50 protein-coding genes, 1 other RNA gene, 1 pseudogene and 1 riboswitch are annotated in these 56,645 nt (G+C 66.7%); of the genes and pseudogenes, 38 read left to right on the top strand and 14 right to left on the bottom strand.

Translation table 11 applies throughout. From position 1 onward, the window contains the following. Positions 1-53 precede the first annotated feature (53 nt). From ACYVBS_RS12315 to thiL, 6 genes are all read left to right on the top strand, one after another. Positions 54-902, top strand: coding sequence for a class I SAM-dependent methyltransferase (locus tag ACYVBS_RS12315; RefSeq protein WP_460823960.1), 849 nt, complete (start codon positions 54-56; stop codon positions 900-902). A gap of 215 nt (positions 903-1,117) precedes the next feature. Continuing rightward, positions 1,118-1,283, top strand: a riboswitch (FMN riboswitch). A gap of 192 nt (positions 1,284-1,475) precedes the next feature. Next, positions 1,476-2,123: a riboflavin synthase gene (locus tag ACYVBS_RS12310; RefSeq protein ID WP_460823959.1), complete on the top strand. Its 648-nt coding sequence runs from the start codon at positions 1,476-1,478 to the stop codon at positions 2,121-2,123. After that, positions 2,120-3,235: a 3,4-dihydroxy-2-butanone-4-phosphate synthase gene (gene ribB, locus ACYVBS_RS12305; RefSeq protein WP_460823958.1), complete on the top strand. Its 1,116-nt coding sequence runs from the start codon at positions 2,120-2,122 to the stop codon at positions 3,233-3,235. Before ACYVBS_RS12310 ends, ribB begins: the two co-directional genes overlap by 4 nt. Before the next feature lie 149 nt (positions 3,236-3,384). Then, positions 3,385-3,882 carry a 6,7-dimethyl-8-ribityllumazine synthase gene (gene ribH / locus ACYVBS_RS12300; RefSeq protein ID WP_460823957.1) on the top strand — a complete coding sequence of 166 codons (498 nt, stop codon included), beginning with the start codon at positions 3,385-3,387 and terminating at the stop codon, positions 3,880-3,882. Then, on the top strand, positions 3,879-4,343 hold the full coding sequence (gene nusB / locus ACYVBS_RS12295) for a transcription antitermination factor NusB (RefSeq protein ID WP_460823956.1): 465 nt from the start codon (positions 3,879-3,881) through the stop codon (positions 4,341-4,343). The genes ribH and nusB overlap by 4 nt, the downstream gene beginning before the upstream one ends. A gap of 5 nt (positions 4,344-4,348) precedes the next feature. Then, complete coding sequence (thiL, locus tag ACYVBS_RS12290) at positions 4,349-5,311, top strand: thiamine-phosphate kinase (protein WP_460823955.1); 963 nt, start codon at positions 4,349-4,351, stop codon at positions 5,309-5,311. Positions 5,312-5,333: 22 nt separating this feature from the next. Here the strand turns inward: thiL and ACYVBS_RS12285 are convergent, their stop codons facing one another. The 4 genes from ACYVBS_RS12285 to ACYVBS_RS12270 form a co-directional block, all read right to left on the bottom strand. Further along, complete coding sequence (locus ACYVBS_RS12285) at positions 5,334-5,918, bottom strand: uracil-DNA glycosylase family protein (RefSeq protein ID WP_460823954.1); 585 nt, start codon at positions 5,916-5,918, stop codon at positions 5,334-5,336. 81 nt (positions 5,919-5,999) lie between these two features. Then, positions 6,000-7,382 carry an FAD-binding oxidoreductase gene (locus ACYVBS_RS12280; RefSeq protein WP_460823953.1) on the bottom strand — a complete coding sequence of 461 codons (1,383 nt, stop codon included), beginning with the start codon at positions 7,380-7,382 and terminating at the stop codon, positions 6,000-6,002. Between the two features lie 84 nt (positions 7,383-7,466). Beyond that, on the bottom strand, positions 7,467-7,877 hold the full coding sequence (locus ACYVBS_RS12275; protein ID WP_460823952.1) for a YraN family protein: 411 nt from the start codon (positions 7,875-7,877) through the stop codon (positions 7,467-7,469). Then, the gene (locus ACYVBS_RS12270) at positions 7,852-9,192 is read right to left on the bottom strand and encodes a penicillin-binding protein activator (RefSeq protein ID WP_460823950.1); all 1,341 of its coding nucleotides are present in this window, start codon (positions 9,190-9,192) and stop codon (positions 7,852-7,854) included. Before ACYVBS_RS12270 ends, ACYVBS_RS12275 begins: the two co-directional genes overlap by 26 nt. A 79-nt stretch (positions 9,193-9,271) precedes the next feature. On the opposite strand from ACYVBS_RS12270, the gene rsmI reads away from it, so the two are divergent. The 17 genes from rsmI (at position 9,272) to lpxC (ending at position 28,040) form a co-directional block, all read left to right on the top strand. After that, positions 9,272-10,093 (top strand): 16S rRNA (cytidine(1402)-2'-O)-methyltransferase, encoded by an 822-nt coding sequence (gene rsmI / locus ACYVBS_RS12265; protein WP_460823949.1) that lies wholly within the window; start codon positions 9,272-9,274, stop codon positions 10,091-10,093. Positions 10,094-10,190: 97 nt separating this feature from the next. Next, positions 10,191-10,555: RNase P RNA component class A (rnpB, locus tag ACYVBS_RS12260), an RNA gene on the top strand. A 354-nt stretch (positions 10,556-10,909) separates the two neighbouring features. Then, the gene (mraZ, locus tag ACYVBS_RS12255) at positions 10,910-11,356 is read left to right on the top strand and encodes a division/cell wall cluster transcriptional repressor MraZ (RefSeq protein ID WP_460823948.1); all 447 of its coding nucleotides are present in this window, start codon (positions 10,910-10,912) and stop codon (positions 11,354-11,356) included. An 11-nt stretch (positions 11,357-11,367) separates the two neighbouring features. Beyond that, positions 11,368-12,309: a 16S rRNA (cytosine(1402)-N(4))-methyltransferase RsmH gene (gene rsmH, locus ACYVBS_RS12250; protein ID WP_460823947.1), complete on the top strand. Its 942-nt coding sequence runs from the start codon at positions 11,368-11,370 to the stop codon at positions 12,307-12,309. Beyond that, entirely contained in the window at positions 12,306-12,572 is a 267-nt protein-coding gene (gene ftsL, locus ACYVBS_RS12245; RefSeq protein ID WP_460823946.1) for a cell division protein FtsL, read from the top strand. Before rsmH ends, ftsL begins: the two co-directional genes overlap by 4 nt. A gap of 143 nt (positions 12,573-12,715) precedes the next feature. Beyond that, the gene (locus ACYVBS_RS12240) at positions 12,716-14,494 is read left to right on the top strand and encodes a peptidoglycan D,D-transpeptidase FtsI family protein (RefSeq protein WP_460824063.1); all 1,779 of its coding nucleotides are present in this window, start codon (positions 12,716-12,718) and stop codon (positions 14,492-14,494) included. Next, positions 14,491-15,975: a UDP-N-acetylmuramoyl-L-alanyl-D-glutamate--2,6-diaminopimelate ligase gene (locus ACYVBS_RS12235; protein ID WP_460823945.1), complete on the top strand. Its 1,485-nt coding sequence runs from the start codon at positions 14,491-14,493 to the stop codon at positions 15,973-15,975. Before ACYVBS_RS12240 ends, ACYVBS_RS12235 begins: the two co-directional genes overlap by 4 nt. Then, positions 15,972-17,363 (top strand): UDP-N-acetylmuramoyl-tripeptide--D-alanyl-D-alanine ligase, encoded by a 1,392-nt coding sequence (locus ACYVBS_RS12230; RefSeq protein WP_460823944.1) that lies wholly within the window; start codon positions 15,972-15,974, stop codon positions 17,361-17,363. Before ACYVBS_RS12235 ends, ACYVBS_RS12230 begins: the two co-directional genes overlap by 4 nt. Then, positions 17,353-18,438 carry a phospho-N-acetylmuramoyl-pentapeptide-transferase gene (gene mraY / locus ACYVBS_RS12225; protein ID WP_460823943.1) on the top strand — a complete coding sequence of 362 codons (1,086 nt, stop codon included), beginning with the start codon at positions 17,353-17,355 and terminating at the stop codon, positions 18,436-18,438. The genes ACYVBS_RS12230 and mraY overlap by 11 nt, the downstream gene beginning before the upstream one ends. Position 18,439: 1 nt before the next feature. After that, entirely contained in the window at positions 18,440-19,777 is a 1,338-nt protein-coding gene (gene ftsW, locus ACYVBS_RS12220) for a putative lipid II flippase FtsW (protein WP_460823942.1), read from the top strand. Beyond that, the gene (murG, locus tag ACYVBS_RS12215; RefSeq protein WP_460823941.1) at positions 19,774-20,868 is read left to right on the top strand and encodes an undecaprenyldiphospho-muramoylpentapeptide beta-N-acetylglucosaminyltransferase; all 1,095 of its coding nucleotides are present in this window, start codon (positions 19,774-19,776) and stop codon (positions 20,866-20,868) included. The genes ftsW and murG overlap by 4 nt, the downstream gene beginning before the upstream one ends. Further along, positions 20,865-22,325, top strand: a complete 1,461-nt coding sequence (murC, locus tag ACYVBS_RS12210) for a UDP-N-acetylmuramate--L-alanine ligase (RefSeq protein WP_460823940.1) — start codon at positions 20,865-20,867, stop codon at positions 22,323-22,325. The genes murG and murC overlap by 4 nt, the downstream gene beginning before the upstream one ends. A 17-nt stretch (positions 22,326-22,342) precedes the next feature. Then, positions 22,343-23,314: a D-alanine--D-alanine ligase gene (locus tag ACYVBS_RS12205; protein WP_460824062.1), complete on the top strand. Its 972-nt coding sequence runs from the start codon at positions 22,343-22,345 to the stop codon at positions 23,312-23,314. Then, positions 23,311-24,123 (top strand): cell division protein FtsQ/DivIB, encoded by an 813-nt coding sequence (locus ACYVBS_RS12200; RefSeq protein WP_460823939.1) that lies wholly within the window; start codon positions 23,311-23,313, stop codon positions 24,121-24,123. Before ACYVBS_RS12205 ends, ACYVBS_RS12200 begins: the two co-directional genes overlap by 4 nt. After that, positions 24,120-25,355, top strand: a complete 1,236-nt coding sequence (gene ftsA, locus ACYVBS_RS12195) for a cell division protein FtsA (protein ID WP_036138431.1) — start codon at positions 24,120-24,122, stop codon at positions 25,353-25,355. The genes ACYVBS_RS12200 and ftsA overlap by 4 nt, the downstream gene beginning before the upstream one ends. A 180-nt stretch (positions 25,356-25,535) precedes the next feature. Continuing rightward, the gene (gene ftsZ, locus ACYVBS_RS12190; protein ID WP_460823938.1) at positions 25,536-26,807 is read left to right on the top strand and encodes a cell division protein FtsZ; all 1,272 of its coding nucleotides are present in this window, start codon (positions 25,536-25,538) and stop codon (positions 26,805-26,807) included. A gap of 324 nt (positions 26,808-27,131) precedes the next feature. Then, positions 27,132-28,040, top strand: a complete 909-nt coding sequence (gene lpxC, locus ACYVBS_RS12185) for a UDP-3-O-acyl-N-acetylglucosamine deacetylase (protein ID WP_460823937.1) — start codon at positions 27,132-27,134, stop codon at positions 28,038-28,040. 303 nt (positions 28,041-28,343) lie between these two features. Here the strand turns inward: lpxC and ACYVBS_RS12180 are convergent, their stop codons facing one another. Further along, complete coding sequence (locus ACYVBS_RS12180) at positions 28,344-28,715, bottom strand: DciA family protein (RefSeq protein ID WP_460823936.1); 372 nt, start codon at positions 28,713-28,715, stop codon at positions 28,344-28,346. Positions 28,716-28,782: 67 nt separating this feature from the next. Between ACYVBS_RS12180 and ACYVBS_RS12175 the strand changes: the two genes are divergently transcribed. The 5 genes and pseudogenes from ACYVBS_RS12175 (at position 28,783) to coaE (ending at position 34,427) form a co-directional block, all read left to right on the top strand. Then, positions 28,783-29,706, top strand: coding sequence for a peptidoglycan DD-metalloendopeptidase family protein (locus tag ACYVBS_RS12175; protein WP_460823935.1), 924 nt, complete (start codon positions 28,783-28,785; stop codon positions 29,704-29,706). A 111-nt stretch (positions 29,707-29,817) separates the two neighbouring features. Then, complete coding sequence (gene secA, locus ACYVBS_RS12170; protein ID WP_460823934.1) at positions 29,818-32,526, top strand: preprotein translocase subunit SecA; 2,709 nt, start codon at positions 29,818-29,820, stop codon at positions 32,524-32,526. Between the two features lie 129 nt (positions 32,527-32,655). Then, positions 32,656-33,072: pseudogene (mutT, locus tag ACYVBS_RS12165) on the top strand (8-oxo-dGTP diphosphatase MutT); the annotation flags it as partial. Between the two features lie 63 nt (positions 33,073-33,135). Beyond that, the gene (locus tag ACYVBS_RS12160; RefSeq protein WP_460824061.1) at positions 33,136-33,786 is read left to right on the top strand and encodes a thiamine phosphate synthase; all 651 of its coding nucleotides are present in this window, start codon (positions 33,136-33,138) and stop codon (positions 33,784-33,786) included. 14 nt (positions 33,787-33,800) lie between these two features. Further along, positions 33,801-34,427, top strand: coding sequence for a dephospho-CoA kinase (gene coaE / locus ACYVBS_RS12155; RefSeq protein ID WP_460823933.1), 627 nt, complete (start codon positions 33,801-33,803; stop codon positions 34,425-34,427). Between the two features lie 24 nt (positions 34,428-34,451). Here the strand turns inward: coaE and ACYVBS_RS12150 are convergent, their stop codons facing one another. From ACYVBS_RS12150 to pilB, 3 genes are read right to left on the bottom strand one after another with little or no spacing between them, the layout of a single operon-like run. Continuing rightward, a complete protein-coding gene (locus ACYVBS_RS12150; RefSeq protein ID WP_460823932.1) occupies positions 34,452-35,315 on the bottom strand; it encodes a prepilin peptidase in 864 nt (287 codons plus the stop codon). A 21-nt stretch (positions 35,316-35,336) separates the two neighbouring features. Further along, the gene (locus ACYVBS_RS12145; RefSeq protein ID WP_460823931.1) at positions 35,337-36,593 is read right to left on the bottom strand and encodes a type II secretion system F family protein; all 1,257 of its coding nucleotides are present in this window, start codon (positions 36,591-36,593) and stop codon (positions 35,337-35,339) included. A 3-nt stretch (positions 36,594-36,596) separates the two neighbouring features. After that, the gene (pilB, locus tag ACYVBS_RS12140; RefSeq protein ID WP_460823930.1) at positions 36,597-38,321 is read right to left on the bottom strand and encodes a type IV-A pilus assembly ATPase PilB; all 1,725 of its coding nucleotides are present in this window, start codon (positions 38,319-38,321) and stop codon (positions 36,597-36,599) included. Positions 38,322-38,426: 105 nt separating this feature from the next. Between pilB and ACYVBS_RS12135 the strand changes: the two genes are divergently transcribed. The 8 genes from ACYVBS_RS12135 to ACYVBS_RS12100 all read left to right on the top strand — a co-directional run bounded on the left by ACYVBS_RS12135 (position 38,427) and on the right by ACYVBS_RS12100 (position 45,895). After that, positions 38,427-39,281 carry a glycosyltransferase family 2 protein gene (locus tag ACYVBS_RS12135; protein WP_460824060.1) on the top strand — a complete coding sequence of 285 codons (855 nt, stop codon included), beginning with the start codon at positions 38,427-38,429 and terminating at the stop codon, positions 39,279-39,281. A gap of 99 nt (positions 39,282-39,380) precedes the next feature. After that, positions 39,381-40,460, top strand: a complete 1,080-nt coding sequence (locus ACYVBS_RS12130; protein WP_460823928.1) for a DegT/DnrJ/EryC1/StrS family aminotransferase — start codon at positions 39,381-39,383, stop codon at positions 40,458-40,460. Between the two features lie 4 nt (positions 40,461-40,464). Beyond that, positions 40,465-41,166 (top strand): WbqC family protein, encoded by a 702-nt coding sequence (locus tag ACYVBS_RS12125; protein ID WP_460823927.1) that lies wholly within the window; start codon positions 40,465-40,467, stop codon positions 41,164-41,166. Beyond that, positions 41,163-41,597: a GNAT family N-acetyltransferase gene (locus ACYVBS_RS12120; RefSeq protein ID WP_460823926.1), complete on the top strand. Its 435-nt coding sequence runs from the start codon at positions 41,163-41,165 to the stop codon at positions 41,595-41,597. The genes ACYVBS_RS12125 and ACYVBS_RS12120 overlap by 4 nt, the downstream gene beginning before the upstream one ends. Next, positions 41,530-43,059 carry a lipopolysaccharide biosynthesis protein gene (locus ACYVBS_RS12115; RefSeq protein WP_460823925.1) on the top strand — a complete coding sequence of 510 codons (1,530 nt, stop codon included), beginning with the start codon at positions 41,530-41,532 and terminating at the stop codon, positions 43,057-43,059. Before ACYVBS_RS12120 ends, ACYVBS_RS12115 begins: the two co-directional genes overlap by 68 nt. Further along, positions 43,059-44,168, top strand: coding sequence for a glycosyltransferase (locus ACYVBS_RS12110; RefSeq protein ID WP_460823924.1), 1,110 nt, complete (start codon positions 43,059-43,061; stop codon positions 44,166-44,168). Before ACYVBS_RS12115 ends, ACYVBS_RS12110 begins: the two co-directional genes overlap by 1 nt. A gap of 113 nt (positions 44,169-44,281) precedes the next feature. Then, positions 44,282-44,929 (top strand): class I SAM-dependent methyltransferase, encoded by a 648-nt coding sequence (locus ACYVBS_RS12105; RefSeq protein WP_460823923.1) that lies wholly within the window; start codon positions 44,282-44,284, stop codon positions 44,927-44,929. 42 nt (positions 44,930-44,971) lie between these two features. After that, positions 44,972-45,895 (top strand): glycosyltransferase family 2 protein, encoded by a 924-nt coding sequence (locus tag ACYVBS_RS12100; protein ID WP_460823922.1) that lies wholly within the window; start codon positions 44,972-44,974, stop codon positions 45,893-45,895. An 11-nt stretch (positions 45,896-45,906) separates the two neighbouring features. Here ACYVBS_RS12100 and ACYVBS_RS12095 read toward each other — a convergent pair whose 3' ends face one another. From ACYVBS_RS12095 to ACYVBS_RS12070, 6 genes are all read right to left on the bottom strand, one after another. Further along, positions 45,907-46,932 carry a glycosyltransferase family 2 protein gene (locus ACYVBS_RS12095; protein WP_460823921.1) on the bottom strand — a complete coding sequence of 342 codons (1,026 nt, stop codon included), beginning with the start codon at positions 46,930-46,932 and terminating at the stop codon, positions 45,907-45,909. Continuing rightward, positions 46,916-48,067 carry a glycosyltransferase gene (locus ACYVBS_RS12090; protein WP_460823919.1) on the bottom strand — a complete coding sequence of 384 codons (1,152 nt, stop codon included), beginning with the start codon at positions 48,065-48,067 and terminating at the stop codon, positions 46,916-46,918. Before ACYVBS_RS12090 ends, ACYVBS_RS12095 begins: the two co-directional genes overlap by 17 nt. A gap of 69 nt (positions 48,068-48,136) precedes the next feature. Beyond that, complete coding sequence (locus ACYVBS_RS12085; protein ID WP_460823918.1) at positions 48,137-50,080, bottom strand: tetratricopeptide repeat protein; 1,944 nt, start codon at positions 50,078-50,080, stop codon at positions 48,137-48,139. Between the two features lie 89 nt (positions 50,081-50,169). Next, a complete protein-coding gene (locus ACYVBS_RS12080) occupies positions 50,170-50,592 on the bottom strand; it encodes a pilin (RefSeq protein WP_460823916.1) in 423 nt (140 codons plus the stop codon). Positions 50,593-50,730: 138 nt separating this feature from the next. Continuing rightward, entirely contained in the window at positions 50,731-51,159 is a 429-nt protein-coding gene (locus ACYVBS_RS12075) for a pilin (protein WP_460823915.1), read from the bottom strand. A 244-nt stretch (positions 51,160-51,403) separates the two neighbouring features. Next, a complete protein-coding gene (locus ACYVBS_RS12070; protein WP_460823914.1) occupies positions 51,404-52,138 on the bottom strand; it encodes a hypothetical protein in 735 nt (244 codons plus the stop codon). A 178-nt stretch (positions 52,139-52,316) separates the two neighbouring features. On the opposite strand from ACYVBS_RS12070, the gene ACYVBS_RS12065 reads away from it, so the two are divergent. Next, positions 52,317-55,142, top strand: coding sequence for a type VI secretion system Vgr family protein (locus tag ACYVBS_RS12065; RefSeq protein WP_460823913.1), 2,826 nt, complete (start codon positions 52,317-52,319; stop codon positions 55,140-55,142). Positions 55,143-55,179: 37 nt separating this feature from the next. After that, positions 55,180-56,082, top strand: a complete 903-nt coding sequence (locus ACYVBS_RS12060; protein WP_460823912.1) for a DUF4123 domain-containing protein — start codon at positions 55,180-55,182, stop codon at positions 56,080-56,082. The last annotated feature ends 563 nt before the right edge of the window (positions 56,083-56,645 follow it).

Here is a 56,645-nt window from a genome sequence, read left to right as displayed (position 1 = left end):
GCTGGAAGGGCCGGTCCCCAGCGGACCGGGATCAACGAAGGGCGAGGCACCGCATGGGCACGAGCGGCTTCAAGGACCACTTCTCCGGCATCGCCGATGCCTATGCCGCCGCGCGGCCCGAGTATCCCGATGCACTGTTCGACGCGATCGCCGCGCACGTGCCGGCAGGTGCGCGGGTGTGGGAGCCCGGCTGCGGCAGCGGCCAGGCCACCCGCGGGCTGGCCGCGCGCTTCGCTCATGTGCACGCCACCGATCCCAGCGCGCAGCAACTGGCCCAGCATTGGGCCCATGCCGGCGCGGCCAGCCTAGGCGACTCCAGCCCGACCGTCGCGCCCGCGCGCATCGGCCCCGCGGATGAATCGGGCACGACGCTGCCGTCGGCAGCCCCCCGTGTGTCCCTGGCGGTCGAGCCCGGCGAGCGCACTGCGCTGCCCGGAGGCTCCGTGCAATTGATCGCCGTCGCGCAGGCGCTGCACTGGTTCGACCGGCCGAAGTTCTTCGCCGAATGCCAGCGCGTGCTGGCGCCGGGTGGCGTGCTGGCGGCGTGGGGCTATCCCGACTTCCTCGCCCCCGAGGGCATGGTGGAAGCGGTGGAAGCATTCCGCGCCCGCATCGAGCCGTACTGGCCGCCGGAGCGCGCGCAGATCGATGCGCGCTACGCCGGCTACGACTGGCCGTTCCCGGCGTTGCCGACACCCACGTTGTGGCTGGAGGCCGAATGGCCGCTGGGCCACTTCCTGCGTTACCTGGGCAGCATGTCGGCGAGCGCACGCTGCCAAGCGGCGACCGGCATCGACCCGGTCGCGCACCACGGGCCGGCCCTCGCCGCCGCCTGGGGTGACGCGGCCGACCTGCGCACCATCACCTGGCCGCTGTTCCTTCATCTGCGGCGCAAGCCCTGAGGCCCTCCGCCTCGGGGGGCGCACGATGTCTCCGGACCCTGGGCGTCTGGCCGCAGCATCGAACCCGCTGCAGGGGCGCTCCGCAGGGCTGTGGGCGAAGGCGCGGCGGCCGGACGCCACGCTGCCAACACAGCGTTCCACCATCGGGCCGTGCCGCCACGAGGCGGGCGCGGCACCGGGTGGTAGAATGCCCACGCCGCCTCGGCGGCAACACGCGACGTCTTCAGGGCGGGGTGCAACTCCCCACCGGCGGTAGGTCGCCCGGCCCCGTGCCGGGCAACGAGCCCGCGAGCGCTTTCCATCGGCCCCGCCGCGGAAAGGTCAGCAGATCCGGTCCAATGCCGGAGCCGACGGTCATAGTCCGGATGAAAGAAGACGGCGTGCGCATCCGCTGCGGCGCCCGTGCGCGCGGCGGGACGTGCTTCGGCCCGTGGCCGGGGCAGGACGCGCATGCCATTGCCTTGCGACGTTTTTCGCTCGCCCTCCACGCGGGAAACGTGCCATGCCTCCATCGCTGTCCGCCCTCTTCCATTGCAGCGCCGCGGCCCCGCGCCAACCCGTGGGTGCCGCCTGATGTTCACCGGCATCATCGAAGGCGTCGGCCGGCTGGCCACGCGTGAACTGCGCGGCGGCGACGCCCGCCTGCGCATCGAGGTCGGCAGCCTGCCGTTCGACGATGTGCGACTGGGCGAGAGCATCGCGGTCAACGGCACCTGCCTGACCGTCATCGCCTTCGACGCCACCGCGTTCGAGGCCGACGCCTCCACCGAGACCCTGGCGCTGACCACCCTCGGCGCACTGGCCGAAGGCGCCATGGTCAACCTCGAGCGCGCCATGCGCCCCACCGACCGCCTCGGCGGCCACATCGTCAGCGGCCATGTCGATGGCGTGGGCCGCGTCGAGCGCATCACCGAGGACGCGCGCGCGCTGCGCTGGCGTTTCAGTGCGCCCACCGCGCTGCTGCGCTACATCGCCAAGAAGGGCTCGATTTGCGTCGATGGCGTCAGCCTCACCGTCAACGAGGTCGATGACACGGGCTTCGAAGTCGCGCTGATCCCGCACACCGTGTCGCACACCGCCTTCCAGCAGACCAATGTCGGCGATGCGGTCAACCTCGAGGTGGATCTGGTCGCGCGCTACGCCGAGCGCCTGTTCGCCCACCGCGCCACCGCCACCGACGACCATTTCGCAAGCGGCACCGCCGCTGGAGAACCCGCATGAGCTTCGCCCCCATCCCCGAAATCCTCGAGGAAATTCGCGCCGGCCGCATGGTCGTGATCGTCGATGACGAGGACCGCGAGAACGAAGGCGATCTGATCATGGCCGCCGAACTGGTGCGGCCGCAGGACATCAACTTCATGGTCACGCATGCGCGCGGCCTGGTGTGCCTGTCGCTCACCCGCGAACGCTGCCGCCAGCTGGGCCTGCCGCCGATGGTGCGCGACAACACCTCGCCGCACCACACCAACTTCACCGTCAGCATCGAGGCGGCCGAGGGCGTGACCACCGGCATCAGCGCCTACGACCGCGCCCACACCGTGCGCACCGCCGTGCGCCCCGACGCCGGCCCCGAAGACCTCAGCCAGCCGGGCCACATCTTTCCGCTGCAGGCGCAGCCGGGCGGCGTGCTCAACCGCGCCGGCCACACCGAGGCCGCCAGCGACCTGGCGCTGCTCGCCGGCCTGGAGCCCTCGGGCGTGCTGGTGGAGATCCTCAACGCCGACGGCAGCATGGCGCGCCGCCCGCAGCTGGAAGCCTTCGCCAAGGAACACGGGCTGAAGATCGGCTCGATTGAGGAGCTGATCCGCTACCGCTTGGCCACCGAGCACACCGTCGAGCGCGTGGACAGCCGCGAGATCGACACCGAGCACGGCCCGTTCCAGCTGACCACCTACCGCGACCGCCTCAGCCACGCGCTGCACTTCGCCCTGCTGCGTGGCACCCCGGACAAGGCGCAGCCCACGCTGGTGCGCGTGCACGTGCAGAACCTGCTGGCCGATGCGCTCCACTGGCGCCGGCCGGACTTCGGCCCGGCAGTGGGGGACGTGCTGGGCGCCATCGCCCGCGAAGGCCGCGGCGCGCTGGTGGTGCTGGCTGACACGGCTACCCCGGAGGCGCTGCTCGCCCGCGTGCGTGCACCTGCCCAGCAGGAGGAGCTGACCCCGGGTGCCGGACACGCCCTGACCGAGTGGCGCCGCACCGGTGCCGGCGCGCAGATCCTGGCCGACCTGGGCCTGGGCCAGTTGCGCGTGCTGGGCACCCCGCGCAAGCAGATCGGCCTGGCCGGCTTCGGCCTGGAGGTCGTGGAATACGTGGACCCGCACGGGCTCTGAGCCCCGACGGCGGCCGCGACCTGCCGGTCCGGATGTCGCCCGCGGCGTGCCCTTGCGGCAGCGACGTGACCCCAGAACCCGTGGCAACACCACGGGTTTCGCGCCCAGCCGCTAAACTAACCCTCTTGACCTGACGACCGGCCCCCCACATGCCCCATATCGAAGGCGACCTGCGCAGCCCCACCGGCGCGCGCTACGCCATCATCGCCAGCCGCTGGAACCCGCGCATCACCGACACCCTGGTGGCGGGCGCGCGCAAGACCTTCTCCGAGAACGGCGTAGCCGAGGACGCGGTGGACGTGATCCGCGTGCCGGGCGCATGGGAGATCCCCGTGACAGCCGCGCGCATCGCCGCCGCGGGCCAGCACGCCGCCGTGGTGGCGCTTGGCTGCGTGGTGCGTGGCGACACCCGCCACTACGAGCAGGTGGCCGATGGCTGCTCCGAGGGGCTGATGCGCGTCGCGCTGGACTACGGCCTGCCGGTGGCCAACGGCGTGCTTGCCGTGGACCGTTTCGAGGATGCCGAGGCCCGCGCCGGCGGCAGCCATGGCAACAAGGGCGAGGAGGCCGCGCTGGTGGTGATCGAGATGTGCCACCTGCTGGACCAGTTGCCCGCCGCGCAGGACCTGCTGGAGGTGCTGGAATGAACAATCGCCGCCGCCCCGATGGCGTGGATCCCGTCGCCCGCTCGCGTGCGCGCCGTCGCGCGCTGCAGGCGGTGTACGCCTGGCAGCTCTCGGGCGCCAAGGTCAACGACGTGATTGCCCAGTTCGCCCACGAGCAGGCCAAGGAGCCTGCCGATCTCGCGTATTTCGAGGATCTGGTGCGTGGCGTGGACGAACACGTGAAGGCGCTGGACGAGGCCCTGGCCCCGTTCCTCGACCGCGAAGTGGAGCAGGTGGACCCGGTGGAGCGCGCCGCGCTGCGCATCGCCGCCTACGAGCTGCGCCTGCGTCCGGACGTGCCCTACCGCGTGGTCATCAACGAGGCCATCGAGTCCGTCAAGCGCTTCGGCGCCGAGCACGGCCACACCTACGTCAACGGCGTGCTGGACCATGCCGCCGCGGCGTGGCGCGCGGTGGAAGTGGGCGCCGGCCGCTCACGCTGAGCCCCATGGGCGGCTCCGCCGAATTCGACCTGATCGCCCGCATCCAGCAGCGCGTGGCCACGCGCGATGACGTGGTGCTGGGCATCGGCGACGACGCTGCCCTCCTGCAGCCGCCACCCGGCCAACAGCTGGTGGTGGCGATGGACACGCTCAACGCGGGCGTGCATTTCCCCGCTGAAACCGCGCCTGCCGACATCGGCTGGAAGGCGCTGGCCGTCAACCTTTCCGACCTCGCTGCAATGGGCGCCACCCCCGCGTGGTGCACGCTGTCGCTGTCGCTGCCGGAAAGTGACGCCGCGTGGGTTGATGCATTCCTCGACGGATTCCTTGCGCTGGCGCGCCAGCATGCCGTCGCCCTCGTCGGAGGCGACACCACCCGCGGGCCCTTGTCGGTGTGCGTCACCGTGCATGGCTTTGTCGCGCCTGGACGCGCACTGCGCCGCGATGCCGCACGGGTGGGCGATGACGTTTGGGTCAGCGGCACGCTGGGCGATGCCGCCGGCGCGCTTGCGCAATGGCACGCTGGCGTGCCGATGACGCCGGCATTGCGAGATCGCCTGGACCGGCCAACGCCAAGGGTCGCGCTGGGCCAGGCGCTTGAGGGCCAGGCGCAGGCCTGCATCGATGTCTCCGACGGCCTGGTGGCTGACCTGACGCACGTTGCACAGGCCAGTGGTGTCGGGATCGAGCTGCAGGTGGCCGCGCTGCCTGCCTCGGACGCCTTGCGCGTCAGCTTTGCAGGCGCGGAGTTGCCGCAGTTGCAGTCCAGCGGCGGTGATGACTACGAACTTTGCTTCACCGCACCTGCCGCCGCGCGCGAGGCCTTGGAGCAGATGGCTGCCGGCCACGGCGTGCGGATGACCCGCATCGGTGTCGTCACCGCAGCGTCGGGTCGAGTGACGCTGCACGATCGCACCGGCGCGCTCTGGGTGCCCGATCGATTGGGCTACGAGCATTTCCAGGGTTGAGCCGCCACGCGCTGCCGCGCCTTCAACCCAGCAGTTCGTGTACGCGCTCGCGCAGCGCGGGCACCGTTCCCGCCTCGAACCACGGATTGGCCTTGAACCAGCCCACATTGCGCGGACTCGGGTGAGGCAGGGGCAGGAAGTCCGGCAGGTAGTCGCGCCACGCGCGTACCGTGTCGGTTAGCGTGGCCTTGCGCCGTGTCCCCAGGAAATAGGCGTGCGCGTACTGGCCGATCAGCAGCGTCAGGCGAATCTCGGGCAGGAGCGGCAGCAGCTTCGGATGCCACGTGGCGCGGCACTCGGGCCGTGGCGGCAGGTCACCGGACGGGCCCCGGCCGGGGTAGCAGAATCCCATCGGCACGATCGCGACGCGGCGCTCGTCGTAAAACGCCTCCGCGTCCATACCCAGCCATTCGCGCAGCCGCTTGCCGCTGGCGTCATTCCAGGGGATGCCGGTGGCATGCACCTTGGTCCCCGGCGCTTGGCCGACCACCAGTAGCCGCGCCGTGGCGCTGGCGCGCAGCACCGGATTGGGACCGAGCGGCAGGTGCGCCTCGCAGATGCGGCAGGCGCGGATGTCGCGCAGCAGGCGGTCCAATGGGCGACTCACGGGTGCTGGCCCTCGCGGAAGGGAATCGACGGCGGCAGCGTAGCAACCGGGGATATGGAGGCCACGTGGCAGCGTGCGCCGTCAGGGTGGAAGCAGCTTTCCCGGATTGAGAATGCCGTCCGGGTCGAACACCGCCTTCAGCTGCCGCATCAGCGCCAGCGTGGGTGGCGTAATCGCCTGCGGCATGAAGTCGCGTTTGGCCAGGCCGATGCCGTGTTCGCCCGAGAGCGTGCCGCCCAGCGATACCGCCAGCGCGAACACGCGGGCCATCGCCGCGCGCGCGCGTTCCGATTGCGCCGCATTGGCCGGGTCGTACATCAGGTTGACGTGCAGGTTGCCGTTGCCGGCATGGCCGAAGCAGACGATGGGCAGGTCGAATTCGCGCGCCAAGGCCTGCACGCCATCCACCAGCGCCGGAATGCGCGAAACGGGCACTACCACGTCCTCGTTGATCTTGCCCGGCGCCAGCGTCCGCAGCGCGGGCGACAGGGCCTTGCGCGCCGCCCACAACTTCGCGCGGGCCGCTTCGTCGGCGGCATCGTCGAGCGAAACCAGTCCGTTGCCTTCGGCCGCGCGGGCCAGCGCCTCCATGTCGTGCGGCAGCGTTTCCGGGTCGCCGTCGGCTTCGATCATCAGCAGCGCACCGGCGTCGGCCGGCAGGTCCGCCCCGCCAACGTCGCGCGCCAGCCCCACGGCGTGCGCATCCATGAACTCCAGCATCGACGGCGTGACCGGCTGCGCCATCAGCCGCGCGACCGCTTGTGCGGCGCTGGAGACGTCGCGGTAGATCGCGCGCAGCGCGCGGCGTGCGGAAGGCGCGGGCGTCAGTCGCAGGCTGGCCTCCACGATCAGCGCCAGCGTGCCCTCGCTGCCCACCAGCAGCCGGTGCAGGTCATAGCCGGTGGCGCCCTTGGTGGTGGCGGTGCCGCATTCGATCAGCTCGCCCGCGCCGGTCACCGCGGTGAGCGCGAGCACGTTGTCGCGGCTCGCGCCGTATTTCACCGCGCGCGGTCCCCCCGCGTTGCAGGACAGGTTGCCCCCGACTGTGCTGAAGGCCGCGCTGGTCGGGTCCGGTGGCCAGAACAGCCCATGCGGTTGCAGTGCCGCCTGCAGGTCGCCATTGAGCACGCCCGGTTCCACCACGACGCAGCGGTCACCGGGGCGAATGGCGAGGATGCGGTTCATGCGCTCGAACGAAACGACCACGCCGCCAGCCACCGGCACGGTGGCCCCGGTGGTGTTCGTGCCGCGCCCGCGTGCGACCAGCGGCACCCGGTGCGCGCGGCACGCCAACACCAATTCGACCACCTGCTCGCGCGTGGTGGGCAGCGCCACGGCATCAGGCAAGGCCTCGCGGCGCGAATTGTCGAAAGCGTAGGCCAGGCGCTCACTGGGATCGTCACGCCAACCGTCGCCCAGCAGCGCGGCCAAGGCAGTACACAACGATGGCGGCAGCGTGCTCATGTCATTCCAGGGGTGGCACCGATGGCGTTGCGGTGGCGCCATGGGTGGCGACAGGCATCGCTGCCGGGACGACCGCTGTCCCGGTCATCGCACATCATCCACCCGGAACGCATCACGCAGCCAGGTCAGCCGCGGCGCGGCCGCGTCGCCCTCGGCGTCGATCACGTCGAAGCGGCACGGGGCATTCGCCCAGCGCGGATGGTGCATGAGGAACAGCTCCGCGGCGCGGATGAGCTTGCGGCATTTGCGCCAGTCCACCGAAGCCGCGCCCCCGCCAAAGCGGTCGTCGCGCCGGTAGCGCACCTCGACGAACACCAGGCTCTCGCCGTCGTGCATCACCAGGTCCAACTCGCCCAGGCGGTAGCCGACATTGGCCGCGACCGGCGTCATGCCCTCGGCGACCAGACGGTCGCGCGCCGCCGCCTCCACAGAGGCGCCCACGGCGCGCCGGTCACGCGGCGCGGCCGCGTCAGAGCGGAACGATGACGCCGCCACGGAAGGTCGACCACGCGGGCGTGCGCTGCACGTTGCCAAACCCATCGATGCGCAGCGTGCCCGTGGCACCTTGGATGCGGCCATCGGCTGCCAAGGCCAGACGTTCGAGGTACGCCGTCAGCTGCCATGCGTCATGGCCGAAGGCGAACAGGCGTGCCGCCGCACCGCGGGCAGTGGGCAGCATCGCCGCCGCGGCGCTCGCGCTCGGCAGCCCACGGGTGCCCTGCGTCGACCAAGCATCGGCGGGGAAGGCGATGCCATCCAGCGCTGCGTCTTCCGCGGCGTTGCCTGTGCCGGAGAGCAATTGAGACGTCGCGACCACCGGCTTACCGGTCAGTCCGGCCAGGCTGAGACGCGCCATGACGGCGCGTGCGGCAGGGCCGCGGATCGCCAGGAACACGCCGTCGACGCCTTTCTGCGCATGCGGCGCGTAATCCAGGGTGGCGCTGCCGACCACATCGGTGACGACGGCGCCGCGTTCGGCCAGCCGTTCGCGCATCGCCTGCGTGGCCCGACGCTGGCTGTCGTCCTCGCCACCAACCACTAGGACGTGGGCCGCCTTGCGGGCGAGCAGCCATTCGGCCGCGGCGACGCCTTCGTCTTCGGGCGTCAACGAAAAGCTGGCATTGCCGGCGGGCGGCGGCACGTCGCCGCGGTTGAGCGCCAGCACCGGCACCGGCAGCGACGGTCGGGAAAAGACGGTCGTCACCTCATCGCGCCCCAGGGGGCCAACGACGAAATCGTTGCCTTCGGCCACGGCCCGCTCGTACGCGGCCGTCACACCGGTGGCGGTGTCGTAGAACTGGATTTCAGGCTTGGCGCGCAATTCGGCGAAATAGCCCGCCAGCAGGCCATCGCGCACCGGCGCCGCGGCCGTTGCCAGGCTGCCGGACAGCGGAAGCAGGACGGCGAGCTTCACCGGCGGCCGATAGCCGTCGCGGTCGGCGGCGGGACGGATGCCGGCATCGAACTTCCACGCACTGCGGTCGAAGGGGCGGGGCAGTGGCAGGCCGCGCAACAGCAGCGCGCGCCCCGCGTGGTTGTACAGCGGGTCACCCGCCGGCAGGGCGGCGGCTTCGCGCGCAAGCGTGGCGTCGTCGAGTTGCGCCAGCAGGCGGTCGATCTGCTCATCCTGTGCCTTGCGCGCGGGGCCGGCCTGCGCGGCGGCACCGACTGCCAGCGCCTGCGCCTGCTGCATTTGTGGCGATCGCGCGGGCTGCGCGGTGCGCGGGCCGCCACTGGGCGCCGTGGCACAGCCACCGATGAGCGCCGCCAACAGCACCGGCGCGAACATCCACTTCCTCGACACAGTCATCATCGGCATGCAGGCGCCGCCACGCGGCGTTTTGGGGGGACCGGGTTACGATTCTACCCGTCCCCCCTGTGGAAGCACGATGCACACCCCCGGCACCCTCCATGTCGTCGCCACGCCCATCGGCAACCTCGGCGACCTGTCCCCGCGTGCGCTCGAGACGCTGCGCACGGTGGCCGCGGTCTGCGCCGAGGACACCCGCCACACCCGCCAGCTGCTCGCGCACTTCGGCCTCGAGCGGCCGCTGGTCGCGCTGCACCAGCACAACGAGGACGCACAGGCCGCGCAACTGGTGGCACGCCTGCAGGCCGGCGAGTCGCTGGCGCTGGTCTCCGACGCAGGCACGCCGCTGGTCAGCGACCCGGGCTTCCGCGTAGTCCGCGCCGCACGCGCGGCCGGCATCAAGGTCTCGCCGGTGCCCGGCGCCTGCGCGGCCATCGCCGCGTTGAGCGTGGCCGGACTGCCGTCGGACCGCTTCGCTTTCGAAGGCTTCCTGCCGGCCAAGGCCTCCGCGCGCCGCGAACGCCTGTCGCGTCTGGCCGCCGAGCCGCGCACCCTGCTGTTCTACGAGTCCGCGCACCGCATCGACGAGGCGCTGGAGGACATGGCCACCGCCTTCGGCCCCGCGCGCCCGGCGGTGATCGCGCGCGAGCTGACCAAACTGTTCGAGACCGTACTCGACGGGACCCTTGCCGACCTGCTGGCCAAGGTCCAGGCCGACCCCAACCAGCGCAAGGGCGAGTTCGTGGTGATGGTCGAAGGCGCGGGCGATGACGCCGATGCGCGCCTGGCCGAAGGCAAGCGCCTGTACGCCAAGCTGGCCGAGCATCTGCCACCGTCCACCGCCGCCAAACTGGCTGCCGAGCTCAGCGGCGCCCCGCGGAAGGCGCTGTACGGGCAATGATGCCGCGTTGCCACGCACAGTCGCCGCCGAAGCACCTGAACACAGTGCTGCCGCTTTGGACCAGCGCTCATTGAAAGCGTGAGAGAATGACTGCGGCGGAGCCGGCCAGACAGTCGCGTCATTCGAAAGAATGCCGAGGAAAGTCCGGGCTCCATAGGGCACGGTGCCAGGTAACGCCTGGGCGGCGCGAGCCGACGGAAAGTGCAACAGAGAGTAGACCGCCGAACGGTCCCTGTTCGAAAGAGCATCGGACGCGTGGCAAGGGTGAAACGGTGCGGTAAGAGCGCACCGCGAGTCTGGCAACAGACCGGCACGGCAAACCCCACCGGGAGCAAGACCAAATAGGGAGGCAATGCCGCGGCCCGCGGTGTCTCCGGGTAGGTTGCTTGAGCGCAGCGGTGACGCTGCGCCTAGAGGAATGACTGTCCACGACAGAACCCGGCTTATCGGCCGGCTCCGCCACTTTCCATTTCCCGGGCATCCCGCCCGCGCCGCGGCCCGTCTTATGGCGCAGTGCAGCATCCCGTGCGGCACCTCCGGGGTAGCCAGAACGACCTCACGCAAGTGATTGTTATCTGGTCGTGAAGACGTGCCGAATCTCAAAAAATGAGACGAAACAAGACTTAGTGGATAAGTCTTGAATAAGAGTGTGAAGTTCTCTTTAAGCCATTGATGCGCCAAGTGAAATTCCCATTGGAAAGTTGTTGACAACCCCTTGGGGCCTGCCTAAGGTGGGCATCAGAGGGAAATCCGGGTTTTTTGTGGTTTTCCAGTGGCGAAGCCGCCCGCTTAGAGGTGGCGCACACAAGGTGCTCAATGTTCCAGGGCGAGACCGCCATCACGATCGACGAGAAGGGCCGGCTGGCGGTGCCCACCGCCTACCGCGAGCTCGTCGCGCGCGATTGCGGCAACAAGCTGGTGATCACCTACAACCCGTTCGAATCCGGGTCCCTCTACATCTACCCCCTGCACGTGTGGGAGCGCGTCCGCGACGACGTCAACAAGCTCCCGCGGGTCAAGAAGTTCAGCCGGGTGATGCAGCTCAAGCTGGTGGGCGCGGCCCACTTCGTCGAGCTGGACGGCAACAGCCGCATCACCATTCCCCCCAGCCACCGCAGCGCCGTCGGCATCGACAAGAAGGCCGTGCTGCTGGGCATGGGCGACAAGTTCGAGTTGTGGAGCGAGCACGCGCATCACGAGCAGATCCGTCAGGTCATCACTGACGACGATCTGAGCGACGAGCTGCTCGATTTGCAGTTGTGACGGGCGGTGGCATGGACCGCACGCATGCGGCATCCGGCCACCTCCCGGTCTTGTACACGCAGGTGCTGGCAGGCCTGCGCGTGATCGGTGATGGCACGTACCTGGATGGCACGTTCGGCCGGGGTGGACACGCCCGCGGCGTGCTGGCGCAGTTGGGGCCCAAGGGGAAGCTGCTGGTGATGGACAAGGATCCCGAGGCGATCGCCGTGGCCGAACGAGAGTTCGGCGCGGACGCGCGCGTCGCGATCTACCGCGGCAGCTTCGCCGAACTGGCGCAGTGGTCGGCCACCGCCGAGGGGCTGGACGGCGTGCTGTTCGACCTGGGGGTGTCCTCGCCGCAGCTGGACAAGGCCGAGCGCGGCTTTTCGTTCGGCAAGGACGGCCCGCTGGACATGCGCATGGATCCCGAGTCCGGCGAAAGCGCCGCGCAATGGCTGGCCCGCGCCGACGAGCGCGAGATCGCCGACGTGCTGTGGACCTACGGCGAGGAGCGCCAGAGCCGCAAGATCGCGCGCACGATCGTGAGCCGCCGCGACGCGCAGCCGCTGCTTCGCACCGCACAGCTGGCCGACCTGATCGCCTCGGTCATGCCCCGCGGCGACAGCAAGATCCACCCGGCCACGCGCAGCTTCCAGGCCATCCGCATCTTCATCAACCGCGAGCTGGCCGACCTCGAGGCCGGTCTGGACGCGGCGATGGCGCGCCTCAAGCCTGGCGGCCGGCTGGCGGTGATCAGCTTCCATTCGCTGGAAGACCGCATCGTCAAGCAGTTCATCGCCAAGCATTCCAAGGCCCCGCCGGCCAACCGTCGCATGCCGGTGGAACAGGCGTTCACGCCGACGCTGCTGGCCATCGACGGCGCGCAGAAGGCGACTGACGAGGAAACCGCCACCAACCCGCGCGCCCGCAGCGCCGTGCTGCGCGTTGCCGAGAAGTTGGGGGCGGCCGCATGAGCCTGCGCATCGCCCTGGTCGCACTGATCGTGGCCAACCTCATCTCGGCGCTGATGGTGGTGCAGGCCCGCCACCAGCATCGCCGCCTGTTCATCCAGTTCAGCCAGCTGGAAAAGGCCCGCGACGACCTCAATATCGAATTCGGAAGGCTCCAGTTGGAGCAGGCGACCTGGGCGGAGAGCAACCGCATCGACCAGGTGGCCCGTGACCGCCTCGGCATGAAGTTTCCCGAAGGCGCCGAAACCGTGGTGATCCGGCCATGACCCGCCGCGACGCGCAGCCCCACGCCACCGCCGGCCAGCGCCTGCTGGCCGCGATCCGTTTGCGGCTGCAGGCTTTGCGCGGCGACGGTGGCCGCGGGCGCGGCCGCAACCGCGGCGGCTTCGATCTGCGGGGCCGTTTGCTGATGGTCGGTGGCGCGCTGGGCCTGTGCTCGGTGGTGCTGGTCGGTCGCGCGTTCGACCTGCAGGTGGTGCACAACGAGTTCTACCGTGAGCAGGGCGAAGCGCGCTTCAAGCGCGAACTGCCGATCCCGACCTCGCGCGGCATGATCACCGACCGCAACGGCGAGCCGCTGGCGGTGTCGACGCCGGTGGAATCGATCTGGGCCAATCCGCAGGAGCTGCTGAAGAACCCGGCACGCATCCCGGAGCTGGCCCAGGCGCTGGGCGTGCCCGCCGACTACCTGGCGCGCAAGGTCGGGCAGAAGGCCGGCAAGGAATTCGTCTACCTCAAGCGTCGCATCAACCCGGACGAGGCCAAGCGCATCCTCGCGCTGAAGATCCCGGGCGTGTCGTCGCAGCGCGAGTACCGCCGCTTCTACCCGCAGGGTGAGGCGATGGCGCACGTGCTGGGCTTCACCAACATCGACGATCGCGGCCAGGAAGGGCTCGAGCTGGCCTTTGAGGACTGGTTGCGCGGCAAGCCCGGCAGCAAGCGGGTCATCCGCGACCGCCAGGGCAACATCGTCGAGAGCGTGGACCTGGTCACCCCCGCCGAGCCCGGCAAGGACCTGACGCTGACCATCGACCGCCGCATCCAGTACCTGGCGCATCGCGAACTGCGCAGCGCGCTGCTGCGCACCGGCGCCAGCGCGGGCTCGGTGGTGGTGCTGGACGTGGCGACGGGCGAAGTGCTGGCGATGGCCAACCTGCCCACGTACAACCCCAATGCCGGCGGTGGCACCAACATCGATGCCCACCGCAACCGCGCGGTGACCGACGTGGTCGAGCCGGGCTCCACCATGAAGCCGCTGACCGTGGCGGCCGGGCTCAAGGCGGGCGTGATCACGCCCAACACGGTGTTCGACCTCAACCCGGGTTACATGGCCCTGGACCGCCGCTACACCATCCGCGACCACCGCAACTACGGCATCCAGACCACCACCGGCATCATCACCAAGAGTTCCAACCTGGGCGCGGCGCAGATCGCGGCCAAGCTGGACAGCCAGTATTTCTACGAGTTCATCCGCGGCTTCGGCTACGGGCAGGTGCCGCAGAGCGGCTTCCCGGGCGAGTCGCCGGGCCTGCTGTCGCCGCCGGCCAAATGGTTCGGCACCACCAAGGCCACCATGTCGTACGGCTACGGCCTGTCGGCCACCCCGCTGCAGATCGCCGTGGCGTATGCCGCGTTGGGCAACGGCGGCAAGCTGATCCGCCCGACCTTCGTGAAGGGCGAGGAGCGCGAGTCGCGCCAGGTGCTGGAGCCGGCGATCGCCAACGAAGTGCTGCGCATGATGCAGACCGTGACCGAGGAAGGCGGTACCGCCACGCAGGCGGCCATCCTGGGCTACCACGTCGCAGGCAAGACCGGCACGGCGCGCAAGTTCAACAGCACCGGCGGCTACTCGCGGCGCTACGTGTCCTTCTTTGCCGGCCTGGTGCCCGTGGATCGCCCCCGCTTCTCCATGGTGGTGGTGGTGGACGATCCGGATCCGGGCAAGGGCTATTTCGGTGGCCTGGTGTCCGCGCCGGTGTTCAAGAGCGTGATGGAAGGTTCGCTCCGTCTGATGGACGTGGCGCCCGACGACATCGACACGTGGCTGGCGGCACAGGCCGAGGCGGAGGCCAAGCGCATCCGGGCCAACGGCGGCAAGCCATCGAAGGACGGCCCGGTGCTGCCCGCCGTCGCGCAGGCCGGGGCAACCTTGCCGAGCCCGGTCCCGGTGGTGGGAGGGCTGCCATGAGCGGTACCAAGCTGCTCGCCACCCTGCTTCCCGACGTCGCCGGCATCCCCGGCGATCTGCGCATCTCCGGTTTGGTCATGGACAGCCGTGAGGTCACGCCGGGCTGCGCTTTCGTGGCCATCGCCGGCTTCGGTGCGCATGGCCTTCAGTTCGCCGAGCAGGCGCTGGCCGCCGGCGCGGTGGCCGTGCTGTTCGAGCCGCCGGCGCCGGACCACCTGGCGCCGCCGGCCGGCGCTATTGCGGTGCCTGACCTGCGTGCGCGCCTGGGTGAACTCGCCGACGCCTTCCACGACCGTGTCACCGAGGCGATGACCCTGGTGGGGGTCACCGGCACCAACGGCAAGACCTCCACCGTGCAGCTGCTCGCGCAGGCGTGGACGCTGCAGGGCACCACCGCGGGGAGCGTGGGTACGCTGGGCACGGGCCTGTACGGCCACGTCGTCCCGACCGGTTTCACGACGCCGCTGGTGCTGCGCACCCACAGCCTGCTCGCCGAGCTGCATGAGGCCGGCGCCAAGGCGGTGGCCATGGAGGTCAGTTCGCACGCGCTCGACCAGGGCCGCGTGGCCGGCCTGCATTACGACGTCGCCGTGTTCACCAACCTCACCCGTGACCATCTCGACTACCACGGCGACATGGGCACCTACGGCGCGGCCAAGGCGCGCCTGTTCCAGTGGCCGGGACTCAAGGCCGCGGTGGTCAACCTCGATGACGCCTTCGGCGCCACGCTGCCCGGCATGCTGGCCGAAGGCGTGCGCTGCATCGGCTTCAGCTCGCGCGGGCATGCCGAGGCGGTGGTGCGCGCCGAGGCGCCGCGCCTGGACGCGGGCGGCCTGCATTTCAACCTGGTCGTGGCGGACGAAGTGCACCCCGTGCTTTCGCCGTTGCTGGGCCGGTTCAACGTCGACAACCTGCTGGCCGTGGCGGCCACCCTGTACGCACTGGGCCAGGCGCCCGCGGACATCGCCGCCACGCTGGCCCGGCTGCAGCCCATCCACGGCCGCATGAATCGCCTTGGCGGCGATGAAGGGCCGACGGGTCGTCGTCCGCTGGTGGTGATCGATTACGCCCATACGCCGGATGCGCTGGAGCAGGCGCTGGCCACGCTGCGCGGGCATTCCGAGGCGCGTCTGATGTGCGTGTTCGGTTGCGGCGGCGAGCGCGACCGCGGCAAGCGCCCGCAGATGGCGGCGATCGCCGAGCGCCTGGCGGACGTCGTCGTGGTCACCGACGACAACCCGCGCGCCGAGGACGGCGACCAGATCGTGCAGGACATCATGGCCGGCTTCGCCGCGCCGCAGGCCGTCCACGTGCAGCGCGACCGTGCGAAGGCCATCGCCTTCGCCGTGGCCGCCGCCGCGGCGGACGACATCGTGCTGGTGGCCGGCAAGGGTCACGAGCCGTACCAGGAGATCAACGGCGTGCAATACCCCTTCGACGACACGGACGTGGCGCGCGCTGCATTGGAGGCTCGCGCATGAAGACGCTGTGGCTCTCGACGATCGCGCGCATGGTGGGTGGGCACCTGGAGGGCGACGACCGCCAGGTTTTCGCCGTGTCCACGGACACCCGCACGCTTTTCAACGGCGAAGGCGTGCTGTTCCTTGCGCTCAAGGGTGAGCGCTTCGACGGCCATGAGCACCTGCAGGACGCCGCGGAAGCCGGCGCCACGGCCGCGCTGGTGTCGCACCACGCGCCCGCACGCGTGGCCGGCTGGGACCTGCCGCAGGTGGTGGTGCACGACACCGAGCGCGCGCTGGCCGACCTCGCCGCAGCGCTGCAGCACGAGCGCGTGGGCGGCAAGGTGGTGGCCATCACCGGCAGCAACGGCAAGACCAGCGTAAAGACGCTGGTGCTGTCGATCCTGGAGCGTGCCGGCAAGACCTACGCCAACCCGGGCAACCGCAACAACGAGATCGGCCTGCCGCTCGCCGTGATCGACGCCCCGGACGACGCGCGCTACGCGGTGTACGAGATGGGCGCGGGCAAGCCGGGCGACATCGCCTACCTGACCCGCGTCGCGCGTCCCGACGTGTCGCTGGTCAACAACATCGCGCCGGCCCACCTGGAGCGCATGGGCAGCCTGCTGGCCGTGGCCGACACCAAAGCCGCGATCTACGACGCGCTGCCTGCCGACGGCACCGCAGTGATCAATGCCGACGACGCCTTCGCCCCGTACTTCGCCGAACGCGCACACGGTCGCCAACTGGTGTACTTCGGCCTGGACCACGGCGCCGACGTGACCGCGCGCGACATCGTGCTCGATGCCGACGGCTCGCGTTTCATCCTGGTCACGCCCGCGGGCGAGGCGCCGGTGACGCTGGCCATGCCGGGCCGCCACAACGTGCGCAATGCGCTGGCGGCCGCCGCCATGGCCGGTGCGCTGGGCGTGCCGCTGGACGTGATCGCCGAAGGCCTGAGCGCCGCGCAGCAGGTGGCCGGCCGCCTGATCTCGCACCGCCTCGGCAACGGTGCAGTGCTGATTGACGACAGCTACAACGCCAACCCCGGGTCGCTCGCGGCCGCCATCGACACGCTGGCCGCCGGCGGTGGCGAGGGCTGGCTGGTGCTGGGTGACATGCGAGAACTGGGCGACGACGCCGAGGCCATGCATGCCGAAGCCGGGCGCCGCGCCAAGGCCGCCGGCCTGCGCCGGTTGTACTCGCTGGGGCCGCTGAGCGCGGCCGCCGCCACCGCTTTCGGCGAAGGCGCGATGCAGTTCGACAGCCATGAGGCGCTGGCGACGGCGTTGGCCGCCGACCTGCGCGAAGGCGTGCGCGTGCTGGTCAAGGGCTCGCGCGGCAGCGCGATGGACAAGATCGTGACCGCGCTGCTGGGCGCGGAAAAGGGGAACACCCATGCTGCTTGAACTCGCGCGCTGGCTGGAGCAGTTGCAGAGCCTGTTCGGCCTGTTCAACTACCTCACTTTCCGCGGCATCCTCAGCGCGCTGACCGCGCTGGCCCTGTCGCTGTGGTGGGGCCCGGCGGTGATCCGCCGCCTCGGCCAGCTCAAGGGCGGCCAGCCGATCCGCAAGGACGGTCCGCAGTCGCACTTCTCCAAGGCCGGCACGCCGACCATGGGCGGTGCGCTGATCCTGCTCACCGTGCTCGCCTCGGTGCTGCTGTGGGGCGACCTGCGCAACAAGTACGTGTGGGTGGTCCTGGCGGTGATGATCGCCTTCGGCTGGATCGGCTGGTGGGATGACTGGATCAAGATCGTCAAGCGCGATCCCAACGGCATGAAGTCGCGCACCAAGTACGCACTGCAATCGCTGTTCGGGCTGGGCGCCGGCCTGTATCTGTACCTGTATGCCGACGTGCCGGCCGCGACCACGTTCTACGTGCCGTTCTTCAAGGCCGTCGCGCTGCCGCTGGCCGGCATTGGCTTCGTCGCCATCGCCTACCTGTGGATCGTCGGCTTCTCCAACGCGGTCAACCTGACCGACGGCCTGGACGGCCTGGCCATCATGCCCACGGTGCTGGTGGCGTCGGCGCTGGGCGTGTTTGCCTACGCCTCGGGCCACGCTGAATTTTCGAAATACCTGCAGATCCCGGCGGTGCCCGGCGCGGGCGAACTGGTGGTCATCTGCGCGGCCATCGCCGGCGCGGGCCTGGGCTTCCTGTGGTTCAACACCTACCCGGCGATGGTGTTCATGGGCGACATCGGCGCGCTGGCGCTGGGCGCCGTGCTCGGCACCATCGCGGTGATCGTGCGCCAGGAACTGGTCCTGGTGATCATGGGCGGCATCTTCGTCATCGAGACCCTGTCGGTGATGATCCAGGTCGCCAGCTTCAAGCTGACCGGCAAGCGCGTGTTCCGCATGGCGCCGATCCACCACCACTTCGAGCTCAAGGGCTGGCCAGAGCCGCGCGTGATCGTGCGTTTCTGGATCATTTCGGTGGTGCTGGTCCTGGTCGGACTGGCCACGTTGAAGGTGCGCTGACATGGATGCCGCCGCCCGCCAAGCCACCCGCCTCGACGCCATCCAGGGCCGTTTCGATCCCTGGCTGCTGGGTATCGCCCTGGCACTGGTCTGCCTGGGCGTGGTCATGGTGGGCTCGGCATCGGTCGCCATCGCCGAAGACGAAGGCTCCAGCCAGTACTACTACCTTATCCGCCATGCCGTGTTCATTGGTGGCGGCCTGGTGCTGGCCGCGTGGATCGCGCGCACCGAGCTCAAGACGGTCGAGCAGCACAGCTGGTGGTTGTTGCTGGCGTGCTTCGTGCTGTTGCTGCTGGTGTTCGTGCCGGGCATCGGCCGCACCGTCAATGGCGCGCGCCGCTGGCTGAATCTTGGCATCGCCGGCTTCCAGGCGGTCGAAGCCGTCAAGCTGTTCTTCATCATCTGGCTGGCGAGTTACCTCAAGCGCTTCAGCGAAGAGGTCAGCGCCACCTGGCCCGCCATGCTCAAGCCGCTGGGCGTGGCCGTCGCGCTGGTGGTCATCCTGCTGATGCAGCCAGACTTCGGGTCCTCCTCGCTGCTGCTGGCCATCACCGCGGGCATGCTGGTGCTGGGCGGGGTGAACATGCCGCGCATGTTCGCGCCGGTGCTGATCGGCCTGCCGCTGCTGGCCGTGATCGCCATCGCCGAGCCGTACCGCATGCGCCGCATCACCTCGTTCACCGACCCGTTCGCCGATCCCTTTGGCGCCGGCTACCAGTTGGCCAATGCGCTGATGGCCGTCGGGCGCGGCGAATGGCTGGGCGTGGGCCTGGGTGCGTCGGTGCAGAAGCTGTCTTACCTGCCGGAAGCGCACACGGACTTCATCATGGCGGTCATCGCCGAGGAGTTCGGGTTCCTGGGCGTGGTCATGGTCGTGGGCCTCTTCACCGCCTTCGTCGGACGCGCGTTCTGGGTGGGCTACAAGTGCGTGGAGATGCGCCGTCACTTCGCCGGCTACTGCGCCTTCGGCATCGGCCTGTGGATCGGTTTGCAGGCACTGGTGTCCATCGGCGTGAACCTGGGGCTGCTGCCGACGAAGGGCCTGACCCTGCCGCTGATTTCCTACGGCGGTTCCAGCGTGATGATGACCTGTGTCGCCGTCGGCCTGCTGCTGCGCGTGTCCTACGAACTTGATCGCGCGCAGCGCCAGGTCGCGCTGCGTCGCGGCGAAAGCGCGGCCGCCATGAGCGGTGCGCCCGCCTACATCCCGCCCACCGCCCAGCCGCTGCCTGCCATGGCTGCCGCCGCGCGCGTGGCCGTGTCCAAGGGTGCCGATGCGGTGCGCGGCACCAGCCGGCTGCGCCAGCGCGTCGAGCCCGTCCTCGGGAGGGGCGTATGAAGCCCGCCGCCACCGATACCGACCTGCACCCGGTGATGATCCTCGCCGGTGGCACCGGCGGTCATATCTTCCCGGGCCTGGCCGTGGCCCGTGCCCTGCGCGAGCGTGGCCAGCCCGTGCTGTGGCTGGGGGCCGAGGGCGGCATGGAGACGCGGCTGGTGCCGCAGCACGACATCGCCATCGACACCATTGCCGTGCGCGGTGTGCGCGGCAAGGGCATCGCCACGCTGCTGGCGGCGCCGTTCAAGCTGCTGGGCACGGTGCGCGCCGCCGGCCAGGTGCTGCGGCAGCGCCAGCCGCGCGCCGTCATCAGCTTTGGTGGTTTTGCGGCTGGCCCCGGTGGGCTGGCCGCGCGCCTGGCGGGTATTCCGCTGATCGTGCACGAACAAAACCGCGCGCCGGGCATGACCAACCGTGTGTTGTCGCGCCTGGCGCGCCATGTACTGACCGGCTTCCCGGACACCTTCCACACGGTGCAGGAAGAAGTGGTCGGCAATCCGGTGCGGGCTGAGATTTCCGCCGTCGCCCCGCCCGAGCAGCGCTTCGCTGGTCGCGAAGGTCCGCTGCGCCTGCTGGTGCTGGGCGGCAGCCAGGGCGCCCGCGCCTTGAATGCCGCGGTGCCGAAGGCGATCGCGGCACTGCACGGCGCGGTGGCCTTTGACGTCCGCCACCAGTGCGGCGAGAAGATGCGCGCCGAAGCCGAACAGGCCTACGCGCAGGCCGGCGTGTCCGCGTCGGTGGAACCGTTCATTGCCGACATGGCGGCCGCCTATGCGTGGGCGGATGTCGTGGTGTGCCGGGCGGGCGCGTTGACGCTGGCCGAGCTGTGCGCGGTGGGCGTGCCCAGCGTGCTGGTGCCGTTCCCGCAGGCCGTGGACGACCACCAGACCAAGAACGCGCAGTACCTGGTCGCACGCCATGCCGCGCGCCTGCTGCCCCAGGACGATGGGCTCGACCAGCGCCTGGCCGCCACCCTGCAATCCCTCAACGACCGCGATGCCCTGCTGCACATGGCGCAGGCCGCGCGGTCGCTCGCCAAACCCGACGCGGCCGCCCGCGTTGCCGACATCGTCCTGGAGCACACCGCATGAGTTCGGCCCTTCGCCGCCGCCTGCAACACAACGGCGACCTCGCCAAGGCCTTCCCGCGCGTGCACTTCGTCGGTATCGGCGGTGTCGGCATGAGCGGCATCGCGGAAGTGATGTGCACGCTCGGCTACCAGGTGTCCGGTTCGGACAACGCCGACAACGCAGTCACCCGTCGCCTCGCCTCGCTCGGCATCAGCGTGCAGAAAGGCCATGCGGCGGCCAACGTGCTGGGCACCGACTGCGTGGTGGTTTCCAGCGCGATCAAGGCCGATAACCCGGAATTGATGGAAGCGCGCGCGCAGCGTATCCCGGTGGTGCCGCGTGCGGAGATGCTCGCCGAGCTGATGCGCTTCAAGCGCGGCATCGCGGTCGCCGGCACCCACGGCAAGACCACCACCACCTCGCTCACGGCCAGCGTGCTGGGCGAGGGCGGGATCGACCCGACCTTCGTCATCGGTGGCCAGTTGCTCGCCGCGGGTGCCAATGCGCGCCTGGGCAAGGGCGACTGGCTGGTGGCCGAGGCCGACGAAAGCGACGGCAGCTTCCTGCGCCTCAACCCGCAGATCGCGGTGGTCACCAACATCGATGCCGACCATCTGGAGAATTACGGCGGCGACTTTGCCAAGGTCCAGGCCGCATTCGACGAATTCCTGCACCGCCTGCCGTTCTACGGCCTGGCCGTGCTGTGCATCGAGGATCCGGAAGTGGCGGCGCTCGCCGCGCGCACCTCGCGCCACGTGATGACCTACGGCTTCGGCGAACATGCCGATGTCCGCGCGGTGGACGTGCAGCAGGCCGGCCCGCACATGCGCTTCACCCTGTGCCTGCCCGACGGCACGCACACGCCGGTCACACTGGCGCTCCCCGGCCGCCACAACGTGCTCAATTCGCTGGCCGCCGCGGCGGTGGGCTGGCAGCTCGGCGTCACCGCCGACGCCATCGGACGCGCGCTTGAGAAGTTCGCCGGCATCGGCCGCCGCTTCAACCTGCTGGCCGAGCCCAGCACCGCCAAGGGCGCCAAGGTCACGCTGGTGGACGATTACGGCCACCACCCCAAGGAGCTGGAAGCGGTGTTCGCAGCCGCGCGCGGCGGCTGGCCGGACAAGCGCCTGGTCGTGGCCTTCCAGCCGCACCGCTACAGCCGAACCCGCGACCTGTTCGATGACTTCGCCGCCGTGCTGTCGTCGGTCGATGCGCTGGTCCTGACCGAGGTTTATCCGGCCGGTGAGGCGCCCATCGCGGGCGCCGATGCGAAGTCGCTGGCCCGCGCCATTCGCGCCCGTGGCCGCATCGACCCGGTGGTGGTGCACACCTCCGCCGAGCTGGCCCAGGTGCTCCCCGACATCCTCGCCGATGGCGACCTGCTGCTGATGATGGGCGCGGGTGACATCGGCCATGCCGCGCAACACATCGCCAAGTCCGGCTTCGCGGACGCGGCCCCGCAAGGAGAACCCAAGTGAACGTGCCGGCCCCCACCGTGCCCTTCGTCGCCCCGCGCGTCACCGACCCGGCCGTGTTCGGTCGCGTCGCCGTACTGATGGGCGGCACCAGTTCCGAGCGCGAGGTGTCGCTCGACTCCGGCCGCAACGTGCTCGACGCGCTGCGTGCCCACCACATCGACGCCTTCGCCGTGGACGGCATCCCCGCACTGGTGGAGGCGATCCGCGCCGGCAAGGTCGACCGCGTGTTCAACATTCTCCATGGCAACAAGGGTGGTGGCGAGGACGGCGTGCTGCAGGGCCTGCTCACCGCGCTGGGCGTGCCGTTCACCGGCTCGGACGTGCTCGGTTCCGCGCTGGCCATGGACAAGATCCGCACCAAGCAGGTGTGGCTGAGTGTCGGCCTGCCGACGCCGCGCTACGTGCGTCTGGCCAAGGGCGATGACGTGCACGCCGCCGCGCGCCAGATCGGCCTGCCGCTGATCATCAAGCCCTCCTGCGAAGGCTCCAGCGTCGGCGTCTCGCGCGTGCATGACGAGGCGGGCCTCGCCGATGCCGTCGCGCTCGCCGCGCGCTACCCCGGCGAGATGCTGATGGAGCAATTGGTGGTCGGCGACGAACTGACCGTCGGCATCCTCGCCAACGGCGAAGGCCACACCGCGCTGCCGTCGATCCGCATCGTGCCCAAGGGCGAGTGGTACGACTACAACGCCAAGTACATCGCCGAAGACACCCAGTACCTGTGCCCCGGTCTGGAAGGCGAGGCGGAAGCGGAGATCCAGCGCATCGCGCTCGCAGCGTTCCTCGCCGCCGGCTGCACCGGCTGGGGCCGCGTGGACGTGATGCGCGACCGCGCCACCGGCCAGTTCTACCTGCTCGAAGTGAACACCGCGCCGGGCATGACCAGTCACTCACTGGTGCCCAAGGCCGCGCGCCAAGTCGGCATCAGCTTCGAAGACCTGTGCTGGCGCGTGCTGGAGTCCAGCCTGCAAGGAGGTGCGGCGGCGTGAACGCCCTGCTGCGACTCGTCGGATGGCTGCTGGCGGTAGCACTGGTGGTGCTGCCGGTGGTGGCCGTGGTCAACGGCTGGGTGGGCGCGGGCCACTGGCCGCTGTCCAAGCTGCGCGTGACCGGCGAGTTTGAGCGGGTCGACGGCGCGCTGCTGCAGAAAACCCTGTTGCCGTACGCCAAGCGCGGTTTCTTCGCGGTCGACCTGGAAGCCGCGCGCAACGCGGTCGCCCGCCTGCCGTGGGTCGAGACCGCGGACGTGCGCAAGCGCTGGCCCGACGTGCTGGAAGTGCGCGTCACCGAGCACCATCCCTTCGCCCGCTGGGGCGAGGACCGCCTGCTGTCGGAAGAGGGTCGCCTGTTCCCCGCCAAGGGCGTGCAGGTCCCCAAGGGCCTGCCGCACCTGGGCGGCCCCGAGTCGCGGGTGCCCGAAGTGGTATCGCTTTACAACGAGTCGCGCGAACTGTTCGCGCCCATCGGCTTCAACGTCGACAAGCTGCAAATCGATGCGCGCGGCAGCTGGAGTCTGGTGCTGCAGAGCCGTGCGCGCACCACCGACGTCGCCGCCAGCGGCGCCGAAGTGGTGGTCGGTCGCAGCGAGGCGCGCGCCCGACTCAAGCGCTTCGTGCGGCTGATGCCGCAGTTGCTGGCGCAACAGGAGAAGGTGCTGACCCGCGCCGACCTCCGCTACACCAATGGTTTCGCGCTGTCCTGGGCGCCGGCGCCCAAGCCGTCCGCCGAGGACGCCCCCGTTTCCCCCACCGCACCGGCCATGCCGGGCGGCAGCACCACGCAGCAAGGACAGACATGAACCGCAAGGGTGACAAATCCCTGATCGTTGGCCTCGATATCGGCACCTCCAAGGTGGTGGCGCTGGTCGGTGAGTACTCGCCGGGCAATCCGATCGAGGTGATCGGCATCGGCTCGCATGAGTCGCGCGGCATGCGTCGTGGCGTGGTCGTGGACATCGACTCCACCGTGCAGTCCATCCAGCGCGCGATCGAGGAAGCCGAGCTGATGGCCGGCTGCGAGATCCGCTCGGTGTACGCCTCCATTTCCGGCAGCCACATCCAGTGCCGCAATTCGCAGGGCGTGGCGCCGATCCGCGATGGCGAAGTGACCCTGGCCGACCTGGACCGCGTGCTGGAAGCGGCCAAGGCCGTCGCCATTCCCGCCGACCAGAAGATCCTGCACGCCATCCCGCGCGACTACGTGCTCGACGGCTCGCAGGAAGGCATCCGCAACCCGGTCGGCATGACGGGCGTGCGCCTGGAAGTGCACGCGCACCTGGTCACCTGTGCCGGCGCCGCCGCCGCCAACATCACCAAGTGCGTGCAGAAGTGCGGCCTGCAGGTCGATGACCTGATCCTGGGCGTGCTGGCCTCCAGCAACGCCGTGCTGACCAGCGACGAGCGCGAGCTCGGCGTGGTGCTGGTCGACATGGGCGCCGGTACCACCGACATCGCCGTGTTTGTCGGCGGCGCGATCGCGCACAGCGCCAGCCTGCCGATTGCCGGCGACAAGGTCACCGAGGACATCGCGCACATGCTGCGCACGCCCACGCCCGAGGCCGAGCAGATCAAGGTGCGTTACGCCTGCGCGCTGGCGCAGATGGCGACCGCCGAGGAATCCATCCAGGTGCCGTCTGTGGGCGACCGCCCGCCGCGCCGCATGCCGCGCGCCTCGTTGGCGCAGGCCGTGCAGGCCCGTTACGAGGAAATCTTCGAGATGGTGCAGGCCGAACTGCGCCGCAGCGGCTTCGAACAGCACGTCCGCGCCGGCATGGTGCTGACCGGCGGCGCCGCCAAGATGGAAGGTGTGGTCGAGCTGGCCGAAGAGATGCTGCAGATGCCGGTGCGCGTGGGCATCCCCCAGCACGTCACGGGATTGGGCGAAGTGGTGGGCAACCCGGTGCACGCCACCGGCGTGGGCCTGCTGCTGATGGGCAGCCAGATCGAGAACCCGCGCCGGCCGGTGCTGCCCACCGGGCGTGCGGGCGGGTTCCTGAGCAAGTTGAAGAACTGGTATCGCGGCGAGTTCTGACGTCGCGGGTGCAAGACACGGCCACCGTGAGGGCGCGGCGGCCGGCGGAGTGGGGAAGGGGAGTCGAAGCGTGGTTGGAAGGCAGTCATAGGCAGGGATGCAGCGCCCGCCAGGGCGACACCCGAAGCAACGCAAACAACAACAGCAGCACACATAACTAGACAAATCGAGGACACGGACATGGCGCACTTTGAACTGGTTGAACAGATGGCCCCGAATGCGGTGATCAAGGTCATCGGCGTGGGCGGCGGCGGCGGCAACGCGGTCGCGCACATGGTCAATGGCAACGTCGACGGCGTGGAATTCATCACCGCCAACACCGACTCGCAGGCCATCAAGAATTGCGGCGCCAAGCTGCAGCTGCAGCTCGGTGGCAACGTCACCAAGGGCCTGGGCGCAGGCGCCAACCCGGAAGTCGGCCGCCAGGCCGCGCTGGAAGACCGCGAGCGCCTGATGGACGCGCTGCAGGGCGCCGACATGGTGTTCATCACCGCCGGCATGGGCGGCGGCACCGGCACCGGCGCCGCGCCGGTCGTGGCGCAGCTGGCAAAGGAGATGGGCATCCTGACCGTGGCCGTGGTCACCAAGCCGTTCCCGTTCGAAGGCCGCCGCCGCATGCAGGTCGCGCTCAAGGGCATCGAGGAACTGAGCCACCACTGCGACTCGCTGATCACCATTCCGAATGAAAAGCTGATCACCGTCCTCGGCCGCAACGCCACCATGATCCAGGCCTTCCGCGCCGCCAACGACGTGCTGCTGGGCGCCGTGCAGGGCATCGCCGACCTGATCGTGCGCCCGGGCCTGATCAACGTCGACTTCGCCGACGTGCGCACCGTGATGAGCGAGATGGGCCTGGCCATGATGGGCACCGGCAGCGCCCGCGGCGACGACCGCGCGCAGGCCGCCGCCGAGTCCGCCATCCAGAACCCGCTGCTGGACGACGTGAACCTGGCCGGCGCCAACGGCATCCTGGTCAACATCACCGCCGGCCCCGACTTCACCATGGCCGAGTTCGACGAAGTGGGCCGCACCATCGAAGGCTTCGCTTCCGAGGACGCCACCGTGGTGATCGGCACCGTGCTCGATCCGGACATGCAGGACGAGGTCAAGGTCACCGTGGTCGCCACCGGCCTGAACCGTGCCGCCGCCCGCCAGCCGATCCACGAGCGTGGCCGCGACACTGGCTTCCAGACCCACCGCCGCCCGCAGGTCGAACTGGTGCGCAGCCAGCCGCGCCTGGACGGCACCACCGGCCTGCCGATCGACGACGTGGCCGACGCCTTCGCGCCGACGGCCTCGTTCAACGCGGGCAGCCCGGCCATCCCGAGCTTCGGTGGCAGCCTGCGCAGCAACGCCGCGCGTCCGGCCGCCGAACCGGCCTCGAGCACCGGTGCAGCTGACTTCGACAGCTACCTCGACATCCCGGCCTTCCTCCGCCGCCAGGCGGACTGACCGGCGTCATCCCCCGGCGCCGTCGCCAGCGGCGCCTCGGGGCGTGTCCTGTCCCAGGGCCCCTGCAACGTGTCCCCGTTGCATGGGCCTGAGCAAGACCGTTTGCCCTCCCGCTTCGGGCAGGGCTTGTGGGTCGGTCGGCGGCGTCCGACCGGCCCGTTTTCCCGTCACTGTTGACGCTGGCGGGATGCTGCATTCCCGGTTTTCGCGGCTGTTCAGCATGCCCCGTGCTAATCTTCCGCGGCTGAAGTTGGGAGTGGTTCTCATTGGGCCGCCCCCATGAACCGGCCCACCCGCACTTGTCCCAAGGCCAATCCACCGCCGATGCCCCGCCAACGCACCCTCAAGAACGTGATCCGCGCCACCGGCGTGGGCCTGCACAGCGGTGAGAAAGTGTTCCTCACCCTGCGCCCGGCCGCCGTGGATACCGGCCTCGTGTTCCGGCGCGTGGACCTGGACCCGGTGATGGACATCCCCGCGCGGGCCGACCTGGTCACCGAGACCACGCTGTGCACCGGCCTGAGTTGCGGCCCGGCCAAGATCCAGACCGTCGAGCACCTGCTGTCGGCAATGGCCGGCCTGGGCATCGACAACGCGTACATCGACCTGTCGGCGCCGGAAGTGCCGATCATGGATGGCTCCGCCGGTCCGTTCGTGTTCCTGCTGCAGTCCGCCGGCATCGCCGAGCAGGACGCGCCCAAGCGCTTCATCCGCATCACCCGCCCGGTGGAAGTGCGCGACGGCGACAAGGTCGCCCGTTTCGAGCCGCACGACGGCTTCCGCATCGGCTTCACCGTGGAGTTCGACCATCCGGCCATCCCGGCCGCGCACTCCCGCGCCGAGATCGAGTTCTCCACCGCGTCGTACGTGAAGGAGGTGAGCCGCGCGCGCACCTTCGGCTTCATGCGCGACCTGGAGTACATGCGCGAGCGCAACCTGGGCCTGGGCGGCTCGATGGACAATGCAATCGTCCTCGACGAGTTCCGGGTGCTCAACGACGACGGCCTGCGCTACGCCGACGAGTTCGTGCGCCACAAGATCCTCGATGCGGTCGGCGACCTGTACCTGGCCGGCCACCCCATCATCGGCGCCTACGAGGGCTACAAGTCCGGCCATGCCCTCAACAACAAGCTGGTCCGCGCCCTGCTGGCCGAACAGGCCGCCTGGGAGCTGGTGAGCTTCCCCGACGAGGCGCCCGCGCCCGTCGTCTACGGCACCCCCGCGCCGGTCTGACGCCTGCGGCGCGGCGACCCGTCGCGCCATTCCCCCGGCCTGCGCTCCAGCCGCCCGCCGTTCCCCAGCCGGCCGCCCGGTGGGGTCGCCGCTGCCCGCTCGCCGTGCGCACGTACTAAAGGTTAACCCGGTCACGGACGTGAACATCCCGTGACGCTTTAACCTTTTCTTAACTAAAAGTTACCGAACAGCTTCCAAATGCTTAACAAAAGCAGGGGGAAGGGCCGCTAGGATGCCCCGTCCCCCCGGTAACGGACGGCCGCTACGCAGGTTGCGTGCCAAGCCATCCGCCTCCGGTAGGCGTCACTTGGACCCTGTGGGGTCAGGGTTCTTGAGTGACGCCAATGCCGCCTGCAGGTCTTTTTGTGCAGCCGCGGACATGGGGAAGGCCTTCCGCGTTGTCTGCCCAGGCGGTGCAACGGGGGGAGTTGTCTTGACGACGACTTCGGCCACGTCGAGTCCGAGGGAACGGGCCGCGTCGAGAATCTGGGGGGCGGCAAGCCGAAGCTTGGCATGCCACACCGGTGCATCGACGACGAACACGAGTCTGCCTCGATCAAGGTTGGCCACGCGTGCGTGTGCGGACAGTGAAGGGGGCAGGTGGGGACGTAACCGACGGTCCACGGTGTCGAGCCACAAGGCGCGACGCAATGTGTTTCCAGCCGGCGCCGCCATGAGCACATCGAGTGCTTCCTGGGGCGGGGGCGGGGAAGGCGGGGATCGGGAATCAGACATCGGACATATGACCTATCACTCCATCCTAAACAAATCGCAGGGACCGTTCTCGCGTTTCCTGCACCAGATGGCCCACAAGGGCGTGCGCAAGCCGCTGCTGGCCATCACCGTCCTGCTCGGCACCGGCGCCATCCTCGGCGGCGGCGCCAGCCTGGTCGTCACCGCGTCCATGCGCGCGGAGCTGCGCCAGCAGCAGGCCGAAGTCGAGACCATCCGCCGCGACGCCCAGCGCGAGGTCAATGCCCTGGCCGCCCGCCTTGGCGAGCTGCAGGCCGAGGCCAACCGCCTCAACGCCCTGGGCGAACGCCTGACCCGCATGGGCCAGCTGCAGGACGGCGAGTTCGACTTCGACAAGCCCGTGGGCGTGGGCGGCGGCGACGCCGTCGAGGACATGCCGGTGGGCGAGCTTACCGACGGCATGGACGACCTCAAGCGCAAGTTCGCCGCCTCCGGCGAGCAGTTGTCGGTGCTGGAGTCGCTGCTGTTCAACCGCCAGCTGGACCTCAATGCCGTGCCGTCGCGCGAGCCGATCCGCGACAGCTACATCACCTCCAGCTTCGGGGGCCGCGCCGACCCGATCAAGGGCGGCCGCCAGTTCCACAAGGGCATCGACTTCGAAGCCGACATCGGCGACCCGGTGCTGGCCGTGGCCGACGGCGTGGTCAGCTTTTCCGGCGACCGCTCGGGCTATGGCCATACCGTGGAAATCGACCACGGCAACGGCTTCGTCACCCGCTACGCGCACAATTCGCGCCTGACCCGCCGCATCGGCGAGCTGGTCCGCGCCGGCAGCGAAATCGCCAAGGCCGGCTCGTCGGGCCGTTCCACCGGCGCCCACGTGCACTTCGAGGTCTGGCAGAACGGCGCGGTGGTCAACCCGCGCAACTTCCTGAGCCAGCAGTCCCCGCTCAAGGTCAAGGTCCGCGGCTGAGGGCGACGGCGGGGCGCTTGAAAGCGCGCTCACCCGCCACCACGCTAGAATGGATGACCGCCAAGACAGGGCGCCCGGCGCCCTGTTTTCTTTTCCGCTTCGGAACCCTCCATGCTCAACAGCCTGCTCACCCGCGTTTTCGGCAGCCGCAACGATCGCCTGCTGCGCCAACTGCAACGCACCGTCACCAAGATCAACGCGCTTGAGTCCGAGGTCCAGAAGCTCAGCGACAGCGAGCTGCAGGCCAAGACCCCCGAATTCCAGAAGCGCATCGCCGATGGCGAGTCGCTGGACAAGATCCTTCCCGAAGCCTTTGCCGTGTGCCGCGAGGCCGCCAAGCGCGTGCTGGGCATGCGCCACTACGACGTGCAGCTGATCGGCGGCATGGTGCTGCACCTGGGCAAGATCGCCGAGATGCGCACCGGCGAAGGCAAGACCCTGGTCGGCACGCTGCCCGTGTACCTCAACGCGCTCGAGGGCAAGGGCGTGCACGTGGTCACCGTCAACGACTACCTGGCCCGCCGCGACTCGGCGTGGATGGGCAAGCTGTACAACTGGCTGGGCCTGAGCGTGGGCGTGGTGTATCCCGGCATGCCGCACAGCGACAAGGCCGCCGCCTACGCCGCCGACATCACCTACGGCACCAACAATGAATTCGGCTTCGACTACCTGCGCGACAACATGGCGCTGGCCAAGGAAGACCGTTTCCAGCGCGGCCTGCACTATGCCATCGTCGACGAAGTGGACTCGATCCTGATCGACGAAGCGCGCACCCCGCTGATCATCTCCGGCCCGGCCGACGAGTCGCCGGAGCTGTACATCAAGGTCAACCGCATCGTTCCGCAACTCACCCGCCAGGCCACCGAAGAAGGCGAGGGCGACTTCTGGGTGGACGAGAAGGGCAAGCAGGTGCACATGTCCGAGGCCGGCCAGGAGCACGCCGAGGCGCTGCTGCGCGCCGCCGGCATCCTGGGCGAGGACGAGGACCTGTACGACCCGCGCAACCTGAGCGTGGTGCACCACCTCAACGCCGCGATGCGCGCGCACGCCATCTACCAGCGTGACGTGGACTACATCGTGCGCGATGGCGAAGTGATCATCGTCGACGAGTTCACCGGACGCACGCTGTCCGGCCGTCGCTGGTCCGACGGCCTGCACCAGGCGGTGGAGGCGAAGGAAGGCGTGCCGGTGCAGCGCGAAAACCAGACGCTGGCCAGCATCACGTTCCAGAACCTGTTCCGCATGTACAAGAAGCTGGCCGGCATGACCGGTACGGCGGACACCGAGGCTTACGAATTCCAGAGCATCTACGGCCTGGAAGTGATCGTGATCCCGACCAACAAGCCGGTGCAGCGCAAGGACTACCCGGACGCGGTGTTCCTCAACCGCCCCGGCAAGTACCGCGCCGTGGTCAACGAGATCAAGGCCGCCAATGCCAAGGGCCAGCCGGTGCTGGTCGGCACCACCTCGATCGAGGTGTCGGAACTGCTCAGCCAGCAGCTGACCGAAGCGGGCATCACCCACGAAGTGCTCAACGCCAAGCAGCACGAGCGCGAAGCGCACATCGTCGCGCAGGCCGGCCGTCCGGGTGCGATCACCATCGCCACCAACATGGCCGGCCGCGGTACCGACATCGTGCTGGGCGGCTCGCTGGAGGCCGAACTGGCCGCGCTGGAAGCCGAAGGCGAAGTCGATGAGGCCACCAAGGCCCGCCTGAAGGCCGAGTGGCAGCAGCGCCACGACGCGGTCAAGGCCGCCGGCGGCCTGCACATCGTGGGCACCGAACGCCACGAGAGCCGCCGCATCGACAACCAGCTGCGCGGCCGCGCCGGCCGCCAGGGTGACCCGGGCTCGTCCCGCTTCTACCTGTCGCTGGAAGACAACCTGATGCGCATCTTCGCCGCCGACTGGGTGCAGAAGGTCATGGCGCGCATGGGCCTGAAGGAAGACGACGTCATCGAGAGCGGCCTGGTCACCAAGCAGATCGCCAACGCGCAGCGCAAGGTCGAGGCCCACAACTTCGACATCCGCAAGAACCTGCTCGACTTCGACGACGTCAACAACGACCAGCGCAAGGTCATCTACGGCCAGCGCAACGAGTTGCTGGACGCCGAGGACATCCAGGACAACATCCTGGGAATCCGCGAGGACGTGGTGGGCGACATCGTCGAGCGCTTCGTGCCGACCAACTCGGTGGACGAGCAGTGGGACCTGCCGGGCCTGGAAGCCACGCTGGCCGAAGAGATGGGCGTGCGCGTGGACCTGCAGGGCCTGGTCAAGCAGCACGAGGAGCTGGATGCCGAAGGCATCGCCGAGCACGTGCGCAAGGCCGTGGACGAGTACTTCAGCACGCGTGAGCAGGCGCTGGGCGCCGAGACCATGCGCATGCTGGAGCGCCACATCATGCTCAACGTGCTGGACCAGAACTGGAAGGAGCACCTGGCCCGCATGGACTACCTGCGCCAGGGCATCCACCTGCGCGGCTACGCGCAGAAGCAGCCCAAGCAGGAGTACAAGAAGGAAGCCTTCGAGCTGTTCTCCGACATGCTGGAGAAGGTCAAGCGCGAAGTGACCACCTTCCTGGCGCGCGTGCGCATCCAGACCGAGGACGAGATCGCGCAGATGGAAGCGCAGGAGCGCGCCCAGGCCGAAGCCCAGGCCCGCCAGATGCAGTTCCAGCATGCCGATGCCGGCGGTTTTGGCGCCGACGAGGAAGCCGCGCAGGTCAGCGAGGCCGCCTTCGCCAACGTTAGCCGCAACGACCCCTGCCCGTGCGGCAGCGGCAAGAAGTACAAGCACTGCCATGGACAGCTCGCCTGAGCGAACGTGCCTGCGCAGTACCCGCGACCGGCCCGGTAACCCCGGGCCCGCGGCGAGCCCCCACCCCAACGGCGCCCATGTCCCCTCCGCGGGCCGTGGGCGTTGTTGCATGGACGCAATGAAAATCCCATGACCCGAAGTATCGAAGTGGTGGCCGGCGTGATCCGCGACGCGCGCGGCCGCATCCTGCTGGCCCGTCGCACCGAGGGCCGCGATCTGGCCGGTCTGTGGGAGTTCCCCGGCGGCAAGCGCGAGCCGGGTGAGTCACCCGAAGGCGCCCTGGTGCGCGAGCTGCGCGAGGAGCTCGGCATCGAGGCGCAGGTCGGCGAGCACGTCATCACCGTCCCGCAGCAGTACCCCGACAAACGCCTGACCCTGGACGTGCGCGAAGTGCGCGCCTTCAGCGGCACCGCGCGCGGCCGCGAGGGGCAGGCGCTGGTGTGGGTGCCCCCGCACAAGCTGGCCGCCTACGAGATGCCGCCCGCCGACGTGCCGGTGGTGGCCGCATTGGGGCAGCCGGACCGCTACCTCGTGACCCCGGATCCCGGGGCGGCCATCGCACCCGTGGGTGACGCCGCCAGCGCGGGCTTGCCGCAGGGCGAAGATCCCATGGGGCCGCCCGGAAGCACGCGGGACCTTGGGCGCGCCGCTGCGGCCAGCGTCTTGTCGGCGGTGGACCGGGTGGTGGGCAATCTGGGCCAACTCGGACAGCGCCTGCGCCGCGAGGCGCCGCCGCTCACCCCGGCCGAGCAGCGCTGGCTGCAGGCCCTGGACCGGGCCCTCGCCAACGGCATCCGGCGCGTCCAACTCCGCGCCCACGGCCATGACCCGGCGCGCTGGCCCATGCTCGCGGCCTTGGCCGTGGCGCGCTGCAAAGCCGCCCGTGCCGAGGCGCTGGTCAATGGCGATGCCACCCTGGCCGCCCAGCTGGGCATCGGCCTGCACCTGCGCGCCGCCCAGCTGGCCGAGCCCGCGCGCCGCCCCATGCCCGCCGGCGTGCCGTTGGCCGCGTCGTGCCACACGCTCGAAGACCTGCGCCGTGCCCAGGACCTGGGCTGCGACTTCGCCGTCGTCGGCAGCCTGAAGCCCACCCCCAGCCACCCCGGCGACCCCGGCATTGGCTGGGAGGCCTTCGCGCGCCTGCGCGAGGCGGTCTCGCTGCCGCTCTACGCCATTGGCGGCCTCGGCGCCGCCGACCTGCCCGAAGCTCGTCGCCACGGCGCACAGGGCGTCGCGGCCATCCGCGCGTGGTGGGGCTGACCTATCATCCGCGGATGAGCAACTACATCGTGGCCGTCACCGGCGGCATCGCCTCGGGCAAGAGCGAGGTCACCCGCCGTTTCGAAGCGCTTGGCGTGACCGTGGCCGATGCCGACATCGCCGCCCGTGAGGCCGTGGCCCCTGGCTCGCCCGGTTTGGCGGAAGTGGTGGCCACGTTCGGCGAAGGCGTCCTGGCCCCCGACGGCAGCCTGGATCGCGCCGCCATGCGCCAGCGCGTGTTTGGCAACGACGCTGCCCGCCGCCAGCTGGAAGCCATCATCCACCCGCGTGTGCGCGCCCAGATGCAGGCAGCCTGCCGCGCCGCCCCCGGTCCGTATGCGATTGCCGCCATCCCGCTGTTGGCCGAAGGCGGCGGACGCGAAGCCTACCCGTGGCTGGACCGCATCCTGGTGGTGGACGTGCCCCCCGAGGTGCAGCAGGCCCGCCTGATGGCCCGCGACGGCAGTGACGCCGGCTTAGCGCAGCGCATGATCGCCGCGCAGGCCACCCGCGAGCAGCGGCTGGCGGTAGCCGACGACGTGATCGTCAACAACGGGCCGCTGGAGGCCCTGCAAGGCCACGTGGAGGCACTGGACCGCCTGTATCGGCGTTTGGCCCTGGAAGCGCGCGAGGGCGCCTGAGGCCGAGCCGCGAGCCGCAGCGGGTCAGGCCAGCCCGGCCAGCTTCAGGTAACCGTCCACCAGTTGCTCGCCCCAGAAGAAGGTGATCCACCCGGCAATGGCCAAGTACGGGCCAAACGGAATCGGCGTGGCGCGATCGCGGCCCTTGGCCGCCAGCCAGATCGACCCGATGATCGCGCCGACCAGCGACGAGAGCAGGACGGTCGGCAGGATGCCCTTGAGCCCCACCCACGCGCCCAGCGCGGCCAGCAGCTTGAAGTCGCCGTGGCCCATGCCCTCCTTGCCGGTGAGCTGCTTGAAGACCCACCACACGCTCCAAAGACTCACGTAGCCGGCCACCGCGCCCAGCAGCGCCGGCTTGGCCGTCATGTACAGGTTGTCCGACGCGGCGATCAGCCCCAGCCACATCAGCGGCAGCGTCAGCTGGTCGGGCAGCAACTGGGTACGCAGGTCGATCCCTGACATGGCGATCAGGAAGCCCGTGAACACCATCGCGCCGAAACCCTGCCAGCCGAAACCAAAGCGCCACACGCACGCCAGGAACAGCAGCATGGTCAGCAGCTCCACCAGCGGATACTGCGGGGAGATGGGCGCCTTGCAGCTGCGGCACTTGCCGCCCAGCGCCAGCCAGCTGGCCACCGGGATGTTCTCGTACCAGCTCAGCTGGTGCTTGCAGTGCGGGCAGTGCGAGCGCTCCACCACGATGCCGGGCGGGGGCGGATCGTAGGTGTCCGGCTCGCCAAGGATCTCGCGGCTGTCGCGCTTCCACTGCCACTCCATGCGGCGCGGCAGCCGCAGGATGACCACGTTCAGGAAGCTGCCGACAAGCAGGCCAAGGCCGGCCGCCAGCGGAAAACCGATGGCGGGGTTCTGGTCTAGGAAAGCCATTGCGTGGTGGAGTCCTGCAGATTAGATGGTGGCGGCAAGCTTGAAGATCGGGAGGTACATGCCAACGACCATCGACCCAACAATGACACCCAAAATGATCATGATCAGCGGCTCGAGCAGGCTGGACAATGCGTCCACCGCATTGTTGACCTCTTGCTCGTAGAACTCGGCGACCTTGAACAACATGTCGTCCAGCGCACCCGCTTCTTCACCGATGGCGACCATCTGGGTCACCATGTGCGGAAACAGATTGGTCTGCTTCATCGCCATGTTCATCTGATAGCCCACGGCAACGTCGTCGCGGATGCGGTACACGGCATTTTCATACACCTGGTTGCCGGTTGCGCCCGCGACCGTGGTCAACGCCTCTACCAGCGGGACGCCTGCCTTGAATGTCACTGCCGTTGTGCGGGCGAACCGGGCAATCGAGGAATGATGCAGGATTTGGCCCACCACGGGCAGCTTGAGCATCATCCGATCAAGAAAGTTTGCGAACGCAGGCGATCGGTTCTTGGCCATCACCAAGGCGGTAATTGAGCCTGCAACCACCGCCAGTACCGCCCACCAATAGGCAATCATGAAATCACTGGCTGACAGAATCAGCTGGGTAAAAGCGGGCAGTTCCGCGCCGAAGCTCTCGAACGTCTTCTCAAATTGCGGCACGACAAAGATCAACAGGATCGCACTTACGATGATGGCCACCGCAATTACAGTCGCGGGATAGAACAGCGCCTTCTTGATCTTGCCCTTGAGAGACTCGATGTTCTCTTTGTAGCTGGCAATCGTATCGAGCACGGTTTCCAGGACGCCTGCGGTCTCCCCCGCCTTGACGAGGTTGCGATACAGTTCATCGAACTGCACCGGATGCTTGGATAGCGCTTCGCTGAAGGCAGAACCGCTTTCAATATCAGCCCGCAATGAGTTGACCAGCTCCTTCATCTTTGGGTTTTTCTGCCCGCCGGCCAGAATCTCCAGCGAGGACACGATCGGCACACCAGACTTCATCATGGTGGCGATCTGCCGGCTGAACACCGCAATATCACCCTGTGTGATGCGCTTGCCTGCACCGCCAAACATGGGTTTGGGCTTGGGCTTCACCACCGTGGGCGTGATCCCCTGGCGCCGCAACTCGGCACGCAGCACATTGGCGCTTTTGGAGACCTGCTCACCCTTCATGGTCACGCCGCGCTTGTCCTTGCCCTCCCAGACAAAGATCGGTAGCGCGTCCTTACGGCGCACCGGTGTGGTCTGCTTGGCGGCGGTTCGCGTCACGGCCATGGCTTAGTCCTTGGTCACACGGTTGATTTCGGTGAGGCTGGTAATGCCGTCCTTGACCTTACGCAGGGCGGAACGACGCAAGTCGGACACCCCAGCACGCTCGGCGGCTTGGGCAATCTGCAATGCGTTCCCCCCCGCGAGGATGATCTCCTGGATCTCCTCGGTCATGGGCATCACCTGATAAATGCCCGTTCTCCCTTTATACCCTTCCGTGCAGTCAGGGCAACCCGCAGGCTCGTAAATCGTGAGTCCGGCCGCGATTTCCTCGGGCGTGAAGCCCTCCGCTAGCAGGGCGTGCTCCGGCAGGTCGACCTTGCGTTTACAGTCGTGCAGTCGGCGCGCCAGGCGCTGGGCGATGACCAGCGTGACGGAACTGGTGATGTTGAACGGCGCCACGCCCATGTTCATCAGGCGGGCGATCGTCTGGGGGGCGTCGTTGGTGTGCAGGGTGGACAGCACCATGTGGCCCGTCTGGGCCGCCTTGATGCCGATCTCGGCGGTTTCGAGGTCGCGGATTTCGCCCACCATGATCACGTCCGGGTCCTGGCGCAGGAAGCTGCGTAGGGCGGCGGCGAAGGTCATGCCTCGCTTGAGGTTCATCTGTACCTGGTTGATGCCCGGCACGCGTATTTCGACCGGGTCTTCGACCGTCGAGATGTTGCGGTGCTCATCGTTGAGAATGTTCAGGGCGGTATACAACGACACCGTCTTACCCGAACCAGTTGGGCCGGTGACCAACACCATTCCATAGGGCTTGTGGATCGCCTCCAAGAAGGCGGCCTTCTGCTCTTCCTCGTAGCCCAGCTTGTCGATGCCCAGCTTGGCCGCGCCACCGTCCAGAATTCGCAGCACCACCTTCTCGCCAAACAAGGTCGGCAGAGTGCTGACGCGGAAGTCGATCTGCTTACTCTTGCTCAGGTTGAGCTTGATTCGGCCGTCCTGGGGGACGCGCTTCTCGGCGATGTCCAGTTGGGCCATGACCTTGAGGCGGGCGGCGATGCGGGGGGCCAGCTTGGGCGGCACTTTGGCCACTTGCTTCAACATGCCATCAATACGCAGGCGTACGCGATAGTCGGACTCGTAGGGCTCAAAGTGGATGTCGGACGCACCACGACGAATTGCATCTACAAGCACCTTGTTGACGAACTTGACCACGGGGGTATCGTCGCCCTTGGCATCCACCCCTGTGTCGCCGCCCGCCAGTTCGTCCTCTCCGCCGGAGACGTCCAGCTTCTCCAAGCCTTCGCCGTCGTCCATGTCGCCCGCCAAGGCGTCGGCGGCCGCCAGCCACTGGTCCAAGGTTCGGCGAATGCGCTCTTCGTCGACCAACACGGTTTCCACCCCGAGGTTGGTCTGGAACTTGATGGCATCCAACGCGGAGGTATTCGTGGGGTCGGAAACACCAATGAATAGCTTGTTTCCCCTCTTGAACAGGGGCAGGACGTTGTGCTTGCGGACCAACTCTTCGTCCACCAACTTGACCGCTGCCTGGCCGGGGTCCAAGGCGTTGACGTCAAACAGGGGGGTGCCGAACTCCATAGAGTTCGCGGCGGCAAGCTGGGCACTGGTGACAACTCGGTTTTCTGCCAAGTAGGCGGCAAGGGGCTTTCGCTCGGCCGTTGCGGCGCTCATGGTCTCCCGCGCGCGGCCTTCATCGAGGGCCCCGTCCATGACCAGACGGCGGGCAATGCCGGTGATACCCAACAGGTTGGCGGTGCTGACGCTCATGTTGACCCCTTCACTACTCGTAATAGAGCCCCCACTTGAAAGGCGGGACGCATGTCCTTCCCCCGTGGCTCCGTATCGCCTAGGCTAGCCCACCAAGGGGGCTGCATGCGACTTTCGATAGTACTACCCGCCAAAAACGAAGCGGAGGGCTTGGCGGGGACATTGCCGGCATTGGTCTCACTTTTCCCGGAGGCGGAAATCATCGTGGTCGACGACGGCTCGACCGACGAAACAGCGGCCGTCGCCCACGCCGCCGGCGTGCGAGTATTGTCTTCCCCCTACGCGATGGGCAATGGCGCGGCGATCAAGCGTGGCGCCCGCGCTGCCGGCGGGGATGTCATCGTGTTCATGGATGCTGACGGGCAGCATGACCCGGCATTCATTCCCCAATTGCTACGGCAGATTGAGGCGGGCTATGACATGGCCGTGGGCGCCCGAGACGGCTCAGGGCAAGCCAACTTTCACCGCGGGCTGGCCAACTACGCGTACAACACGCTCGCCACCTGGATGACAGGGCACAAGATCCCCGACCTTACGTCGGGTTTCCGTGCCGTCAGGGCCGAACGCTTCCGCGAGTTCCTGCACCTGCTGCCCAACGGGTTCAGCTACCCGACCACCTCCACCATGGCCTTCTTCCGCAGCGCCTTTCCGGTCGCCTACGTGCCCGTTCCCGTTGCACGGCGGGTTGGCAGCGGGAGCCACATCCGACCGATCAAGGACGGCGTCCGCTTCCTGCTGATCATCTTCAGGATCGCCACGCTGTATTCGCCGTTGAAGCTGTTCGCCCCGATAGGCCTGGCCTTCGGGCTGACGGGCGCCGGCTACTACGGCTACACGTATGCCACCGAACAGCGCTTCACCAATATGAGCATGCTGCTTCTCAGTGCGGCGGTGATCATCTTCCTGATCGGGCTGGTCTCGGAGCAGATCACCAGCCTGACGTACCGCCGCATCGACTAGCGAGCGACCGGCATGAAATCGATCCGAACCCGGGCCGACCTGGCGATCCATGGCTCCCCACCGGCATTCGCCGAACCGTTACACGTAGGCAGGCCTAACTTGGGCGATCGGGAAGCGCTGCTGCGCTACACCGCCGACATCTACGATCGACGCTGGCTGACCAACAACGGTCCACTGGTGCAGGAACTGGAAGCGCGGATCGCCGCGATGCTCGGGGTCAGGCATTGCGTTGCCATGTGCAATGGCACCATCGCGCTGGAGATCGCCATCCGTGCCCTGGGGCTGGAGGGTGAAGTCATTGTCCCCTCCTACACCTTCGTCGCCACCGCGCATGCCCTGCATTGGCAGGCGATCACGCCTGTGTTCGCGGACATTGACACCGCCACCCACAACCTGGACCCAGAGGCCGTACGGCGGATGATCACGCCACGCACCAGCGGCATCGTGGGCGTGCACCTGTGGGGCCGGCCTGCACCTGTGGAGGCGCTGCAGGCCATCGCCGACGAGCATGGCCTGGAGCTGATGTTCGATGCCGCACATGGGTTCGCCTGCAGTGACCATGGTCGGAAGATCGGCGGGTTTGGCCGGTGCGAAGTGCTCAGCTTCCATGCCACCAAGGTGTTCAACACCTTCGAGGGTGGCGCCGTCGTCACCAATGACGACGATCTGGCCGAAACCATGCGGCTGATGCGCAACTTCGGCTTCAAGGGGTACGACAACGTCATCCATCCTGGCACCAACGGCAAGATGCCGGAGATCAACGCCGCGATGGGCCTGGTCAACCTTGACGCGCTCCCTGCGTTCGTCGAGGCCAACCAGCGCAACCACGCAGCGTATGGGGCCGCGCTCGCAGGTCTTGATGGCGTGCGCCTCCTGCAGTACGACCCAGCCAATGATCCTAACTATCACTACGTGGTACTTGAGATCGACTCGTCGTTTGCCGCCAGCCGCGATGACGTCGTGGCGGCGCTGCAGGCCGAGAACATCCTGGCGCGCAAGTACTTCTGGCCGGGCTGCCACCGCATGCAGCCCTACCGGGACCTCTACCCGCACGCGGGGCTCCTGTTGCCCCACACCGAGTCCGTGGCGGCGAGCGTGGTGGTGCTGCCGAGCGGGCAGTCGCTGCCTGAAGGAGCTACAGCTACGACCGCCGCTGTACTCCGCGTGCTGGGGGGGTGAAGGCGTGATTGCTGCGATTATGCAGCCTTATTTCTTTCCGTACATTGGCTACTTTCAGCTGATGTCGAGGGTAGACGTTTTTGTCTTTCTCGACGATGTCCAGTACATAAATCACGGGTGGGTGAATCGAAACCGAATCCGAGGCGAGAGCGGCCCCAATTGGCTGACCCTTTCTGTACGCAAGGCCAGCTACAAACTGCCCATCAACCAGCGCGAATACCTTCTTGCGGAGGGGGAGGCTGTGGGGAAGATAGAACGAAAGCTGTATGGGGCCTATGCGAAAGCGCCCCATTTCGCAGAAGGAATGCCCGCAATCAGAGAACTGCTGGAAACGGACGACGCGAATGTTGCGAACTTTAACGCAAGGTCGCTGGCTGACTTGGCCCGGCGGCTTGGCATTGGTTGTCGTTTTGAAACGTCATCCCGTATTGGCAAGCCAGAGGGGCTGGCGGGACAAGCCAGAATCCTGGACCTCTGTAGGCGCATCGGTGCGGACGACTATATCAACCCAATTGGCGGCATTAGCCTGTATAACCGCGAAGAATTCCATCGCGCAGGGATTGAACTATCGTTCCTTCGAACGACGGTCGATGACGTCGTGCTGGCTAATGGGCCGTGTCAGCTTTCAGTTATCGACCATATAATGATGAGGGGTGCGTTAAAAACTGCGGCGCTCTTGGGTCAGCATGTGGTTGAGAATGCATGATGGCCGGTGGAGCAAACTCTGTGCTTGGGGAACTGCGTGCGCTGATAGAGCGCGTTCAATTGGAGCTGAAATTCCCACTGCTAATGGGGCAAAGCCCAGAGTCATATCTAAAGAAAATAGATGAAAATGCGGAGATTTTAACGTGGAGGGCAGGTGGTGCGGTCCGTGGATTTATAGCGTTCTATTGTAATGACTCCGATCATGGCGTTGCTTTCGTTACTATGCTGATCGTCGATCCGGCGATTAGTGGTAAGGGCGTTGGTCGGGCCCTCGTGAATGCCGCGATATCATTCGCCCGCGCCAAGAGCTTTCGGGTGATGCGTCTCCAGGTTGACTCGGGGAACGTGCCGGCGCTTCGCCTGTATGAAAGTTGCGGGTTCAGACTGGTCGCGGGAGATGCGACCCACAGCACAATGGAGCTTGCGTTGTGATGGGCGAGCGACATTGCTAAAGCGACGAGCCCTTGCGGCGACGCTCTGGAGCGGGGGTGATATCGCGCTGCGGCATGGCCTGCAGTTCGCGACCACATTAATCCTTGCGCGTTTGCTTGTTCCTGCGGATTTCGGATTGATTGCAATGCTCGGCCTCTATGTTGGCATGGCCAATGTCCTAATGGACGGAGGCTTTTCTGCAGCGCTAATTCAGCGCCGCGAGATAAACGAGACCGACAAATCCACAGTTTTCTGGTTCAATCTCGCGATAGGCATAGCCTTGGCGATGCTCCTGTACTTCGCGGCGCCTGCCATCGCTGCGTTCTACGACACGCCGGCCCTCGCTTCCTTGGCGCGGGGAATGTCACCATTGTTCATTCTTTCGTCGCTGGGTGTTATCCATAGCGCCGTCCTGACGCGACAGCTGGACTTCCGCACCCAGGCAAAAGCAGGCGTCGTGGCTGCATGCTTGTCGGGAATCGTGGCCGTCATACTCGGTTTGCGCGGCGTTGGTGCGTGGGCACTGGCCGCGCAGGCGCTGGTCATGGCCAGCGCCATGAGCGCGATGCTATGGGTCCTTCATCCATGGCGACCGTCATGGGTGTTTAGCGGTGCCTCGTTCCGCAAGCTATTTGGCTTTGGTGGTTTCCATCTAGGCTCTAGTCTAATGGAAGCGGCATATTCGCGGTTTTATACACTGCTGATAGGTCACGCCTTCGGTCCGCGCGAACTGGGGATCTATGCAAATGCTGAGAACACGCGACAGCTACCCGGGAACTTCCTTGGCAATCTAGTGGCGCGTGTCGCACTTCCCATGTTCGCGGAGGCGGCGTGCAACCCGCAGCTACTACGGCGCGGAGTTCAGTTGTCACTTCGGGGGGCGATGCTGATCAATGCTCCCCTCATGCTGGGCGTAGCAGCCTTGGCAGAGCCGGTCACAGTCCTGCTGTTCGGGAAGAAGTGGCTGCCGGCGGCAGACATTCTGCTAATCCTATGCGTTGCAGGGCTTATTTATCCTGTGCACATGATTAACCTGCACGCTCTCATGGCGCAAGGGCACGCAAGCCTCATGTTTCGCCTAGAACTTACGAAGAAGGTACTAGGAGTAATCTTGATTCTAGTGGGCGCGTCGTATGGGCTGATGGGCGTGGCTTGGAGCCAAGTTGTGTTTTCCCTTTCCGCCATGTCCATCAATACGTACTATACGAAACGCTGGTTGGATTACGGTGCGTTGGCGCAGCTCCGTGATATCGCGCCTTCTGTTTTGATAGCAGGCTTTGTGGCCGGCGTTGCGCACTCTGTGAGTCAAGCTTGGGATGCATCTCCATTCCTGGAGATCGCCGCAATCGGATGTGTCGGCGCGGGGGCCTATCTGTCTCTGATGGCTATCGCACGGGCTAATGCAATGCGTGAAGTGATGGCATTGCTACTGCCCGATGACAAGCGAGCGCGGAGACCCTGATGTCACCGGGATCGGGTGGGCAGACCCGCTATCAAGAGATATCTAGCTCGACGGAAATCGTAGCGAATCCGGTCGTCAGCGTACTGATGCTCGCATACAATCACGCCGCCTACATTGAGCAGGCAATTGTCGGCGTGCTTAGGCAGGAAACGACATTCCCGTATGAGCTCGTGATTGCAGAAGATTGCTCAGCGGATTCCTCTCGGGAGATAGCGAGGAGGTTTCAACGCGAAGCGCCTGACAGAGTTCGTGTAATCGTCTCCGATCACAATGTGGGAATGCATGCGAACCATGATCGCGCAGTTTCTGCAGCGCGCGGCGAGTTCATTGCCTACTGCGAAGGGGACGACTACTGGGTTGACGATCGCAAACTGCAGAAGCAGGTTGAGTTCATGCGCGCCAATCCGGCATGCGGCATGCTGCACGGCAACTACCTGAATCTGATTGAGGTGGGCGGAATCTGGAGAGCCCGGCTTGCCTTTCGTACGTCAGGGCGGCTGGAATTCCGTGAGGGGCGTATTTACTCTGCGTTGCTGCAAGCCAATCGTATTCAGACCTGTACGGCGTTGATGAGGCGCGATCTTGTGCTCCGTTATCGCCAACTCGGCCCTGGAGTTGACACGTACCGCGTGGGCGATTGGCCGCAATTCCTGTTCGTGGCCCATGAGTCTGAAATCGGGTTCATCAATCAGCCTTTGGCCGCTTACAGGAGGACGCCTGGCTCGGTAACAAACGCCGGCAGGGGCGCCGCCGTCGAGAGGTGCTTGGATGCCATTCGGATGGTGCAGGACTTCTGTGATTACTTCGGTGATGATGAGGCCACAAGAATGTGTGCCTTGTCGTCTCAATTCCGGACGCTGTTGCAGCTGGCTTTCCAGGCAGGAGATCGACAGCGCTTCGACCAAGCCTGGGTCTGGCTTGCTTCGAATGATCAGCCGGCATTGAGGTATGTCGGAGTTCGTGCGATGCAGCGGCTGATTACAAGGCCCAGGCTTACGCGTCTTTTGGTGGACAGCTTCTTCTGGCTTGAATCGATGCTGCATCGAGTTACCTTCCGGAAATTCAGTGCCGCCGATGGGCGCAAGTGGGGTGGTGGCGGATGGGAATAGCTCATGACTTGCGTAGGGCCTTTGCGTCCATTCCGCGACCCGTCCGACGCCAATGCATGGTGTGTGGTCGCAGGGTAGGACGGTTTCTGCCCTACAGGGGTGGAAGCGCTGCCATGCCGGCATTGCTGAAGGCGCTCGGGATTGTCGGGAGTGATGTGGACAATTTCGAATGTCCACGTTGCGGCGCGCATGACCGGGAGCGCCACCTCCTTCTCTATCTGACGGCGTCTGGGCTGCTGAAGCGCATTCCCGGCATGAGGGTCCTGCATTTCGCCCCGGAGCGATGCCTGGCGCGCATCATTGCCGGGTTGGGACCCGTGGAGTACATCAAGTGCGACAAGTACCCGACAGGAGACGAGATGATGGGCGTGGACATCGAGTCGATGCCCTTTCCCGACGGTTCCTTTGACCTGGTGATCGCCAATCACGTGCTGGAGCACGTGGACGACGACCTGCTAGCGGTGCGCGAGATTCACCGCGTCCTTCGGAAGGATGGATCGGCAGTCCTGCAGACGCCGTACTGCCGGGACCTGACGTCTACTTGGCGCGACCCGGGGATCATCGCCGCAGAGGCCAGGCTTCAGGCCTACGGCCAGGAGGATCACGTCAGGTTGTTCGGAAGTGACGTCTTCGAGCGTATTTCGTCGAGTGGTCTGCTCCCATGTGTGGAGACGCATGAGAACCTCCTTGCCGAGTACGACGCGACGGTCTGTGGCGTCAACGCCTCCGAGCCGTTCTTTCACTTTCGGCGTTGCGACTGAGGTTCGTGCCGAGAGCGGCCAACATTGATGGAATGCTCATAGATGGCCAATGTCGAAGCGGTGATCGTCACGTACCTCCCGGAGCGAGAGGCGCTGTCCGAGCTGCTGGTCGCGCTGTCACCCCAGGTCGACAGGATCCATGTCGTCGACAACACGCCATCCGTGGACGTGCGCGTAACGGTCCTGCTGGATGAGTTGGGCTTGGGGAATGTTGCGTTGTGCCGGCTCGGTGACAACCACGGCATCGCCAAGGCATTGAACGTTGGCATCGGGATCGCGCGGACTTCTGGCGCATCCCATGTGTTGCTGAGCGACCAGGACAGCCTGCCCGCCGCGAACATGGTTGCAGGCCTTGTGCGGACCCTGCAGGCACTGGTCGCGCAGGGCGCCAGGGTAGGTGCCGTCGCCCCGACGTTCACCGACCGGAACACCGGGATCACCTTTCCGTTCCAGGCCGAGATAGCCGGGAAGCTGTTTTACGGGCACATACGGCCGGACGCGTCACAGCCCGTGATGGAGGCGTTGACGCTGATCACCTCCGGCATGCTGGTTCCGGTTGAGGTCTTCGATGAGGTCGGGGACATGCGCGAAGACCTCTTCATCGACCACGTCGACATTGAATGGAGCCACCGGGCACGCGCAAAAGGATGGCGGTTGTTCGGCACCTGTGACGCCACCATGTTCCATCGCATGGGTGACGACTACTTGCGCGTCTGGTACTTCGGTTGGCGGCGCGAGAGCGCCTATTCCCCATTGCGGATGTACTACCGCATCAGGAACTTCATCGCGATCTGCAAGCTGCGCTACATCGACACCCGCTGGAAGCTGCGTAACGGCTGGTACTGGCTCGGCTTTGTATACAGCCACCTGGTCTTCGGAAAGAATCGCGCGCGGCATTGCCTGATGATAGGGCGGGGTGTGCGCGATGGAATTCTTGGAAGGATGGGGCGCTACGGCGGTAGCTGAGTGCTGTCGCCTCACTCGATTTTCGGCTTCCCGTGCGCCAGCAACATCTTCAGCTTGAACGGGACCCAGTCAGTGAACGAGAAAATGGACGGGCGCGCGTTGGGCCGTTGCTGCATCAGGCGTCGCCTCAGGGTCCGGACTTCGGTGCGCTGCCGCCACAGCCCGGACGCCAGTTCGCCGTAGATCTGTCGCACGCTCCGCGTATCTGTCCCTGCCAGCAGGAGGAAAAACGCCTCTGCCACGAGAAACGAGAAGTGCAGCGGAAGCAGCAGGATCAGCGCGGGCCAGGGGTAGCAGCAGAGCATGACGTAGGTCTTGTTTCGCTCGCTCAGTCGACGACGCCTGGCCGTCGTGCGCAACTGGTTGTCCACGACTTTTCCGCCCCCGAGATTCCTACCCACCCAGTGATCGAAGCCGGGTGCATTCAGTATCACCACCCTGTATCCGACCAAGCGTGCGGCGGTGCAGAGGAATATGTCCTCCGCGACTGATTCGAACCACGGTGGGAACCCATCCACCGCCTCCCAGACGCATCGCGGTATCCAGAGGCACGCGCCAGTGGCCACGCCAGCATCGTGGGTGCCGGAGGCCAGCATCGGAATCGGGTTCAGGAAGGGGTCCATGCGGTAACCCCGGTCAATCAGCGTTCCGTCGCTCATCGAGAACTGCGGCAGGCCAAGGACGCAATCGCGATGTTCGCCCTTTGCCGAGCCCATCAGCGCGGCCAGCGAGCCCGGTCGTAGAATCGCGTCATTGTTGAGCAGGAGCAGGTAGCGGCCCTGGGCTACGGCCGCCATGCGATTGTTGCTGATGCAGAACCCGACGTTGCTGTCGCTAACGATCGTCCGTACGTTTGGGAAGTGCTTGCGGATGGATTGCAGCGAGTCGTCGCTGGAGCGGTCGTCGTGGACGATGACTTCAAACGTGAAATCACCTTCCTGTGCATAGACCGACGCGATGCAGTCGAGCACCAGGCTGCCGCCGTTGTAGTTGGCGACGCACACGCTAATGTCGACAGGGTTATGCTTTTCGTTCACGAGTCTGGTGCGCGTCAGCGGCTAAATGGGTTAGCAGAGGTTCGAGCCGCGCTGCGATCGAATTGACCGACAAGCGCTGTTCGTAGAGTTCGCGGCCGTGTTCGCCGATTTCGGCCAGCATGCCGCGATGCGAATATCCCCAGCGGATGGAGTCGGCCAGTGCGACGGCATCGCCTTGCTTGACCAGGAGGCAGTTCACGCGGTCGATGAAGCCGTGGTCGTCGCCGATTTCCCCGATGACCGTTGCCTTGCCCATGGCCAGGCATTGCGATGTCTTGCCGGTAACCACCCTTCGGGCCTGCGGCGTAGCGCCAAAGGGTCCACCCAGGCACAGGTCAGCTGCGGGAATCTCGTGCTCCAACAGGCTGTCGAAAGGGACCCACGCCCGGTGCGTGTAATTCTCGATCCCGCGCTTGCGGCACTCGTCGACCAGGAGGGCGCCCTGTGCGGGCGTGCCACCGATGAACCGAAACTCGATGGGTAGATCCCTCAGGCGCGCTGCAGCGTCGAGAATCACACCGATGCCGTGCAACGGCAGGAACGAGCCATAGAACAGCACGCTGAACATGTCCTGGGCAGTGTCGGCACCCTTGTGGTGCGACACGGCCAGTCCCGGATCCACGGCCCCCACCGGTAGGGCCACGACCTTGGCACGCGGCAGTCCAAACGTCTCGCAATAGAATTCCGCGTGGGAATCGGTGTCGGTCAAGACGGCATCGCAGCTGTGAAGGAGATGCCTTTCGTACCGATACCAGACCGGCGCCAGCCAGCGCCCGGGCCAGCCGAGCTTGCGCTCCTCCTTGAGGGCGGCGTAGGGCGACATCATCGCATCCAGGATGAGGGGCGTGCCCTTCGTTATGTGGCGTACAAGCCAGCCGACTTCATGGCCGCGGAATCCCAGGATATACACGTCCGCAGGTGCGGATCGATGTTGCCGGACAAGACGCACCAGCATTTCCAAGTAGCGACGGATGCCGGTCGAACGATTGGTTGCGTAGGTGAGCTCGACTTGCGGGCACTGTGCAAGTGCGCTGCACAGGGACTTGCCGCGCACGTAGTCGGGTGCCCGATAGGCCAGCACGAAGCACACGCGCAGTTTGCGCCGCGTGTCGTCCTGGTGCCCGCCGTGAGCCATTGCCTGCCCTATTCCTTGATCCATGATTGCGGCTGGCCGTTTCACGTACGCTTCATCCGCGCTGGCAGGCTAGTTGCCGGGGGAGGGCGTCGAAAGCGAGGCCGGGCTCAAGGAGTCCTTTACCTCTTTGAAGCGCTTCTTCTGCAGCGAATTCTTCGGGTCAATGTACCGTGATGTGCCAGCGAGGACTTTGTCTGCTTCCTCCGCCATCCCCAGCGCGACGTAGGACCGGGCAAGGACCAGGCCGGCCTCCAAACCTGGTTGTGCGTTCCATGCCTTCAATGCATGTGTCTGGGCGGACGAGGGATTCCCAGCCGCCTCATAGAGCTGGGCGCTGGTAAGGTGCAGCCTTGTCTTGGTCGGCACGTGCTCTGGTTGGGCGTTGGCGTTGTCGATAAGGGCCGCCAACACCGCGGCGAGTGCTTCCGGGTCCGCACCATCGCACTCGCCCGAGATGACCTTGGACGCGAGTGTGGAAAGAACCTGCGGCTCGTGCGTGGTGATCCGGTCAATCGCTGGCGTCAGCAGTTTGGCGAAATCGCCAGCATTCACCGGTTGCTTGCTCTGGCAACGCACCACCAGAACCGCCGTGCGGGCCAGCAGCTGTTCGCGAGGCGTGCCGGAGGCGAGAACATCGCGGACCACGGCAAGCGCAGCCTCCGGCGAACCCTGTCGAAGGCGCAGGTCCACCAGGTCCATCTTCGCGCGAATGGAGTCTGGATGGTGCCTCACTCCGAGTAGCACGATGTCGGCTCGATTGCTCCAGGTGTTCGCCCTGCCGTGCGTCAGCAGGGCGAACGTGGCGAGGACAGCGATGGCTGCGATCACGGCCCCTGCCTTGGCCAGATGCCGTTGGTCCGGGCGCGTGGCCAGCAGCGTTCCAACACCTCCGACGATGGCGATGATGATGCCCAGGGACGGAAAATAGGTCCGGTGTTCGTAATACATGTCCAGTGCGAACACCGTGGACTCGGTCAGCAACCCGAGGACGAAGATGGACCATCCTGCCAACACCGTCGGTATCGACTTACGCGTCAGGAACGCGCCCACGGTGATGGCGAGCAGCAGCGCAATCGATGCAAGTGGCTGGCTCGCCGCGAACAACGTGTGGGAGATCGGGAAGTCGTCCGTGTACAGCCCCATCGCCTGGACGTCGGGGAGTATCAGTTGCCGCAGATAGGTTGCGACCGCGTGTGGCTGGGTCAGCAGCCGGTCCATCATGGTGAAGTCGCGGACCTCGTAACCGGCCAGATGTCCGGCACCCGCGCCCGCCAGATACAGCAGCCCAGCGGTGATGGGCAGGGCGAGGAACACGAGAAAGAATGCGGTTCGTTCCCAGTGTGGGCGGGCGAGGCGCTGGGGGTGGGTGGCCTCCAGCGCGAACACAATCATCGGGGTGACGATGGCGGTTTCCTTGCTGCCCATGGCCAGTAGCCAAAGGACGGGGAAGTAGAGGAAGAACCCCAGCCGCGCTTTAACCTGCTGGCCATCTGCCAACGCCTTGCGTGCCAGCAGGTACGCAAGGATGGCGGCCAGCGCAAACAACGTGCTCAATTGCGTCATCCGCTGGATGACGTACAGCACCGTGCTTACGTGTATCGGGTGAAGGGCCCAGGCCAGGCCTGCGGCAAGGGCGAGCCAATGCGCCTGTGGCGCGAGGCGGTGGTCGGCGGAGAACAACGCAAGCGCCACGCGCCATATGAGTGCGGCGCACAGGAGGTGGATCATGAGGTTGTCGAGCTTGAAACCCCACGGTTCCATCCAGTGGAGATCGGCGCTGAACAGGAAGGTCAGCATGGCGACTGGCCGACCCAGTGGCCCGGATGCATTGCCGAGAACGACCTGTTCCCAACTGGCCTGCTGGCCAAACCAGCCAAGTACCGGGCGCAGGTTCGGGAGGTCGTCGTAGAGGAACGGCCCTGAAAGCCCGGGCCAGTAGAGCACGGCGGTCAGGGCCAAGCCGGCCAGTAACATCCATCTCGCCAGGACGTCTTGGGGGATATTGGAAGGCATGCAGCTACGGTCGAGAGGCTGGAAGGATGATCATTGAAAAAACAAACCCCGCGCAAGGCGGGGTCAGGACACGACTGCTGGCACGCCGGTCAGCGGCATTCCCTGGGAATCTGGCCATCCGGGACGCCGGCCGTTTCGGTGCAGGTCCACTCCATGTGGCCGGTATCTACGTCGGCGGTCGGCGTCAGGCGGAATACCGCCGGGACGGATGCGGAGGTGTTGCGGGTGGTCGCGGTAATCACGCCGTTGGCGCCAATCTGCACGTCGGCGCAGTAATCGGAGCTGGCGAACGCGTATCCGGCAGCGGAATTGCTGGAAATGCTGGCCAGCAGCGTCGCGCCGTGATGGGTCTCGGCGACCGCAAGCTTGGCCGCGGCCGCCACGTTCAAGCATTCGCTGTTCTTGGTTCGGATCGAATAATCCTGATAGGCCGGCAGCGCGATCGCGATCAGGATGCCGAGGATCGCGATCACGATCATCAGCTCGATAAGGGTGAAGCCACGTTGGCGCATCATCGAAGTCCCCCCCCTGGGTGCGACGCTTGGTTGGGGCGGGATCGCCGCCCGGTTTGCTGAAGTTCGGTGCTGCTTCCTTAAAGCAACCCCGGCGCGCGGCCGGGGTTGCGGGTGCATCAGATCATGCGCAAGGAATTAACGGCATTCCTTCGGGACCTGAGCGTCCGGGACATTCGCGGTCTCGGTGCAGGTCCACTCGATGCGGCCGCTGTTGGCGGCGGAAGCCGGGGTCAGGTTGAAGCTGGCCGGGGTGGTCGCACCGGTATTGCGGGTCAGGGCGGTGATCACGCCGTTGGCACCGATCGTGACGTCGCTGCAGTAGTCCGACTGGCTGAACGCGTAACCGGCAGCGGCATCCGACGAGATGCTGGCCAGCGCCACGCCGCCACCGAAGGTGTCAGCCACGGCCAGCTTGGCAGCCGCCGCAACGTTCAGGCACTCGGAGTTCTTGGTACGAATCGAGTAGTCCTGGTACGCCGGCAGTGCGATGGCGATCAGGATGCCGAGGATCGCGATGACGATCATCAGTTCGATCAGGGTGAAGCCTTGCATGTTCTTCTTCATGGTATTTCCCCTAGGAGTGGATGGAACTCACGTGCCTGCAGGTCCGGCTTCCCCGGTCCGTCGGCTTGCCGTGCTACTGCACGTGCAAGTAGAGCATACGCATAAGGCGTGCCAATGGGGCTGCACTGCCTGAAACTGTTGAGTGGCTCACGAAACAGAGCCAATATCGTGCGCCACGGTGCTGCTGCGCACTGATAACGCGCCCTAAAAGGTCACTTGGTGACCATTTGCGGCAGGTCGGTGGTCAGTAGTTTCGCAATGCCTCGTGCGTGGCTGTGATCAGTTGAACAGGGTCAGCCGATTCGGCATCGATCAGCATGATGCCCGAGCCGCTGAGTCCAGAAATGGGCACCCAACGAATTTCGTCGTTGGCACGGCCTCGACTTCTTACGATTTCTCTTGCTTGTGCGAGTAGCGCGGGCGTCTCATCGAGAGCGGCAAGGGGCTTGGCGTGTCGACGGAAGCTTTCTGCGACAGTTGCCGGGTCAGTGTGCTGCTGCGGGTTTGCCGCATGGTTTCCCCCCAGTACGCGTGCAAGCAAATCGTCGGGGTACTTCACACCTACAACTACTGGTCCCGACAGGGAAAGACCCGGATGTCCATGGGACATCGCCCTGCTCAGATCATGCCGGTCGACTTCATGGGCAAGTACAAGCCGGAACTCGGCTCCGTCTCCTGCCAGGAACACGGGCCGCGCTCGAGCGAGCATCGCCACGGCATAACAAAAGAAAAGCGTCTGGATTAGCGCAACGACGGTTATATCGGATCGCAAGGTTCTCTTACCGGTGCGAAACACTAGCCAGGTCAGAGCGGGACCGACGGCAAGCACTGCCCCCAGTAACTGGACCATCGCGCGATTGGGCATCGCCCAATGCCACAGCCCATAGGGGTACCAAGCCCTGCCCGCCACAACAAGGGTGCCGAAGATGACGAGCGCGCTAATTGTCAAATGGAGGAACGCAGCTTTGGTTCGGGTCATGGGGGAATGCTTAGTGGGGAGCAGTCGGGCGCTAAGGCGTCAGCCCCGAGCTTGTTGAGGTCCGGTGGAGTAAAGCCTAAACGCTTCCGATGCGTCATGTCTGTGTCTCTTGGCCGCCCTTCGCTAGTGCATAAACAAGCAAATGAGCTACCCTGTCGCTGTTGTCACGGAGAGACACATGAACAGCGGAGTTTCTGTTCCCGGCCGCTTGGCCGAATGGCTGCGCCTGTCTGGCGCAGCGTGGCCCCATGCCCTGTCCAGCCCCGCCATGGCGCCCCACGACGCCCCGTGGGTCGTGGCCAGCTGGCATGGGCGCGATGCGCTGGGGCCCGACCCGGCTTCCCCGGGCCTGCTCCCGGCTGAGTACTGGGTCGACCTGCTGACCCCCGCGCCGGAGCTGCCCGGCCTTCTGGGCCAGCCGGCCATGCTGACGACGCGGACGGCCGATGGCGCATGCGTGACGCGCAGTGGTCTAGTCGCCGGGGTCGAACGCTGCGGCGGCGATCACCGTGTGGTACGCCATCGCCTGCATCTCGTGCCATGGACCTGGTTGCTGACCCATGGGCGGCACAGTCGGGTGTTCCAGAATGCGCCGGTGTTGGCCATCGTGCAGGCAGTGCTCGTCGACTACGCGCCTTGGGCCGCGTGGCACGTGGGCGATGACGTGGGGCCATTCCTCGCCGATCGGCTGCCGCGCCGCTACTGCGTGCAATACCGCGAATCCGATGCCGACTTCCTCGCCCGCGTCCTCGCGGAAGAAGGGTTGGGAGTGCGGTTGGATGAGGCCCCCGATGCCCCTGCAGGCCACCGCCTGGTCATCTTTGCCGACAGCGCCGCGCTGCCGCAGGTGGCCACTGGGCCGCGCGGCATCCGCTTCCATCGCACGGACGCTGCGGAGGAAGAGGATGCAGTCAATGCCTTGGGGGCGGTGCGCGCCGTGGGCGCCACCGCGCTCACCGTGCTGAGCACCGACTACCGCACGACGACCGCCGTGACGGCGACGACGGCGTTGGAGTCCCTCGCCGAGAACCCGGTCCCATTGGAGCACTACGCGCCCATGGGGGCCTACGCGTTTGCTAACCGCACGGACGCGGAACGTGCCGCGGGCGTGATGGCGCAGGCCATGGAGGCGCGGCAGCTGCAGTGGTTCGGGACCGGGACCGTTCGGAGCTTCCGTTCCGGCGTGAACTGCACGGTGTTGAACACGCCGGCGCACCCTCAAGGTGCGCCCGTCGAGCTGACCCTGCTGGCCATCTGGCACGCCGGCGTCAATCCCTTGCCCGAAGGGCTGGGCACCACTGAGCCGACGCTCTCTGATTCCGTGCCGGGTCTGGAAGCCACAGCGTGGGCGGGCGTCTGTCATCAGGCCCGGCGGCTGGGCTATGCCAATGCCTTCGCCGCGTTGCCGCGAGACACCGTCTGGCGGCCGACGCGACCGCCGAAGCCCTGCGTGGGTTACCAGACGGCTCGCGTGGTGGGCGCGCAGGGCGAGACGCAGCCCATTGGCGTCCACGAGTTGCACTGTGACGCCCTGGGCCGCGTACGCGTTCGGTTCCACTGGCAGGGAATCACGCCCGATGAGGCCATGGCCTTGGGACGAGATCCACGCCACGGTGAGGCCGCCGACCCATCGACCGATTCGTGTTGGCTGCGCGTGGCGCAACGTTACGCCGGACCGGGCGTGGGCACCCAGTTCCTGCCGCGCATTGGGCAGGAGGTGCTGGTGGCCTTCCTGGAGGGCGACATCGACCGGCCGCTGGTGGTAGGGGCGCTGTACGACGGGCGCGGAGACCCGCAGCCCGGCGGCAAGGGCAACCAGTCGGGCGGCATGGCGCCTGCGTGGCATGGTGGGCAGCCTGAAGCCGATCGCAATGCGGCAGCCATGGTGGGCTTCAAGTCGAAGGAGTTTGGCGGCAGCGGGCACAACCGGTTGGTGCTGGACGACAGCGACGGCGAGCTGCGGCTGCAACTCGCAACCACGCATGCCGCCTCCGAGCTGACCTTGGGTTATCTGATCCATCAAAACGACAACCAGCGAGGCGCGGCGCGCGGCGCGGGCTTCGAGTTGCGCACGGACCAGTGGGGCGCGGTGCGCGCCGAACGCGGCCTGTGGGTGAGCGCGTATGCGGCGACGCATGACGCGCCTGCCGGCGAGCAGGTGGGCGCAACCGCGTTGCTGAAACAGGCCGCGGACCTCGCCGCGACCTTGTCGGGAATCGCCATCACCAACCGGACCCCGCGGCTGGCCGCGCACGAAGGCGTGCATGAGCCCGGACAATCCGCGTTGGATGAAAAGTTGCCACCGCTTAAGGCGCTGCATGCCAGCGCACTTGCGGTGGTGGACGGCTCGGGTTGGGATGCGGCACAGGCTGCCGCAGCAGAGACCGGCGCCGATGCGGCGTCACCGCCACGCGCAGGGTCTGGCGGGGGTGAACGCGTGCCGCACTCCGCCAGCGCCTTGTTGGGCTTGGCCGCGCCGGCCGGCATTGGATTGGTGGCGGGAAGCAGCCTGTACTGGACCACCGGTGAAACCCTGACCCTGACCAGTGGCCAAGCGAGCAACCTTGCAGTGGCGGGCGACCTTCGCGTGCATGCCGGCCAAGCCCTCGGCTGGCTGGCTGGAGCCGTGGACGGCGCCGTGCAGGACGACCCGGCCCTGAGCCTCGTCACCGCCGAGGGGCAGCTTGATTTCGAGGCGCAGAACGACGCCATCAGGCTGCAGTCCCGAGATGGCCTGCGCATGATCAGCGCCAACGCCCACGTTGAACTCGCCGCCGGCAAGACCGTGCACCTGGCCACCAGCGGCGGGGCCAGCATCACCATCGAGGGCGGAAACATCAGCGTGGCCTGCCCCGGTCAGATCACGGTGCATGCGGGGAGGAAGGAATTTCTGGGGCCGTCGACCCTGAACCTCGCATTCGCTCGGTGGACACAATCACCCTTGGATGCGCCATGCCTGATGCAGGCATCTGCGACCCACGGCGCCTTCGTTCGCGTCACCTGAGGTGGGGCGACGGCAAAGTCACATGGAGGGTGAATTGGTGAAGGATCACGAGCAACGACTACGAATGGGTTCGGCCAAACTACGGGACGTCTTGGATGCGTCCTTGGCAGGTGGCCTCGAACCAGTGTGGCTAATCGATCCGACTCGATATCCCACGGTCGCAGACTGTGCGAATGCGCTGGGGATGACCGTCGGACACTTCGATGGGCTGACGAATCTGTATTCGCACTACACACCAACGTTGCGCGGATGGGGGCCACGACTACTTCCTGCGAATGACGCGCCTATAGAGCTTGTCATGATGCAGGCCGCTGAAGCGCTGGCAGCCTCCCTGCTCGTTGCCCCTCATGCCCGCGATGTCGTGGCGGCGCACCTTGCAGGGCTGGTCAAGCTGCCCCAATCAGACGGAAGCCGCCTGCTGTTCCGATTTCAGGACCCGCTGGTCATGGCCAACCTGATGCCGCTGCTGACTGAGGCGCAGCAAAGTGCGCTGCTGGGTCCCATTCAAAGCTGGTGGGCGTTCGATGAGTGTAGTGGCTTGGTGTCGATCAGGCGAACCGCCCAAGCGCGCGCTACCCAATTGCTTTCGATCAGCAAACGGCAGATGGAGGCGCTGGACGCACGCCTGTTGCCTGCCACGGTGATTGCCCAGGTCAATGAGGTCGACACCACGCTGCTAGCGGGGATGGATCGCTGCGGTCAATGGTGTGATGTCCGCGACCGCCTTGGTCAGGCACGTAGCCACGGGTTGGCAGTACCCCAGGACCTGTCGTTGTTCGTAATTCTGTCCTTGCAGTTGCCAAGCGACTTCGACCGAGTAGGTCCCGTGGCCCGAGCCTTGGCCCGAGCTAAGGAAACCGGCGTCGGATTCTCTAGTTCCGTGGCGCAAGTACCCGTTGAGGAGTGGAGGGAGTGGGATGAGGTTCTGGATGAACGTTGAAAAGGGACGTGGCGCAATGGGTCTGCTGGTTGCGATCATGCTTGCAGGTTGCTCTGGACGAGCCACTGTGGCGCTATCTGCAACGACCTTTCACTATGAGGAGGGCTACAGCCGCGCACTGTTAAATGGTCAGTGGGCCGGCTCCGGCGGGAGCAGTGTGCCCTTAGGGGATGTTGGCGGCGGGGCGATGATTTGCTGCGTTCGCCTAGAGCGAAATGCTAAGTCTGCCTTGGTGCAAGTCCGGCAGGGTGGAGAAAAGTACTTCGAGGTCGAGGCGCGCGTAGAGTCGCCATGGCCGGAATCGCCAAACTACCTGGCAATCCACCTCTTGCCCGGACGGGATGTTGTCATCGAGCTGTCAACGCTTCAAAGCTCGCCACGGTTAGACCTTTGGGAGAAAAGTGTCCGCCGTCACGGCAGGCGCATGGTGCCGGCCCTAAGTCCGCACATGTGGAATGCAGGTCCCGTGACCTGCCCCCGCTGTTAGGGCCACGAGCTACTTCGTAGAGTCCAAGGTTGCGAGCTTATCGCTCGATGGGTGGGTTGCAAGGGTGCCGCTCTCT

The organism is Lysobacter olei (genome assembly GCF_054777355.1).
The sequence above is the reverse complement of the archived record's forward strand: the minus strand, read 5'-3'. Positions and strand labels throughout refer to the sequence as shown.

Coding starts and splice junctions, on each gene's coding strand:
- ACYVBS_RS12270 (WP_460823950.1), bottom strand. CDS start 9,192: ATGACTGTGTCGAGGAAGTGGATGTTCGCGCCGGTGCTGTTGGCGGCG.
- ribB (WP_460823958.1), top strand. CDS start 2,120: ATGAGCTTCGCCCCCATCCCCGAAATCCTCGAGGAAATTCGCGCCGGC.
- ACYVBS_RS12160 (WP_460824061.1), top strand. CDS start 33,136: ATGGGGCCGCCCGGAAGCACGCGGGACCTTGGGCGCGCCGCTGCGGCC.
- ACYVBS_RS12075 (WP_460823915.1), bottom strand. CDS start 51,159: ATGAAGAAGAACATGCAAGGCTTCACCCTGATCGAACTGATGATCGTC.
- ACYVBS_RS12175 (WP_460823935.1), top strand. CDS start 28,783: ATGACCTATCACTCCATCCTAAACAAATCGCAGGGACCGTTCTCGCGT.
- rsmH (WP_460823947.1), top strand. CDS start 11,368: ATGGACCGCACGCATGCGGCATCCGGCCACCTCCCGGTCTTGTACACG.
- ACYVBS_RS12145 (WP_460823931.1), bottom strand. CDS start 36,593: ATGGCCGTGACGCGAACCGCCGCCAAGCAGACCACACCGGTGCGCCGT.
- ACYVBS_RS12280 (WP_460823953.1), bottom strand. CDS start 7,382: ATGAGCACGCTGCCGCCATCGTTGTGTACTGCCTTGGCCGCGCTGCTG.
- ACYVBS_RS12105 (WP_460823923.1), top strand. CDS start 44,282: ATGCCGGCATTGCTGAAGGCGCTCGGGATTGTCGGGAGTGATGTGGAC.
- lpxC (WP_460823937.1), top strand. CDS start 27,132: ATGCCCCGCCAACGCACCCTCAAGAACGTGATCCGCGCCACCGGCGTG.
- murC (WP_460823940.1), top strand. CDS start 20,865: ATGAGTTCGGCCCTTCGCCGCCGCCTGCAACACAACGGCGACCTCGCC.
- ACYVBS_RS12085 (WP_460823918.1), bottom strand. CDS start 50,080: ATGCCTTCCAATATCCCCCAAGACGTCCTGGCGAGATGGATGTTACTG.
- ACYVBS_RS12120 (WP_460823926.1), top strand. CDS start 41,163: ATGATGGCCGGTGGAGCAAACTCTGTGCTTGGGGAACTGCGTGCGCTG.
- ACYVBS_RS12230 (WP_460823944.1), top strand. CDS start 15,972: ATGAAGACGCTGTGGCTCTCGACGATCGCGCGCATGGTGGGTGGGCAC.
- thiL (WP_460823955.1), top strand. CDS start 4,349: ATGGGCGGCTCCGCCGAATTCGACCTGATCGCCCGCATCCAGCAGCGC.
- ACYVBS_RS12065 (WP_460823913.1), top strand. CDS start 52,317: ATGAACAGCGGAGTTTCTGTTCCCGGCCGCTTGGCCGAATGGCTGCGC.
- ribH (WP_460823957.1), top strand. CDS start 3,385: ATGCCCCATATCGAAGGCGACCTGCGCAGCCCCACCGGCGCGCGCTAC.
- ftsW (WP_460823942.1), top strand. CDS start 18,440: ATGGATGCCGCCGCCCGCCAAGCCACCCGCCTCGACGCCATCCAGGGC.
- ftsL (WP_460823946.1), top strand. CDS start 12,306: ATGAGCCTGCGCATCGCCCTGGTCGCACTGATCGTGGCCAACCTCATC.
- ACYVBS_RS12110 (WP_460823924.1), top strand. CDS start 43,059: ATGTCACCGGGATCGGGTGGGCAGACCCGCTATCAAGAGATATCTAGC.
- ACYVBS_RS12070 (WP_460823914.1), bottom strand. CDS start 52,138: ATGACCCGAACCAAAGCTGCGTTCCTCCATTTGACAATTAGCGCGCTC.
- ACYVBS_RS12315 (WP_460823960.1), top strand. CDS start 54: ATGGGCACGAGCGGCTTCAAGGACCACTTCTCCGGCATCGCCGATGCC.
- ACYVBS_RS12240 (WP_460824063.1), top strand. CDS start 12,716: ATGGTCGGTGGCGCGCTGGGCCTGTGCTCGGTGGTGCTGGTCGGTCGC.
- nusB (WP_460823956.1), top strand. CDS start 3,879: ATGAACAATCGCCGCCGCCCCGATGGCGTGGATCCCGTCGCCCGCTCG.
- ACYVBS_RS12090 (WP_460823919.1), bottom strand. CDS start 48,067: ATGGCTCACGGCGGGCACCAGGACGACACGCGGCGCAAACTGCGCGTG.
- secA (WP_460823934.1), top strand. CDS start 29,818: ATGCTCAACAGCCTGCTCACCCGCGTTTTCGGCAGCCGCAACGATCGC.
- ACYVBS_RS12080 (WP_460823916.1), bottom strand. CDS start 50,592: ATGCGCCAACGTGGCTTCACCCTTATCGAGCTGATGATCGTGATCGCG.
- ftsZ (WP_460823938.1), top strand. CDS start 25,536: ATGGCGCACTTTGAACTGGTTGAACAGATGGCCCCGAATGCGGTGATC.
- ACYVBS_RS12115 (WP_460823925.1), top strand. CDS start 41,530: ATGAAAGTTGCGGGTTCAGACTGGTCGCGGGAGATGCGACCCACAGCA.
- murG (WP_460823941.1), top strand. CDS start 19,774: ATGAAGCCCGCCGCCACCGATACCGACCTGCACCCGGTGATGATCCTC.
- ACYVBS_RS12135 (WP_460824060.1), top strand. CDS start 38,427: ATGCGACTTTCGATAGTACTACCCGCCAAAAACGAAGCGGAGGGCTTG.
- rsmI (WP_460823949.1), top strand. CDS start 9,272: ATGCACACCCCCGGCACCCTCCATGTCGTCGCCACGCCCATCGGCAAC.
- mraZ (WP_460823948.1), top strand. CDS start 10,910: ATGTTCCAGGGCGAGACCGCCATCACGATCGACGAGAAGGGCCGGCTG.
- pilB (WP_460823930.1), bottom strand. CDS start 38,321: ATGAGCGTCAGCACCGCCAACCTGTTGGGTATCACCGGCATTGCCCGC.
- mraY (WP_460823943.1), top strand. CDS start 17,353: ATGCTGCTTGAACTCGCGCGCTGGCTGGAGCAGTTGCAGAGCCTGTTC.
- coaE (WP_460823933.1), top strand. CDS start 33,801: ATGAGCAACTACATCGTGGCCGTCACCGGCGGCATCGCCTCGGGCAAG.
- ACYVBS_RS12100 (WP_460823922.1), top strand. CDS start 44,972: ATGGCCAATGTCGAAGCGGTGATCGTCACGTACCTCCCGGAGCGAGAG.
- ACYVBS_RS12180 (WP_460823936.1), bottom strand. CDS start 28,715: ATGGCGGCGCCGGCTGGAAACACATTGCGTCGCGCCTTGTGGCTCGAC.
- ftsA (WP_036138431.1), top strand. CDS start 24,120: ATGAACCGCAAGGGTGACAAATCCCTGATCGTTGGCCTCGATATCGGC.
- ACYVBS_RS12310 (WP_460823959.1), top strand. CDS start 1,476: ATGTTCACCGGCATCATCGAAGGCGTCGGCCGGCTGGCCACGCGTGAA.
- ACYVBS_RS12235 (WP_460823945.1), top strand. CDS start 14,491: ATGAGCGGTACCAAGCTGCTCGCCACCCTGCTTCCCGACGTCGCCGGC.
- ACYVBS_RS12150 (WP_460823932.1), bottom strand. CDS start 35,315: ATGGCTTTCCTAGACCAGAACCCCGCCATCGGTTTTCCGCTGGCGGCC.